This is a genomic window from Clostridium sp. Marseille-Q2269 (genome assembly GCF_943736985.1).
Classification (GTDB): domain Bacteria; phylum Bacillota; class Clostridia; order Clostridiales; family Clostridiaceae; genus Clostridium_F.
In genome coordinates this window covers 57,672-115,342 of sequence record NZ_CALSFS010000003.1, presented here as the reverse complement: position 1 = coordinate 115,342, position 57,671 = coordinate 57,672, and the positions used below count along the sequence as shown (strand labels likewise).

39 protein-coding genes, 12 tRNA genes, 6 rRNA genes, 1 pseudogene and 1 other annotated feature (1 of these 59 only partly in view) are annotated in these 57,671 nt (G+C 32.0%); of the genes and pseudogenes, 2 read left to right on the top strand and 56 right to left on the bottom strand.

Going from position 1 to position 57,671, the window contains the following annotated elements; genetic code table 11:
* Positions 1 to 263: the 3' portion of a nucleoside triphosphate pyrophosphohydrolase family protein gene (locus NGI68_RS06590; RefSeq protein WP_251860688.1), read on the top strand. Its footprint begins 136 nt before the window's first position; the window shows 263 of its 399 coding nt (coding positions 137-399); its start codon lies beyond the left edge, outside the window; it ends in the stop codon at positions 261 to 263.
* 31 nt (positions 264 to 294) lie between these two features.
* Here the strand turns inward: NGI68_RS06590 and disA are convergent, their stop codons facing one another.
* The 20 genes from disA to murD form a co-directional block, all read right to left on the bottom strand.
* Entirely contained in the window at positions 295 to 1,356 is a 1,062-nt protein-coding gene (gene disA / locus NGI68_RS06585; protein ID WP_251860687.1) for a DNA integrity scanning diadenylate cyclase DisA, read from the bottom strand.
* An 18-nt stretch (positions 1,357 to 1,374) separates the two neighbouring features.
* Positions 1,375 to 2,733: a DNA repair protein RadA gene (gene radA, locus NGI68_RS06580; RefSeq protein WP_251860686.1), complete on the bottom strand. Its 1,359-nt coding sequence runs from the start codon at positions 2,731 to 2,733 to the stop codon at positions 1,375 to 1,377.
* Positions 2,734 to 2,853: 120 nt separating this feature from the next.
* Complete coding sequence (locus NGI68_RS06575; protein WP_251860685.1) at positions 2,854 to 5,289, bottom strand: ATP-dependent Clp protease ATP-binding subunit; 2,436 nt, start codon at positions 5,287 to 5,289, stop codon at positions 2,854 to 2,856.
* Between the two features lie 22 nt (positions 5,290 to 5,311).
* Positions 5,312 to 6,334: a protein arginine kinase gene (locus NGI68_RS06570; RefSeq protein WP_251860684.1), complete on the bottom strand. Its 1,023-nt coding sequence runs from the start codon at positions 6,332 to 6,334 to the stop codon at positions 5,312 to 5,314.
* Between the two features lie 4 nt (positions 6,335 to 6,338).
* Positions 6,339 to 6,866 (bottom strand): UvrB/UvrC motif-containing protein, encoded by a 528-nt coding sequence (locus NGI68_RS06565; protein ID WP_251860683.1) that lies wholly within the window; start codon positions 6,864 to 6,866, stop codon positions 6,339 to 6,341.
* A 22-nt stretch (positions 6,867 to 6,888) separates the two neighbouring features.
* A complete protein-coding gene (locus NGI68_RS06560) occupies positions 6,889 to 7,353 on the bottom strand; it encodes a CtsR family transcriptional regulator (protein ID WP_251860682.1) in 465 nt (154 codons plus the stop codon).
* A 518-nt stretch (positions 7,354 to 7,871) separates the two neighbouring features.
* Complete coding sequence (locus NGI68_RS06555) at positions 7,872 to 8,102, bottom strand: hypothetical protein (protein ID WP_251860681.1); 231 nt, start codon at positions 8,100 to 8,102, stop codon at positions 7,872 to 7,874.
* Positions 8,103 to 8,290: 188 nt separating this feature from the next.
* Positions 8,291 to 10,363, bottom strand: coding sequence for an elongation factor G (gene fusA / locus NGI68_RS06550; protein WP_251860680.1), 2,073 nt, complete (start codon positions 10,361 to 10,363; stop codon positions 8,291 to 8,293).
* A 197-nt stretch (positions 10,364 to 10,560) separates the two neighbouring features.
* Positions 10,561 to 10,635: transfer RNA gene (locus tag NGI68_RS06545), tRNA-Asn, on the bottom strand.
* Positions 10,636 to 10,663: 28 nt separating this feature from the next.
* Positions 10,664 to 10,738 (bottom strand) — tRNA-Asn (locus NGI68_RS06540).
* 8 nt (positions 10,739 to 10,746) lie between these two features.
* Positions 10,747 to 10,863: ribosomal RNA gene (gene rrf / locus NGI68_RS06535) — 5S ribosomal RNA — on the bottom strand.
* A gap of 92 nt (positions 10,864 to 10,955) precedes the next feature.
* Positions 10,956 to 13,856 (bottom strand): 23S ribosomal RNA (locus tag NGI68_RS06530).
* Between the two features lie 135 nt (positions 13,857 to 13,991).
* Positions 13,992 to 14,068: transfer RNA gene (locus tag NGI68_RS06525), tRNA-Ile, on the bottom strand.
* Between the two features lie 91 nt (positions 14,069 to 14,159).
* Positions 14,160 to 15,670: ribosomal RNA gene (locus NGI68_RS06520) — 16S ribosomal RNA — on the bottom strand.
* A 206-nt stretch (positions 15,671 to 15,876) separates the two neighbouring features.
* A tRNA-Ala gene (locus NGI68_RS06515) sits at positions 15,877 to 15,952 on the bottom strand.
* A 3-nt stretch (positions 15,953 to 15,955) separates the two neighbouring features.
* Positions 15,956 to 16,032 (bottom strand) — tRNA-Ile (locus NGI68_RS06510).
* Between the two features lie 8 nt (positions 16,033 to 16,040).
* A 5S ribosomal RNA gene (gene rrf / locus NGI68_RS06505) occupies positions 16,041 to 16,157 on the bottom strand.
* Between the two features lie 92 nt (positions 16,158 to 16,249).
* A 23S ribosomal RNA gene (locus NGI68_RS06500) occupies positions 16,250 to 19,150 on the bottom strand.
* 222 nt (positions 19,151 to 19,372) lie between these two features.
* Positions 19,373 to 20,883, bottom strand: a 16S ribosomal RNA gene (locus tag NGI68_RS06495).
* The 16S, 23S and 5S rRNA genes sit together here with 5 tRNA genes alongside, the layout of an rRNA operon.
* Before the next feature lie 444 nt (positions 20,884 to 21,327).
* A complete protein-coding gene (gene murD, locus NGI68_RS06490) occupies positions 21,328 to 22,704 on the bottom strand; it encodes a UDP-N-acetylmuramoyl-L-alanine--D-glutamate ligase (protein ID WP_251860679.1) in 1,377 nt (458 codons plus the stop codon).
* A gap of 146 nt (positions 22,705 to 22,850) precedes the next feature.
* Between murD and NGI68_RS06485 the strand changes: the two genes are divergently transcribed.
* Positions 22,851 to 23,132: a hypothetical protein gene (locus NGI68_RS06485; RefSeq protein WP_251860678.1), complete on the top strand. Its 282-nt coding sequence runs from the start codon at positions 22,851 to 22,853 to the stop codon at positions 23,130 to 23,132.
* 512 nt (positions 23,133 to 23,644) lie between these two features.
* On the opposite strand, the gene NGI68_RS06480 is transcribed toward NGI68_RS06485, so the two are convergent.
* The 36 genes and pseudogenes from NGI68_RS06480 to spoVG form a co-directional block, all read right to left on the bottom strand.
* Complete coding sequence (locus NGI68_RS06480; protein WP_251860677.1) at positions 23,645 to 25,036, bottom strand: glycine--tRNA ligase; 1,392 nt, start codon at positions 25,034 to 25,036, stop codon at positions 23,645 to 23,647.
* A 56-nt stretch (positions 25,037 to 25,092) separates the two neighbouring features.
* Positions 25,093 to 25,252, bottom strand: a binding site (T-box leader).
* Positions 25,253 to 25,319: 67 nt separating this feature from the next.
* Positions 25,320 to 26,780 carry a lysine--tRNA ligase gene (gene lysS / locus NGI68_RS06475; RefSeq protein WP_502799374.1) on the bottom strand — a complete coding sequence of 487 codons (1,461 nt, stop codon included), beginning with the start codon at positions 26,778 to 26,780 and terminating at the stop codon, positions 25,320 to 25,322.
* Positions 26,781 to 26,852: 72 nt separating this feature from the next.
* Positions 26,853 to 27,335, bottom strand: coding sequence for a transcription elongation factor GreA (gene greA / locus NGI68_RS06470; protein WP_251860675.1), 483 nt, complete (start codon positions 27,333 to 27,335; stop codon positions 26,853 to 26,855).
* A gap of 130 nt (positions 27,336 to 27,465) precedes the next feature.
* Entirely contained in the window at positions 27,466 to 28,293 is an 828-nt protein-coding gene (locus NGI68_RS06465; protein WP_353505358.1) for a hypothetical protein, read from the bottom strand.
* Positions 28,294 to 28,342: 49 nt separating this feature from the next.
* The gene (dusB, locus tag NGI68_RS06460; protein ID WP_251860673.1) at positions 28,343 to 29,314 is read right to left on the bottom strand and encodes a tRNA dihydrouridine synthase DusB; all 972 of its coding nucleotides are present in this window, start codon (positions 29,312 to 29,314) and stop codon (positions 28,343 to 28,345) included.
* Between the two features lie 9 nt (positions 29,315 to 29,323).
* Positions 29,324 to 30,100 carry a type III pantothenate kinase gene (locus NGI68_RS06455; RefSeq protein ID WP_251860672.1) on the bottom strand — a complete coding sequence of 259 codons (777 nt, stop codon included), beginning with the start codon at positions 30,098 to 30,100 and terminating at the stop codon, positions 29,324 to 29,326.
* A 158-nt stretch (positions 30,101 to 30,258) separates the two neighbouring features.
* Entirely contained in the window at positions 30,259 to 31,932 is a 1,674-nt protein-coding gene (locus tag NGI68_RS06450) for a formate--tetrahydrofolate ligase (protein WP_251860671.1), read from the bottom strand.
* A 197-nt stretch (positions 31,933 to 32,129) separates the two neighbouring features.
* On the bottom strand, positions 32,130 to 33,935 hold the full coding sequence (gene ftsH, locus NGI68_RS06445) for an ATP-dependent zinc metalloprotease FtsH (protein WP_251860670.1): 1,806 nt from the start codon (positions 33,933 to 33,935) through the stop codon (positions 32,130 to 32,132).
* 81 nt (positions 33,936 to 34,016) lie between these two features.
* A complete protein-coding gene (hpt, locus tag NGI68_RS06440) occupies positions 34,017 to 34,562 on the bottom strand; it encodes a hypoxanthine phosphoribosyltransferase (RefSeq protein ID WP_251860669.1) in 546 nt (181 codons plus the stop codon).
* Positions 34,563 to 34,566: 4 nt separating this feature from the next.
* Complete coding sequence (gene tilS, locus NGI68_RS06435) at positions 34,567 to 35,946, bottom strand: tRNA lysidine(34) synthetase TilS (protein ID WP_251860668.1); 1,380 nt, start codon at positions 35,944 to 35,946, stop codon at positions 34,567 to 34,569.
* Positions 35,947 to 36,097: 151 nt separating this feature from the next.
* On the bottom strand, positions 36,098 to 38,485 hold the full coding sequence (gene spoIIE / locus NGI68_RS06430) for a stage II sporulation protein E (RefSeq protein WP_251860667.1): 2,388 nt from the start codon (positions 38,483 to 38,485) through the stop codon (positions 36,098 to 36,100).
* Positions 38,486 to 38,811: 326 nt separating this feature from the next.
* Positions 38,812 to 38,888, bottom strand: a tRNA-Met gene (locus tag NGI68_RS06425).
* Positions 38,889 to 38,898: 10 nt separating this feature from the next.
* A tRNA-Met gene (locus NGI68_RS06420) sits at positions 38,899 to 38,974 on the bottom strand.
* A 171-nt stretch (positions 38,975 to 39,145) separates the two neighbouring features.
* Positions 39,146 to 39,221 (bottom strand) — tRNA-Met (locus NGI68_RS06415).
* 4 nt (positions 39,222 to 39,225) lie between these two features.
* Positions 39,226 to 39,314 (bottom strand) — tRNA-Leu (locus NGI68_RS06410).
* A 30-nt stretch (positions 39,315 to 39,344) separates the two neighbouring features.
* Positions 39,345 to 39,421 (bottom strand) — tRNA-Met (locus NGI68_RS06405).
* A gap of 4 nt (positions 39,422 to 39,425) precedes the next feature.
* A tRNA-Met gene (locus tag NGI68_RS06400) sits at positions 39,426 to 39,501 on the bottom strand.
* Positions 39,502 to 39,505: 4 nt separating this feature from the next.
* Positions 39,506 to 39,594 (bottom strand) — tRNA-Leu (locus tag NGI68_RS06395).
* 145 nt (positions 39,595 to 39,739) lie between these two features.
* Complete coding sequence (locus NGI68_RS06390) at positions 39,740 to 40,147, bottom strand: S1 domain-containing RNA-binding protein (protein WP_251860666.1); 408 nt, start codon at positions 40,145 to 40,147, stop codon at positions 39,740 to 39,742.
* 60 nt (positions 40,148 to 40,207) lie between these two features.
* Positions 40,208 to 40,477, bottom strand: coding sequence for an FtsB family cell division protein (locus NGI68_RS06385; RefSeq protein ID WP_251860665.1), 270 nt, complete (start codon positions 40,475 to 40,477; stop codon positions 40,208 to 40,210).
* Between the two features lie 94 nt (positions 40,478 to 40,571).
* Complete coding sequence (yabQ, locus tag NGI68_RS06380) at positions 40,572 to 40,970, bottom strand: spore cortex biosynthesis protein YabQ (protein WP_251860664.1); 399 nt, start codon at positions 40,968 to 40,970, stop codon at positions 40,572 to 40,574.
* A 14-nt stretch (positions 40,971 to 40,984) separates the two neighbouring features.
* Positions 40,985 to 41,275, bottom strand: a complete 291-nt coding sequence (gene yabP, locus NGI68_RS06375) for a sporulation protein YabP (protein WP_251860663.1) — start codon at positions 41,273 to 41,275, stop codon at positions 40,985 to 40,987.
* Positions 41,276 to 41,382: 107 nt separating this feature from the next.
* Positions 41,383 to 41,622: an RNA-binding S4 domain-containing protein gene (locus NGI68_RS06370; protein WP_251860662.1), complete on the bottom strand. Its 240-nt coding sequence runs from the start codon at positions 41,620 to 41,622 to the stop codon at positions 41,383 to 41,385.
* 78 nt (positions 41,623 to 41,700) lie between these two features.
* Positions 41,701 to 41,985 (bottom strand): annotated as a pseudogene (gene hbs / locus NGI68_RS06365) (non-specific DNA-binding protein Hbs); the annotation flags it as partial.
* Positions 41,986 to 42,092: 107 nt separating this feature from the next.
* Positions 42,093 to 43,538 carry a bifunctional methyltransferase/pyrophosphohydrolase YabN gene (gene yabN / locus NGI68_RS06360; RefSeq protein WP_251860660.1) on the bottom strand — a complete coding sequence of 482 codons (1,446 nt, stop codon included), beginning with the start codon at positions 43,536 to 43,538 and terminating at the stop codon, positions 42,093 to 42,095.
* A 14-nt stretch (positions 43,539 to 43,552) separates the two neighbouring features.
* Entirely contained in the window at positions 43,553 to 45,088 is a 1,536-nt protein-coding gene (locus NGI68_RS06355) for a putative polysaccharide biosynthesis protein (protein WP_251860659.1), read from the bottom strand.
* Between the two features lie 132 nt (positions 45,089 to 45,220).
* Positions 45,221 to 45,772 carry a stage V sporulation protein T gene (gene spoVT, locus NGI68_RS06350; RefSeq protein ID WP_251860658.1) on the bottom strand — a complete coding sequence of 184 codons (552 nt, stop codon included), beginning with the start codon at positions 45,770 to 45,772 and terminating at the stop codon, positions 45,221 to 45,223.
* A gap of 200 nt (positions 45,773 to 45,972) precedes the next feature.
* On the bottom strand, positions 45,973 to 46,983 hold the full coding sequence (locus tag NGI68_RS06345) for a peptidylprolyl isomerase (RefSeq protein ID WP_251860831.1): 1,011 nt from the start codon (positions 46,981 to 46,983) through the stop codon (positions 45,973 to 45,975).
* 84 nt (positions 46,984 to 47,067) lie between these two features.
* Positions 47,068 to 50,574 (bottom strand): transcription-repair coupling factor, encoded by a 3,507-nt coding sequence (mfd, locus tag NGI68_RS06340; protein ID WP_251860657.1) that lies wholly within the window; start codon positions 50,572 to 50,574, stop codon positions 47,068 to 47,070.
* Positions 50,575 to 50,615: 41 nt separating this feature from the next.
* Positions 50,616 to 51,185 carry an aminoacyl-tRNA hydrolase gene (gene pth / locus NGI68_RS06335; protein ID WP_251860656.1) on the bottom strand — a complete coding sequence of 190 codons (570 nt, stop codon included), beginning with the start codon at positions 51,183 to 51,185 and terminating at the stop codon, positions 50,616 to 50,618.
* 101 nt (positions 51,186 to 51,286) lie between these two features.
* A complete protein-coding gene (locus tag NGI68_RS06330) occupies positions 51,287 to 52,453 on the bottom strand; it encodes a S1C family serine protease (protein WP_251860655.1) in 1,167 nt (388 codons plus the stop codon).
* Positions 52,454 to 52,487: 34 nt separating this feature from the next.
* Positions 52,488 to 53,897, bottom strand: a complete 1,410-nt coding sequence (locus NGI68_RS06325) for a HAMP domain-containing sensor histidine kinase (protein ID WP_251860654.1) — start codon at positions 53,895 to 53,897, stop codon at positions 52,488 to 52,490.
* Entirely contained in the window at positions 53,898 to 54,584 is a 687-nt protein-coding gene (locus NGI68_RS06320) for a response regulator (protein ID WP_251860653.1), read from the bottom strand.
* Between the two features lie 198 nt (positions 54,585 to 54,782).
* The gene (locus tag NGI68_RS06315; protein WP_251860652.1) at positions 54,783 to 55,742 is read right to left on the bottom strand and encodes a ribose-phosphate diphosphokinase; all 960 of its coding nucleotides are present in this window, start codon (positions 55,740 to 55,742) and stop codon (positions 54,783 to 54,785) included.
* A gap of 22 nt (positions 55,743 to 55,764) precedes the next feature.
* Entirely contained in the window at positions 55,765 to 57,138 is a 1,374-nt protein-coding gene (gene glmU, locus NGI68_RS06310; protein ID WP_251860651.1) for a bifunctional UDP-N-acetylglucosamine diphosphorylase/glucosamine-1-phosphate N-acetyltransferase GlmU, read from the bottom strand.
* A gap of 161 nt (positions 57,139 to 57,299) precedes the next feature.
* Positions 57,300 to 57,587, bottom strand: coding sequence for a septation regulator SpoVG (spoVG, locus tag NGI68_RS06305; RefSeq protein WP_003359319.1), 288 nt, complete (start codon positions 57,585 to 57,587; stop codon positions 57,300 to 57,302).
* Positions 57,588 to 57,671 lie beyond the last annotated feature (84 nt).

The window sequence follows — 57,671 nt, the reverse complement described above, 5'->3', positions numbered from 1 at the left end:
CCAATTGTGGCTGTATCTCAGTTAACTCAGAAAAGCAAAGATTGCCTTCAGACAGTATAGATATAGATTCTCTTAAAAATTGTTTAAAATCTCACGTTAATGGAGATCTTTGCGATAACTGTAGAGATGTAATTGAAAGAGAAATTGGAAATAATCTATTTTATTTGACTTCTTTGTGCAACTTACTAGATCTGAACTTATATGATATCTTATTAAAAGAATATAATAAGATAAATACATTAGGTAAATATAGTATGAGATAAAGTATAGCACAAAGTATTTTAATACTTTGTGCTATACTTTATCTAACATTATCTGTTCTCTAAGTCTTCTTAATCCATTTTTTATGGCCTTAGCCCTAGCTTCTCCTATTCCTTCTACATTGTCTAATTGTTCATAGGATGCTTCCATTACGCATTTTAATTGGTTAAAATTAGCTACTAAATTTTCTATTACGTTACTTGGTATTCTTGGTATTTTATTAATCATCCTATATCCTCGTGGTGAAATAAGAGTATCTACTAAAGGTACTCCTGCATATCCTATAATCTTTGATAGTCCATCTAAATTTAAGATTTCCTCTGATGAAAGACCTTGAATTTGTTTATATATTTCTTCATATTCCATATTACCGCTGCAATAATCTCTTATAAGAAGTATACCATCTTCTTCTACACTTTTTATTAATTCACTTAATTGCATATCAATTAGTCTTCCTTCATTTCCTAATTCACATATATATCTCTCTATTTCACTAACTATTCTCATAACCATTTCAGATCTTTGAATTGAAGTTAGCACATCAAATAAAGTTGCTATATCTTTAAACTCTAATATATTTAAATTGTTTACTACTCTATCTAAAACAGCTACATATTTTTCTAAGGTTTGTAACGCTTGATTAGCTCTTGCCAATATTATGCTACTGTCTCTTAACACATACTTTATTCCACCTTTGTAAACAGTTATTATATTTCTTCTTTGAGAAATAGCTATTACTATAGCCCCTGTTTGTTTAGCTACTCTATCTGCAGTCCTATGTCTTGTTCCTGTTTCAAAAGTAGGTATAGATGAATCTGGTATTAATTGAGCATTGGCACATAATATCTTTTTTAAGTCACTGCTTAATACAATTGAGCCGTCCATTTTAGCTAATTCATAAACATAAGATGGACTATATTCTGAATTAATCTTAAATCCACCATCAACCAATTTTAATATTTGATCACTATCACCTAAAACTAACAACCCACCTGTTTTAGCCCTTAATATATTTTCTAATCCTTCTCTAAGAGGTGTACCTGGAGCCATTATTTTAAGTATATTCATTAATTCCTTATCTTTTTCTATTCTCACTTCTCTCACCCTACACAATTAAAATACTTTACTAATACCTTCTTTTAAAGAAGATATACCAATTAAATTAACATTATTTTTAACAGAAATTTTATCTTTGTTTCTACTAGGTATAATTATATTTGTAAATCCCATTTTTATACCTTCATTTACTATTCTATCACAAAAACTTACAGGACGTACTTCCCCAGTAAGACCTATTTCTCCAACCACTAAAACTTTAGGTAATTTTATATCTTTTGATTTAGCACTAGATAATAATGCTAAGGCTAATCCTAAATCTGCAAAAGTACCTGTTAACTCTAGTCCTCCTACTACATTAACATATACATCGCAATTATAGAAAGGTATATTAAGTTTTTTTTCTAATACAGCTAAAATTAAATTTAATCTAGATGTGTCTATACCTACTGCTGTTCTTCTTGGCATATAAGCCTTTGTTTCACTTACTAATGCTTGTATTTCTATAAGTATTGGTCTAGTACCTTCCATTATACCTATAATTATAGAACCTTGTGTTTGAAATTCTGTTTCTTCTAAAAATACGGCAGAAGGATTACTTATTTCTAGAAGACCTTCTCCAGCCATTTCAAAAACTCCTATTTCGCTAGTAGTTCCAAAACGATTTTTTACTGTTCTAAGTATCCTAAATTCTTGAGTTCTCTCTCCTTCAAAAGATAGTACCGTATCTACCATATGTTCTAAAACTCTAGGCCCTGCTAATTCTCCTTGTTTTGTAACATGTGCCACTATAAAAAAAGGTATACTATTGCTTTTACTTATAAGCATAATATCGTTAGAGCACTGCCTAACTTGAGACACAGTACCAGGTGCTGAAGATAGTTCACTTTTAAACAAAGTTTGTATAGAATCTATTATAACAAATTTAGGCTGTATTGTAGTAATATGTTCTTTTATTATATCTACATTTGTTTCTGAAAGTATGTATATATCTTTTGATATTACATCAAGTCTATCTGCCCTCATTTTTATCTGCTCTTCTGACTCTTCTCCTGATACATATAATACTTTACCATACTTAGCAGAAATATTATTAGCAGCTTGCAAAAGTATTGTAGATTTTCCTATTCCAGGAGATCCAGATATAAGAGTTAGAGATCCCTTAACTATTCCACCGCCCAAAACTCTATTTAGTTCATTTATTCCAGTATCTAATCTTTCATATTCACTTGATTTTATTGTTGATATTACTTTAGGCTCTGATTTAATATTTATATTCTTTATAGCTTTACTAATTGATTCCTTTTCTTCTTCTACCATGCTGTTCCAAGAATTACATCCCGGGCATTTCCCTAACCATTTTATAGACTCATACCCGCATTGTTGACATGTATAAACAATTTTATTTTTAGCCATTTAATCAACTCCAAATCTTAATTACAACAGTATTATTATAACATCAATTTGTATCATATAAATCGTAAAAAACCAATAATTAAATAAATTTAATTATTGGTTTAAACTTAAATTTATAATTTAAATCTTAGAAAAACTTAATTTATCTTCAATTGCATTAACTTTTACTGAATCACCTTTTGTAATATTTCCTTTTAATATTTCCTCTGACAGCTTATCTTCTACAGTTTTAGTTATAGCTCTTCTTAAAGGTCTTGCTCCATAGTTGGTATCATATCCTTCTTTTGCTAATACTTTTTCAGCATTCTCTGTGAATTCTAATTTTATACCTTGATCTTTCACTCTATCTGAAACAGTTTTTAGCATAAGCTTAACTATTTCTTTAATATGCTCCTCTCTTAATTGATGGAACACTATTATATCATCTATCCTATTTAAGAATTCTGGTCTAAATGAACGTTTTAGTTCATTCATAATATTATCTTTCATTTTTTCGTACTCTGATTCTCTTTCTTTTTCTACAGATGTATTAAATCCTAATGTTTTTTGCCTACTTATAGTAGATGCTCCCACATTAGATGTCATTATAATTATAGTATTTCTAAAGTCTACTGTTTTTCCTTTTCCATCTGTAAGTCTTCCATCTTCCAGTATTTGAAGCAATATATTAAATACTTCTGGATGAGCTTTTTCTATTTCATCAAATAATACAACTGAATATGGATTTGTTCTTACCTTATCTGTTAATTGACCTCCTTCATCATGTCCTACATATCCTGGAGGTGATCCTATTAATCTAGACACTGAATGTTTCTCCATATATTCTGACATATCAACTCTAATCATATTATTTTCATTGCCAAACATAGCTTCTGCCAAAGCTTTTGTTAATTCAGTTTTACCTACACCTGTTGGCCCTAAGAATATAAAAGATCCTATTGGTCTCTTTGGATCTTTTAATCCCACTCTTGCTCTTCTTACAGATCTAGATACTGATTTAATAGCCTCTTCTTGACCAATAACTCTATTATGCAAAATATCCTCTAATTTTAAAAGTCTCTCAGATTCTTTTTCTGTAAGCTTATTTACTGGTATATTGGTCCACTTTGAAACTACTGATGCTATTTGTTGTTCAGATACAATTAAATTGGATCCTTCTTTTTCAGCATTCCAATCTGTTTTTAAATTATTCAATTTTTCTTTTAATTCTTTTTCTTTATCTCTTAAATTTGCTGCTTTCTCAAAATCTTGCACTCTTATGGCATCTTCTTTTTCTTTAATAACTTTATCTAATTCTTCTTCTATATTTTTTAAGTCTGGCGGTGCAATCAAGTTTTCTATTCTAACTTTTGATCCTGCTTCATCTATTAAATCTATTGCTTTATCTGGTAAAAATCTATCTCTTATATATCTATCTGATAGATTAACTGCTGCATATATAGCATCATCTGTAAATTTAACTCTATGATGTGCTTCATATTTATCTCTTAATCCTTTTAAAATTTCTATAGTTTCTTCTTTTGTAGGTTCCCCTACAGTTATAGGTTGAAATCTTCTTTCTAGAGCAGAGTCCTTTTCTATATATTTTCTGTATTCATCCAATGTAGTTGCTCCTATACATTGAATTTCACCTCTAGCCAATGCAGGTTTTAATATATTTGCAGCATCTATAGCTCCCTCTGCCGCTCCTGCTCCAACTATTGTATGAATTTCATCTATAAATAGTATTGTATCTTTAGAATTTTTTACTTCCTCCATTATTTTCTTTAGTCTTTCCTCAAACTCACCTCTATATTTAGCTCCTGCTATCATAGATGTCAAATCTAATGTAACTACTCTTTTATCTTTTAATATTTCTGGTATATTACCATTGACTATGTTTTGAGCTAAACCTTCAGCTATGGCTGTTTTACCAACTCCCGGTTCTCCTATTAAACAAGGATTATTTTTAGTTCTTCTACATAATATTTCTAAAACCCTTTGGGTTTCTTTTTCTCTTCCTATTACTGGATCAATATCTCCTTCTTCTGCCATTCGAGTCAAGTCTGTTCCATATTTATCTAATGTAGGAGTTGAACTTTTAGATCTTTTTTTACTATCCTTATCTCTAGATATTTCTTCCCCTGATAAATTTTTTATGAGTTCCTGTCTTAATCTTTGCACATCTAATCCCAAGTTAGAAAGAATAGTAAAAGCTACTCCTTCTGCTTCTCTTATTAACCCTAATAATATATGCTCAGGAGTTATATAATTATGATTTAAATTCCTTGCTTCTAGTAAACTTATTTCAAGCAATCTTTTTGTTCTTGGAGTAAGTGGAATTTCACTTTTATAAAGATCCATCTCTCCTTTTCCTTCATATCTCTCTATTAACTGCCTAACTTTTTCTTCTGTTATATTAGAATTATTTAATAATTGTTTTGCCATTCCATCTTCTATTAAAATTCCTAAGAGAATATGTTCTGTACCTACATATCCATGTTTGAATTTTTCTGCTTCTTCTTGAGCGTTCATAAGAACTTTCTGAGCTCTTTCCGTAAATCTTCCAAACATCATACTAATCACCCTCCTTAAAATTTTATTTATTTAATCTTTCTTTAACCAAAGTAGCCCTATAATACTTGCCTTCTTTATCATTCATTTCTTTATTATAAATTCTAGTTAAATTAGCTGGTTGAGTATCTACTATTAATTGATTAATTATATTCTCATCTATGTCTTTTATTATTGACATTTCTATTCCTAGTTTTATATTAGATATATAATTTAAACATTCTAAGTTATCCAACAGAACTGCTGATTGTAACAAAGCTAATGATCTATATATTTTATCCTTTATTTCATATTCGTAATTTTGTATAAATTTTTCTCTAGCCATATTTTCTTCATTTATTATTTGTTTTATTACAGCTTTTAGATTATTTATTATCTCAGTTTCATCCAATCCTAAAGTAATCTGATTAGATATTTGATATATATTCCCTAATGCTTTAGAACCCTCTCCATATATACCTCTTACTGTCATTCCTAGTTGACTTATAGCATTTAATAGTGCTGATATCCTATTATTCATAGAAAGAGCCGGTAAATGTATCATAACAGAAGCTCTTAATCCTGTACCTATATTGGTAGGACATGATGTTAAATATCCTAGGTCTTTATCAAAGGCTAAATTTATATTTTTTTCAATGATGTTATCAATATTATTTGCTTTTTCAAATGCCTTTTCTAAATTAAAACCCGTTGTTATGCTTTGTATTCTAATATGATCTTCTTCATTTATCATAATGCTATCTTTTTCAGAATCATCTATTATTACAGCAGCTTTATTTATATTATTAATTAGGTTAAAGCTAATAATATGCTTCTCTAACAATGAATCCACTTCTTTTTTTTGTAAATTCCATAAATATATGGTTTTAAATTTATCCTTTTCTACTTCTTTATAAAATTCATTCTCTATTTTATATATAATGTCTCTACCATTTTTATTATCTATTTTATTGGGGAAAGGTACCTTGTCTACATTTCTTGCTAATCTGATTCTACTGCTTAATACCATGTTATCATTTAATAAAGGAGCTTTTTTATCTTCACTCATATGTCTATGCCTCCTTTTCTGTTTCATTTTCTAATAACTTTATTTCATCTCTTATTTCCGCAGCTTTTTCATATTCTTCTTCTTTAATACATATTTGCAATTTTTCTTTCAACTTTTCTAGTTTCTTTTGCTTTATTATATACTTTCCAGATTTTTCAGGAATTTTTCCTGTATGACCTACACTGCCATGAATTCTTTTAATTATTGGGATTATACTATCATTAAAAACTTTGTAACATTCACTGCATCCTAATAAACCTTTCATTTTAAATTCATTGTAGGTTGTTCCACAATGAGGGCATGTAATTTCACACTCCCTATTTTTCTCTTGAGGTTTATTCATGTAATCTAATATATTAGCTAATATATTTTGAACTGAGAAAGATGACATAATATTTAAATTATCTGTTATTCCAATTCCCTGTTCTTGCTTTGCACAACTTTCACATAAATTAACTTCTTCTTTATGTCCATTTATAACTTTTGTTATATGAACTGTTGCATTATTCTTATTACATTTCTCACATAACATAGAATCACCCCCGACTTTTATATTAAATTATAACCATAATTATATTTTTTAGTATATTAGCTCTCAACATATTTTTATTTGTTTCTATATTGCCAAACACTCTATCATTTATTGTAACTTTCATTATAATTGCTTCTCTTTGAGTTATAACCCTGCTCTCTACTAAACCATCTATAATATTTATTGCATTATCGTATGTAATACTATTTCCTATTTTATCTATTATGATCTGTTTCACATCCCTATTATCAGAAAACTCTATACGTCTAATTATAATACATCCACCACCGCCTCTTTTGCTTTCTATATAGTACCCTTTGTCTTTTGTAAATCTAGTAGTTAAAACATAGTTAATTTGAGATGGTGCACAACTAAAATAATTAGCTAATTCATTTCTTCTTATTTGTAATTCTGATTCATCATTTTCTTGAAACAGTTCTTTTATAAATTCTTCTATCACATCTGATAATCTAGCCATAAATATCATTCCTTTTCTCTCGTCTTTGACTTTGCCTTTCTTTGACCTTAATAATATAATAATTAATAAATTTTGTTTATTCAATATACATATAGATTTAATTAATAAAATTATATGAAAATATTATTAGTTTTCTCTATATTACTCTTAATTTTGTAAATTTAAAAGAATACTTCATTAAATCCTTTTTTATAATTTAACTGCCTAAGTTTTGTACAAAGGAATTACAACTATTCTATACAAATTGGATTTTGAAAAATAGTTAAAGGATAATACCATTTCTTGAAATATAATTTTTTTACTAACTAAAATTATAGAAAGATTGGTATTATCCTAGTGAATAATATTTTCTATTCTCAGAACAAATATAAAGGGAAATCTGCTTTTAATTGATTTTAAAACGACAAAAGCCTTAATGAAAAACTTAAGATAGAAAATCTTACTGAAAATATGTTTGATATGGATAATATTTCAGAAAAAGACTCGATTTTGTAGCATTATGATTACCGGTAACAGTTATCTTATATTTATTTTTTATGAGCCTCAATATAATAATTTTGTTCCAATCCATCTTTCTTATTTATTTCAAAATTGCTTCTCTCTAACATATTACATATTATCTCTACATTCTGGCTTTTTTCACAATTCATTTCTATTATTACCTCATCCTTAGAATCCAGTATATTTATATAATCATTTATACTACTATAATCACTTAATCCCATGGGCCCCTTAATATTTAAATGATAACTTGACATTAAATCTCCCCTTTTTGCTTAATATAACATATGTTTTTCTATAATATTATTTCACATAATACACATTTTATTACTAATATTTATGTTTTATGTATAATAAGTAAAATAGTGAAGATTTTATTGTCCCTAGTAAAATCTTAAAAAATATAATATAAAAAAATCACCTAAAATTAGGTGATTTTTTTATATTATACTTTATTCTTACTAGACAATACTTTTTCAATCTCAACAGAATCTATAATCTCATCATATCTTTCAAAGTTTAGAGAAAATTCACCCATACCTTGAGTTATACTCCTTAAGTCTGTTGCATAAGTCATCATTTCTGCCTGTGGTACTTCGGCTATAATCTTTTCCAGATTATTAGCTTCTTGCTCCATTCCTAATATCTTTCCCCTTTTCCTATTTATATCTCCTATGACATCTCCCATATATTCTTCTGATGATATTACTTCTAAATGCATTATAGGCTCTAATAAAGTTGGCTTTGCTTCTTTTATTCCTTTCTTAAATGCAATAGATGCAGCAATTTTAAATGCCATCTCAGATGAATCTACTGAATGATATGAACCATCATATATTGTAGCTTTAATCCCTATTACAGGGTAGTCTGCAAGTACACCTTTTTTCATGCATTCTAAAATTCCTTCTTCTACTGCAGGTATATATTGTTTTGGAACTACTCCTCCAACTATATTATTTATAAATTCGAATTCTCCATCTTTATTTGGTTCAAACTTTATAAATACATCTCCATATTGTCCATGTCCTCCAGATTGCTTTTTATGTTTTCCCTGAACCTTGGATGTGGTTCTTATAGTTTCTCTATATGGAATTTTGGGTAAATTCAATGAAATCTCTGTGCCAAATTTATTTTTTATTTTATTTGATATTATTTCTAAATGTATATCCCCCATACCTGATATTAATGTTTCTGCATTTTCTACATCTTTAGTTATACTTATGGTAGGGTCTTCTTCTATTAATTTATCTAATGCATAAAACATTTTATCTTCATCATTTTTTGATTTTGGCAATGCTGACATTGTCATATTAGATTTAGGGAAATGTATTTTTTCTAATACTATCTTTCTACTTAAATCACATATGGTATCTCCAGTGGAAGTATATTGCAATTTACTTGCCGCACCTATATCTCCTGAAATTATTTTACCTGTATGAATTTGTTGTTTCCCATAAAGATAATATAGTTTCCCTACCTTTTCTTTTTTATCTTTTGTTGAATTATAAATGGAGTTTTCTTCATTTATAACTCCACTCATTACTTTAAATAAAGACAATCTACCTATAAAAGGATCTATAATAGTCTTAAAAACTATAGCTGAAAATGGCTTCTTATTATCACAATTTATTTCTATATGGTTTTTATTCTCACTATCAATTGCTTCTATTTTTCTTGCCTCTACAGGAGATGGAAACCATTTAGCCACAGCATCTAAAAAAGTCTCCATACCTAAAACTTTTGTAGCTGAACCACACATTACTGGAACTATTTCTCCTGCTGCAGTACCTTTTACTAAACCTTGGTATATTTCTTTTTCGCTTAGTGTTCCTTCACTAAAATATTTTTCTAATAATACTTCATCTGTTTCTGCTACAGCTTCTACAATCATGTTTCTACATTGATCTACTTTATCTAATAATTCATCTGGTACTTCTGTTATCTGAGCTTTATGAGTCTTTTCATCAAATATTTCTGCTTTATTAGAAATAACATCAATTACACCTTTAAAATTCTGTTCTTTTCCTATAGGATACTGAACAGGCACTACAGAAACACCATATCTTTCTTTGAGTTTATTTAGAGTATTTTCAAAATCCATATTTTCTTTATCCAATTTATTTATATAAAATACTTTTGGTATATTCTCTTTGGTTGTATAGTTCCAAACTTTTTCTGTGCCAACATGAATGCTACCTGTTGCTGACAATACTATAAGTGCTATGTCAGCAGCCTTTAAACCTTGGATCTTTTCCCCTACAAAATCAAAGTAACCAGGTACATCAATGAAATTAACTTTTTTATCTTTCCATTCACAAGGTTGTATTGTAGTAGATATAGATATTTTTCTTTTTTTCTCCTCTACATCATAATCAGATACAGTATTTCCTTCTTCTATACTACCTAATCTATCAACCTTATTAGTAAAATACAAAATAGCTTCTATTAAGGAAGTTTTTCCTGATCCGCTATGTCCAATTATGCCTATATTCCTTAGATTGGTGGTGCTATAATTCATATTAATTCCCCCTATCTATTTTATGGCTTAAATATATATTCTATTTGGTAATATAAAATCCTTTCAAAAATTGCTAATTTTCTTAATAATCAAACTATACAATAAAACGATACAAAAATAAAAAAGCTATTAAATATATATTACATATCTAATAACTTTTATTACAACTTTTATATAAAATTATGCAAAAAATAAAATGGCTCCGCGAAAAGGATTCGAACCTTCAACCTATCGGTTAACAGCCGAGTGCTCCACCGTTGAGCTATCGCGGAATATTTTAATCAAAAATATAAAATTAATTGGCTCCGCGGAAAGGATTCGAACCTTCAACCTATCGGTTAACAGCCGAGTGCTCCACCATTGAGCTACCGCGGAATATTTATATCTGGCAACGCCCTACTCTTCCACAGGGCCTCCCCTGCAGTACCATTGGCGCTTTGAAGCTTAACCTTCGTGTTCGGCATGGGAACGGGTGTTACCTTCAAGCCATAATCACCAGATATTTAACATTATAATCGCTTATTCGCAATTTGTCAATAGAGATTTAACAAATTTTATTGTTTCTCTCAAAATTACACAGTGAATTTTATTTTTGGTCAAGCCCTCGACTTATTAGTATCAGTCAACTTAACATGTTGCCATGCTTACATCTCTGACCTATCAACCTGGTGTTCTTCCAGGAGTCTTACTAGCTTACGCTATGGGAAATCTAATCTTGAGGTTGGCTTCACGCTTAGATGCTTTCAGCGTTTATCCAGTCCCAACATAGCTACCCAGCTGTGCCACTGGCGTGACAACTGGTGCACCAGAGGTTGGTCCATCCCGGTCCTCTCGTACTAAGGACAGCTCCTCTCAAATTTCCTACGCCCGCGACGGATAGGGACCGAACTGTCTCACGACGTTCTGAACCCAGCTCGCGTGCCGCTTTAATGGGCGAACAGCCCAACCCTTGGGACCTACTTCAGCCCCAGGATGCGACGAGCCGACATCGAGGTGCCAAACCTCCCCGTCGATGTGGACTCTTGGGGGAGATCAGCCTGTTATCCCCGAGGTAGCTTTTATCCGTTGAGCGATGGCCCTCCCACGAGGTACCACCGGATCACTAAGCCCGACTTTCGTCCCTGCTCCACCTGTATGTGTCGCAGTCAAGCTCCCTTCTGCCTTTGCACTCTTCGCGCGATTTCCGACCGCGCTGAGGGAACTTTTGGGCGCCTCCGTTACTTTTTAGGAGGCGACCGCCCCAGTCAAACTGCCCACCTAACAATGTCCCGTGACCAGATTCATGGCCGCCGGTTAGAACCCCAGTACTGTCAGGGTGGTATCCCAAGGTTGACTCCACTCAGGCTGACGCCCAAGTTTCCAAGTCTCCCACCTATCCTGTACAGACAATACCGAGATTCAATGCTAAGCTACAGTAAAGCTCTACGGGGTCTTTCCGTCCAATCGCGGGTAGCAAGCATCTTCACTTGCACTACAATTTCGCCGGATTTGCTGTTGAGACAGTGCCCAAATCATTACGCCATTCGTGCGGGTCGGAACTTACCCGACAAGGAATTTCGCTACCTTAGGACCGTTATAGTTACGGCCGCCGTTTACTGGGGCTTAAGTTCACACCTTCGCTTACGCTAAGTGTTCCCCTTAACCTTCCAGCACCGGGCAGGCGTCAGCCCCTATACATCAGCTTTCGCTTTAGCAGAGACCTGTGTTTTTGCTAAACAGTTGCTTGGGCCTATTCTCTGCGGCCTACTTTCGTAGGCACCCCTTCTCCCGAAGTTACGGGGTCAATTTGCCGAGTTCCTTAACAGCAATTCTTCCGATGGCCTTAGGATTCTCTCCTCACCTACCTGTGTCGGTTTGCGGTACGGGCACCTATTCACTCGATAGAGGCTTTTCTTGGCAGTGTGGAATCAGATACTTCGCCATAATGGCTCCCCATTACACCTCAGCTTAGCTTGACGGATTTGCCTATCAAGCATGCCTAAGTGCTTAGACGCACATCCAATAGTGCGCACATCTTATCCTTCTGCGTCACCCCATTTCTCAAACGTAAATAGGCGGTATCGGAATATCAACCGATTGTCCATCACCTACGCCTTTCGGCCTCGGCTTAGGTCCCGACTAACCCTGAGCGGACGAACCTTCCTCAGGAAACCTTAGGTTTTCGGCCAATAAGATTCTCACTTATTTCTCGCTACTTATGCCAGCATTCTCACTTCTGTACAGTCCACCGCTCCTTACGGTACGACTTCAACCCATACAGAAAGCTCCCCTACCATATATACGTAGTATACATCCATAGCTTCGGTGGTAAGTTTGAGCCCCGGACATTTTCGGCGCAGGATCTCTTGACTAGTGAGCTATTACGCACTCTTTAAATGAGTGGCTGCTTCTAAGCCAACATCCTAGTTGTCTTAGAAATCCCACATCCTTTTCCACTTAACTTACACTTTGGGACCTTAGCTGATGGTCTGGGCTGTTTCCCTTTTGACTACGGATCTTATCATTCGCAGTCTGACTGCCGTGATACAAGTACATGGCATTCGGAGTTTGATAGGGTTCGGTAACTACTATAGCCCCTAGCCCATTCAGTGCTCTACCTCCATTACTTAATTACACGACGCTAGCCCTAAAGCTATTTCGGGGAGAACCAGCTATCTCCGAGTTCGATTGGAATTTCTCCGCTATCCACAGCTCATCCCATGGTTTTTCAACACCAACGTGGTTCGGTCCTCCACGAGATTTTACTCTCGCTTCAACCTGGCCATGGATAGGTCACCCGGTTTCGGGTCTACACCATGCAACTTTTCGCCCTTTTCAGACTCGGTTTCCCTTCGGCTCCATACCTTAAGTACTTAACCTTGCTACATAATGTAACTCGCTGGCTCGTTCTACAAAAAGCACATCGTCACACTTTAACGTGCTCCGATCGGTTGTAGGCACACGGTTTCAGGTTCTATTTCACTCCCCTTCCGGGGTTCTTTTCACCTTTCCCTCACGGTACTGCTTCACTATCGGTCACTAGGTAGTATTTAGCCTTGGGAGGTGGTCTTCCCTGCTTCCCACAAGGTTTCACGTGTCTCGTGGTACTCTGGATTAGATCTTAAAGTCTTCTCTTTTCATCTACAGGACTATTACCTTCTGTGGTAGGGCGTTCCAGCCCTTTTCGATTAAGATACCTCTTCTTTTATGATCTATCCACAACCCCAGAAACAAGTTTCTGGTTTGGGCTCTTTCCCGTTCGCTCGCCGCTACTTAGGAAATCGATTTTTCTTTCTCTTCCTCCGGGTACTTAGATGTTTCAGTTCCCCGGGTTTACCCTTATACACCTATGTATTCAGTGCATAATACATGGGGTTACCCATGTGAGTTTCCTCATTCGGAAATCCTTGGATCTCAGCCTATTTGCGGCTACCCAAGGCTTATCGCAGCTTATCGCGTCCTTCTTCGGCTCCTAGTGCCAAGGCATTCACCATGCGCCCTTTGTAGCTTGACCTATTAAGAATTCTTTAAATCTTAGATTTATTAGAATTCTGTACTCCTCAGCATTACTGAGTGAGTTTCATTTTAATTACAAAGGATTTTTATACCTTTAGCTTTACTTTATTCACTGTGCAATTTTCAAAGAACATGGTGGGTCTAAATGGACTCGAACCATCGACCTCACGCTTATCAGGCGTGCGCTCTAACCAGCTGAGCTATAGACCCATATTGAAAAACCTTTATGTTTATGGTCTCTCAAAATTAAACAGAGAATTCAGCCTTTTAGAAAGAATTTTCTTCTTTCTATTCTCCTTAGAAAGGAGGTGATCCAGCCGCAGGTTCTCCTACGGCTACCTTGTTACGACTTCACCCCAATCACTAATCCCACCTTCGGCCGCTGGTTCCTTACGGTTACCTCACGGACTTCGGGTGTTACCAGCTCTCATGGTGTGACGGGCGGTGTGTACAAGGCCCGGGAACGTATTCACCGCGACATTCTGATTCGCGATTACTAGCAACTCCAGCTTCATGTAGGCGAGTTGCAGCCTACAATCCGAACTGAGATAGGTTTTTGAGTTTGGCTCCGCCTCACGGTCTTGCGTCTCTCTGTACCTACCATTGTAGCACGTGTGTAGCCCTGGACATAAGGGGCATGATGATTTGACGTCATCCCCACCTTCCTCCTGGTTACCCAGGCAGTCTCATTAGAGTGCTCAACTTAATGGTAGCAACTAATAACAAGGGTTGCGCTCGTTGCAGGACTTAACCTAACATCTCACGACACGAGCTGACGACAACCATGCACCACCTGTCTCCTTGCCCCGAAGGGCTTCACCTATCTCTAGGCTATGCAAGGGATGTCAAGTCCAGGTAAGGTTCTTCGCGTTGCTTCGAATTAAACCACATGCTCCGCTGCTTGTGCGGGCCCCCGTCAATTCCTTTGAGTTTTAATCTTGCGACCGTACTCCCCAGGCGGGATACTTATTGTGTTAACTGCGGCACAGGGGGAGTTGATACCCCCTACACCTAGTATCCATCGTTTACGGCGTGGACTACCAGGGTATCTAATCCTGTTTGCTACCCACGCTTTCGTGCCTCAGCGTCAGTTACAGTCCAGAAAGCCGCCTTCGCCACTGGTGTTCTTCCTAATCTCTACGCATTTCACCGCTACACTAGGAATTCCGCTTTCCTCTCCTGCACTCTAGATATCCAGTTTGGAATGCAGCCCCCAGGTTAAGCCCGGGGATTTCACATCCCACTTAAACATCCGCCTACGCACCCTTTACGCCCAGTAAATCCGGACAACGCTCGCCACCTACGTATTACCGCGGCTGCTGGCACGTAGTTAGCCGTGGCTTCCTCCTCTAGTACCGTCATTATCGTCCTAGAAAACAGGGCTTTACAATCCGAAGACCTTCATCACCCACGCGGCGTTGCTGCGTCAGGGTTTCCCCCATTGCGCAATATTCCCCACTGCTGCCTCCCGTAGGAGTCTGGACCGTGTCTCAGTTCCAATGTGGCCGATCACCCTCTCAGGTCGGCTACGCATCGTCGCCTTGGTAAGCCATTACCTTACCAACTAGCTAATGCGCCGCGGGTCCATCTCAAAGCAATAAATCTTTGATAAGAAAATCATGCGATTCTCCTATGTTATGCGGTATTAATCTTCCTTTCGGAAGGCTATCCCCCACTTTGAGGCAGGTTACCCACGTGTTACTCACCCGTCCGCCGCTAATCCACTCCCCGAAGGGAGCTTCATCGCTCGACTTGCATGTGTTAAGCACGCCGCCAGCGTTCGTCCTGAGCCAGGATCAAACTCTCAATTTTAAAGTTTAATCTCTTCTCAAATTCATTGACAAGGTTTATTACCTTATCTTACTGGCTGTTACAAGAATGTTTCTTGTTTATTCTCTGTTTAATTTTCAAAGACCAAATTTGCGACTTTATAAGAATATCATTTATGTATTCAAAAGTCAATATCTTTTTTCTAATTTATTAGTAATAAAAAAACAGGCCTTTAAGGACTGTTTAAATGGTGGAGATAAGGAGATTCGAACTCCTGACCCCCTGCTTGCAAGGCAGGTGCTCTCCCAACTGAGCTATACCCCCAAATGGTGGACCTTCAGGGACTCGAACCCCGGACCTACCGGTTATGAGCCGGTTGCTCTAACCAACTGAGCTAAAGATCCATGTTTATATCTGGCAACGACCTACTCTTCCACAGGGCCTCCCCTGCAGTACCATTGGCGCTTTGAAGCTTAACCTTCGTGTTCGGCATGGGAACGGGTGTTACCTTCAAGCCATAATCACCAGATATTTAACATTATAATCGCTTATTCGCAATTTGTCAATAGAGATTTAACAAATTTTATTGTTTCTCTCAAAATTACACAGTGAATTTTATTTTTGGTCAAGCCCTCGACTTATTAGTATCAGTCAACTTAACATGTTGCCATGCTTACATCTCTGACCTATCAACCTGGTGTTCTTCCAGGAGTCTTACTAGCTTACGCTATGGGAAATCTAATCTTGAGGTTGGCTTCACGCTTAGATGCTTTCAGCGTTTATCCAGTCCCAACATAGCTACCCAGCTGTGCCACTGGCGTGACAACTGGTGCACCAGAGGTTGGTCCATCCCGGTCCTCTCGTACTAAGGACAGCTCCTCTCAAATTTCCTACGCCCGCGACGGATAGGGACCGAACTGTCTCACGACGTTCTGAACCCAGCTCGCGTGCCGCTTTAATGGGCGAACAGCCCAACCCTTGGGACCTACTTCAGCCCCAGGATGCGACGAGCCGACATCGAGGTGCCAAACCTCCCCGTCGATGTGGACTCTTGGGGGAGATCAGCCTGTTATCCCCGAGGTAGCTTTTATCCGTTGAGCGATGGCCCTCCCACGAGGTACCACCGGATCACTAAGCCCGACTTTCGTCCCTGCTCCACCTGTATGTGTCGCAGTCAAGCTCCCTTCTGCCTTTGCACTCTTCGCGCGATTTCCGACCGCGCTGAGGGAACTTTTGGGCGCCTCCGTTACTTTTTAGGAGGCGACCGCCCCAGTCAAACTGCCCACCTAACAATGTCCCGTGACCAGATTCATGGCCGCCGGTTAGAACCCCAGTACTGTCAGGGTGGTATCCCAAGGTTGACTCCACTCAGGCTGACGCCCAAGTTTCCAAGTCTCCCACCTATCCTGTACAGACAATACCGAGATTCAATGCTAAGCTACAGTAAAGCTCTACGGGGTCTTTCCGTCCAATCGCGGGTAGCAAGCATCTTCACTTGCACTACAATTTCGCCGGATTTGCTGTTGAGACAGTGCCCAAATCATTACGCCATTCGTGCGGGTCGGAACTTACCCGACAAGGAATTTCGCTACCTTAGGACCGTTATAGTTACGGCCGCCGTTTACTGGGGCTTAAGTTCACACCTTCGCTTACGCTAAGTGTTCCCCTTAACCTTCCAGCACCGGGCAGGCGTCAGCCCCTATACATCAGCTTTCGCTTTAGCAGAGACCTGTGTTTTTGCTAAACAGTTGCTTGGGCCTATTCTCTGCGGCCTACTTTCGTAGGCACCCCTTCTCCCGAAGTTACGGGGTCAATTTGCCGAGTTCCTTAACAGCAATTCTTCCGATGGCCTTAGGATTCTCTCCTCACCTACCTGTGTCGGTTTGCGGTACGGGCACCTATTCACTCGATAGAGGCTTTTCTTGGCAGTGTGGAATCAGATACTTCGCCATAATGGCTCCCCATTACACCTCAGCTTAGCTTGACGGATTTGCCTATCAAGCATGCCTAAGTGCTTAGACGCACATCCAATAGTGCGCACATCTTATCCTTCTGCGTCACCCCATTTCTCAAACGTAAATAGGCGGTATCGGAATATCAACCGATTGTCCATCACCTACGCCTTTCGGCCTCGGCTTAGGTCCCGACTAACCCTGAGCGGACGAACCTTCCTCAGGAAACCTTAGGTTTTCGGCCAATAAGATTCTCACTTATTTCTCGCTACTTATGCCAGCATTCTCACTTCTGTACAGTCCACCGCTCCTTACGGTACGACTTCAACCCATACAGAAAGCTCCCCTACCATATATACGTAGTATACATCCATAGCTTCGGTGGTAAGTTTGAGCCCCGGACATTTTCGGCGCAGGATCTCTTGACTAGTGAGCTATTACGCACTCTTTAAATGAGTGGCTGCTTCTAAGCCAACATCCTAGTTGTCTTAGAAATCCCACATCCTTTTCCACTTAACTTACACTTTGGGACCTTAGCTGATGGTCTGGGCTGTTTCCCTTTTGACTACGGATCTTATCATTCGCAGTCTGACTGCCGTGATACAAGTACATGGCATTCGGAGTTTGATAGGGTTCGGTAACTACTATAGCCCCTAGCCCATTCAGTGCTCTACCTCCATTACTTAATTACACGACGCTAGCCCTAAAGCTATTTCGGGGAGAACCAGCTATCTCCGAGTTCGATTGGAATTTCTCCGCTATCCACAGCTCATCCCATGGTTTTTCAACACCAACGTGGTTCGGTCCTCCACGAGATTTTACTCTCGCTTCAACCTGGCCATGGATAGGTCACCCGGTTTCGGGTCTACACCATGCAACTTTTCGCCCTTTTCAGACTCGGTTTCCCTTCGGCTCCATACCTTAAGTACTTAACCTTGCTACATAATGTAACTCGCTGGCTCGTTCTACAAAAAGCACATCGTCACACTTTAACGTGCTCCGATCGGTTGTAGGCACACGGTTTCAGGTTCTATTTCACTCCCCTTCCGGGGTTCTTTTCACCTTTCCCTCACGGTACTGCTTCACTATCGGTCACTAGGTAGTATTTAGCCTTGGGAGGTGGTCCTCCCTGCTTCCCACAAGGTTTCACGTGTCTCGTGGTACTCTGGATTAGATCTTAAAGTCTTCTCTTTTCATCTACAGGACTATTACCTTCTGTGGTAGGGCGTTCCAGCCCTTTTCGATTAAGATACCTCTTCTTTTATGATCTATCCGCAACCCCAGAAACAAGTTTCTGGTTTGGGCTCTTTCCCGTTCGCTCGCCGCTACTTAGGAAATCGATTTTTCTTTCTCTTCCTCCGGGTACTTAGATGTTTCAGTTCCCCGGGTTTACCCTTATACACCTATGTATTCAGTGCATAATACATGGGGTTACCCATGTGAGTTTCCTCATTCGGAAATCCTTGGATCTCAGCCTATTTGCGGCTACCCAAGGCTTATCGCAGCTTATCGCGTCCTTCTTCGGCTCCTAGTGCCAAGGCATTCACCATGCGCCCTTTGTAGCTTGACCTTAAAATTGTATTCTTACAAAGGATTTTTATACCTTTAGCTTTACTTTATTCACTGTGCAATTTTCAAAGAACATAGCTAGACATCCAAAACCTACGATTTTGTGATGATCAGCTACTTCTCAATTCTATTGAGAAGTTTCAATTTTGAGAGAATGGTCTCTCAAAATTAAACAGAGAATTCAGCCTTTTAGAAAGAATTTTCTTCTTTCTATTCTCCTTAGAAAGGAGGTGATCCAGCCGCAGGTTCTCCTACGGCTACCTTGTTACGACTTCACCCCAATCACTAATCCCACCTTCGGCCGCTGGTTCCTTACGGTTACCTCACGGACTTCGGGTGTTACCAGCTCTCATGGTGTGACGGGCGGTGTGTACAAGGCCCGGGAACGTATTCACCGCGACATTCTGATTCGCGATTACTAGCAACTCCAGCTTCATGTAGGCGAGTTGCAGCCTACAATCCGAACTGAGATAGGTTTTTGAGTTTGGCTCCACCTCACGGTCTTGCGTCTCTCTGTACCTACCATTGTAGCACGTGTGTAGCCCTGGACATAAGGGGCATGATGATTTGACGTCATCCCCACCTTCCTCCTGGTTACCCAGGCAGTCTCATTAGAGTGCTCAACTTAATGGTAGCAACTAATAACAAGGGTTGCGCTCGTTGCAGGACTTAACCTAACATCTCACGACACGAGCTGACGACAACCATGCACCACCTGTCTCCTTGCCCCGAAGGGCTTCACCTATCTCTAGGCTATGCAAGGGATGTCAAGTCCAGGTAAGGTTCTTCGCGTTGCTTCGAATTAAACCACATGCTCCGCTGCTTGTGCGGGCCCCCGTCAATTCCTTTGAGTTTTAATCTTGCGACCGTACTCCCCAGGCGGGATACTTATTGTGTTAACTGCGGCACAGGGGGAGTTGATACCCCCTACACCTAGTATCCATCGTTTACGGCGTGGACTACCAGGGTATCTAATCCTGTTTGCTACCCACGCTTTCGTGCCTCAGCGTCAGTTACAGTCCAGAAAGCCGCCTTCGCCACTGGTGTTCTTCCTAATCTCTACGCATTTCACCGCTACACTAGGAATTCCGCTTTCCTCTCCTGCACTCTAGATATCCAGTTTGGAATGCAGCCCCCAGGTTAAGCCCGGGGATTTCACATCCCACTTAAACATCCGCCTACGCACCCTTTACGCCCAGTAAATCCGGACAACGCTCGCCACCTACGTATTACCGCGGCTGCTGGCACGTAGTTAGCCGTGGCTTCCTCCTCTAGTACCGTCATTATCGTCCTAGAAAACAGGGCTTTACAATCCGAAGACCTTCATCACCCACGCGGCGTTGCTGCGTCAGGGTTTCCCCCATTGCGCAATATTCCCCACTGCTGCCTCCCGTAGGAGTCTGGACCGTGTCTCAGTTCCAATGTGGCCGATCACCCTCTCAGGTCGGCTACGCATCGTCGCCTTGGTAAGCCATTACCTTACCAACTAGCTAATGCGCCGCGGGTCCATCTCAAAGCAATAAATCTTTGATAAGAAAATCATGCGATTCTCCTATGTTATGCGGTATTAATCTTCCTTTCGGAAGGCTATCCCCCACTTTGAGGCAGGTTACCCACGTGTTACTCACCCGTCCGCCGCTAATCCACTCCCCGAAGGGAGCTTCATCGCTCGACTTGCATGTGTTAAGCACGCCGCCAGCGTTCGTCCTGAGCCAGGATCAAACTCTCAATTTTAAAGTTTAATCTCTTCTCAAATTCATTGACAAGGTTTATTACCTTATCTTACTGGCTGTTACAAGAATGTTTCTTGTTTATTCTCTGTTTAATTTTCAAAGACCACATCGCCTCAGCGACTTTTATATCTTAACAAATCTGTTGTTCTTTGTCAAGAACTTTTTTCAAATTTGTTTTGGAAGCTTCTTTCACTTTCCTGTCCTTGTCTTAAGGACGAGATTTATTGTATCATATTTTTTTCCTATCTCTCCTTATTGAAATGTAATTTATATAGATTATATTTATTATTCTACATTTTTTTATTATTTTTGGCTCTTTTCGCGTATTGATACACCTGGATATGTTAATACCTAATATACCTTTTATATGAAGGAATAACCACAAATAAAAGCCACCTATTAATCTTAAAGTCTAAGAGTTATTAGGTGGTCTTTATTTATAAAATTATAAACTATTTACTATATTTTTAAATTTATTTCCTCTTATTTCAAAGTTAAGATACATATCAAAACTAGCACAGGCCGGTGATAATGTTATTATATCTCCTTCTTCTGATATATTATCTGCTACTTTTACTGCTTCTTCCATACTATTTACTGTAATTATATCTAGCTTACACTTTTTATCTAAAATTACTTTTTCAAAAGCTGCTTTTACTTTATCTTTAGTGTCTCCCATTAATATTAAAGTTTTAATTTTATTGTATCCACCTTCTGCTAAAGGCTCAAAAGGTATCTTTTTATCATATCCACCAGCTATTAATATTACAGGTTTGTCAAAAGAATTCAATCCTGCTAAAGTTCTACTAGGACTTGATGCTATTGAATCATTGTAATATTTAACTCCATTAAATTCTCTTATAAATTCACATCTATGCTCTACCCCTAAGAAATTTGTGGCTACATATTTCATACTATTTATTGAAACATATTTATTTACCATGCAAAAAGCAGCTAATAAATTAGCTATATTGTGCTTACCTTTAAGTTTTACGTCCTTAGCATTACAAACTTCTTTGCCTAGAATAGTGAGTTTATTGTCTGTTAAGCAAGCTCCATTATCTAATTTTTCTACAAGACTAAATTTCATAATAGCCCCTAAAGCTTCTTTTTCCATATCATTAGTCAACTTATCATCTTTATTTAATACTAACAAGTGATTATTATCTTGATATTTAAATATGCTCTTTTTAGCATCTATATACTCTTGAAAATCTTTATGCACATCTAAATGATTAGGACTTAAGTTAGTTATTAAAGAAATTTCTGGTGATACATCCATTGTCATAAGTTGAAAACTTGATAACTCTAATACCACCATATGCTCTGCCTTCATTTCTTCAATATTAGAAAATAAAGGTGTTCCTATATTTCCTCCTACCCAAGTTTTATAGCCTTCTTTCTTTAGCATTTCATAAGCTAATGTTGTAGTAGTTGTCTTGCCATCGCTTCCTGTTACACCAAAAACTTTAGCTGGACAATACTTAATGAATTCTTCCATTTCTGATGTAATATAAGTTCCTGCTTCTTTTGCCCTAATAAATTCTGGTCTATCTATTCTCATAGATGGAGTTTTAAAAATCACATCATATCCATCTAATTTGTTCAAATAATCTTCACCTAATACTAAACTAACACCTATATTTTCTAATTCATTAGCTATACTTCCTAGCTTTTCTTTATTTTTTTTATCAAAAGCTGTTACTTTTGCTCCTAGCTTAACTAAAAATTTTATTAAAGGTCTATTACTTACCCCTATACCTACTACTGCTACTTTTTTATATTTGATGAAATCTTTAAACTCTGAAAAATTGTGTTTCATTTATAAACCTCCAAACAAAGTATTAATCCATCTAATATTATATCACTTTAAATTATTTATAAAATACTTTAATTACTTTTATATTGGAATTATTGTAAATAGAAAACATATTATATCTAATGAGAACAATTTTATTGGGAGGTATTATGCCTCTATTAATATCGGTATTAACAATGCCTTTAGTGTATATTTCAATATCAGAGGTAGAGGATAAAGAAAAATTTTATAAATTGAAGTTTTTCTTTCTATGGTTTTTATGTCATATATACATAACCATAAATAATTTCTTTATAGTTCCCATTGGAATACTAATTTCTTTCTATATAGTTATTACAACTAAAAAAAATCTAAAATCTAAGCTTATATCTTTTCTTATAGGAATATTTAGTTTCTTATTAAGTATGCTATCTTATCAGATAAGATACTAATAAGTATACCCTTACTATTCGACAATAAATTTTTTCATATAAATTTTTTAATATTTTTTATCATAATATGTTGAAAAACATCATTACACCTGATATAATATTGTACGTGCCGTAAGAATCTAATATAATTCCCCAAGTTTTATTTAAACATATAACATATCCCCATGATTAAACCCTATTTCATTCTATCAGGTGATTCGGATTCACCTGATTTTTTTCTTTTTGTTGTAGTATTTTACATATATATTTTTTATTAAATAGCTTATTCCAAAACTTTTATTTTATTTTTTATAAGTGAAGCAATTATAGCCATATCATAAAGATAGGGCCTTTTCCTAAATTTCTATGCTTACTACTATGATAGCTATTTTGCATATTTTCAATATATAACTTAAAAATTGACAAAACATAAAAGGTACAAACTAAACAATGGATAGTTCATACCTTTCTATTTTAAAACTACATTTATACATTATTTTTAATTACAAAATTTTTTTTAAGATACTTTTATTTTAAAATTCTAATTTATCTTCTAGGAACTTTTCTAAATCACTTATACTAACTCTTATTTGATCCATAGTATCTCTATCTCTTATAGTAACTGTATTATCCTCTAAAGTATCAAAGTCTACTGTTATACAATAAGGTGTTCCTATCTCATCTTCTCTTCTGTATCTTTTTCCTATGCTGCCTGCTTCATCATAATCTATATTAAACTTTTTACTTAACATGCTATAAACTTCTTGTGATTTATCTGAAAGCTTTTTACTAAGTGGTAATACTGCAGCTTTAAATGGAGCTAAAGCAGGATGTAAATGTAATACATTTCTTACGTCTCCTCCTTCTAATTCTTCCTCATCATAAGCATCTACTAAAAATGCTAAAACAACCCTATCTGCTCCTAAAGAAGGTTCTATACAATATGGTACATATCTTTCCTTAGTTGTTGGATCTAAATAATTTAAATCTTCTCCTGAATGTTCCATATGTTTTTTTAAATCAAAGTCTGTTCTATCAGCAACACCCCATAGTTCACCCCAGCCAAATGGAAATAAAAATTCTATATCTGATGTAGCATTACTATAATGTGATAGTTCTTCTTGACTGTGATCTCTAAATCTTATATTTTCTTTGTTTATGCCTAAATTTATTAAGAAGTTCCAGCAGCTATCTTTCCAATAATTAAACCATTCTAAATCTGTTCCTGGTTTACAGAAAAATTCTAACTCCATTTGTTCAAATTCTCTAGTTCTAAAAGTAAAGTTTCCTGGCGTTATTTCATTTCTAAAAGATTTTCCTATTTGTGCAATACCAAATGGTACTTTTTTTCTAGATGTTCTTTGAACATTTTTAAAATTAACGAATATGCCTTGAGCTGTTTCTGGTCTCAAATATATTTCTGACTTAGCATCTTCTGTTACTCCTTGGAATGTCTTGAACATTAAATTGAATTTTCTTATATCTGTAAAGTTTTTAGCTTTACATTTTGGACATTCTATACCATTATCATCTATATATTGCTTTAATTTTTCGTTTGACCAACCATCTGCACTAGCTTTTTCAACACCTTGTTCTGTTAAATGTTCCTCTACTAATTTATCTGCTCTAAATCTTGCTTTACATTCTTTACAATCCATTAGCGGATCTGAAAATCCACCTACATGTCCAGAAGCTACCCAAACTTGATTATTCATTAGAATTGCTGCATCTATCCCAACATTATATGGACTTTCTTGAACAAATTTTTTCCACCAAGCTTTCTTTACATTATTTTTTAATTCTACTCCTAATGGACCATAGTCCCATGAATTTGCCAGTCCTCCATATATATCAGATCCAGGAAATACAAATCCTCTATTTTTACTTAACGCAACTATTTTATCCATTGTTTTTTCAAAAGCCATAAAAAATACCTCCTCAATATTCTATAAAATTTTTAATATAAAAAAGGCTATAGCAGCAAAGGGACGACTTAATCGCGGTTCCACCCTTTTTGGCTATAGCCCTACTTTCTAGTTAAATACTCAAAAGCTCCCTTCATAATAAACATTGACTGTTTTCACCTGCCACAGACTCTCTTTGTAATATTTATTATTACTCTTCTTTATCATCGTATATTATTTACTTTTAATTTATTTTTACTGTTATTTATAATAATTTACTATTCATTTATATATATTTATAAACTTATTGATTATTAGGTTGTGGTTTCATTGTTGGGAATAGTATAACATCTCTTATAGAATGTGTATTTGTTAAGAACATTATTAATCTATCAATACCTATTCCTAGTCCTCCTGTTGGTGGCATACCTACTTCTAATGAAGTTATAAAATCATCATCCATCATATAAGCTTCATCATCACCTAATTCTCTTTCCTTTAATTGTTGCATGAATCTTTCTTTTTGAACTATAGAATCATTTAATTCAGAATATGCATTACATACTTCTCTTCCAAATACAAATCCTTCAAATCTTTCAGTAAATGCTTCATTTCCTCTTTTCTTCTTTGTAAGAGGTGAATTTTCTACTGGATAATCACAAATAAAAGTAGGCTGCATTAACTTATCTTCGCAGAATTCTTCAAATAATCCTATAAGTACATCACCTTTTGTACAATCCTTTAATTCTTTTTTAAACTCTACATGTTTTTCTTTTGCAATTATTCTTGCTTGTTCATCATCTTTTATACTGTTAAAATCTACTCCTGCATATTCCTTTACAGCATCTACCATAGTTAATCTTCTCCATGGTGGTGTAAAATCTATTTCTGCCTCTTCATATTGAACTTTAGTTGTACCTAAAACTTTTTCACATATATATGCTATCATATTTTCTGTTATTTCCATCATATCATTATAATCTGCATAAGCTTCATATAATTCTATACATGTAAACTCTGGATTGTGTCTTATATCCATTCCTTCATTTCTAAAGTTTCTACCAATTTCATATACTTTCTCAAAACCACCTACTATTAATCTTTTTAAATATAATTCAGTAGCTATTCTAAGATACATGTCTATATCTAAAGCATTATGGTGAGTAACAAATGGTTTTGCTGCAGCTCCACCTGCTATTGGTGATAATATTGGTGTTTCTACTTCTAAAAATCCTCTATTATCTAAGTATTCTCTCATAGCCTTTATTATGGCTGTTCTCTTCATAAAAGTATCTCTAACATCTTGATTTATTATTAAATCCACATATCTTTGTCTATATCTTAAATCTGGATCTTTTAATCCGTGCCATTTTTCTGGTAGTGGTCTTAATGATTTACAAACCAATTGAAAATCTGTTATGTGTATTGATGTTTCTCCTGTTTTTGTTTTAAAAACTGTTCCTGTTACTGTTATTATATCTCCTATATCAAATGTCTTGTATTCTTTAAGTTTTTCTTCTCCCACATCATTTATCTTTATGTATAATTGAATTTTTCCATATCTATCATGTATATCGGAGAATCCAGCTTTACCATGCACTCTTTTAGACATAAGTCTTCCTGCTACAGTGACACTTTTTCCTTCTAATTCTTCAAAGTTTTCTTTTACTTGTTTTGAAGTATGAGTTCTTTCAACTTTATAAACATCAAATGGATCTTTTCCATCAGCTTGAAGTTGTTTTAGTTTTTGAAATCTTTCCTTCATCAATTCATTTGCTTGTTCTTCAAAACTGTTAATCACATTATCTTCTTTTGACACTATAAATTCCCTCCAATACTATGCTCTATTAACCTCTAATATTTCATATTTACTAACACCATCTGGAACTGCTACTTGTACTATATCTCCAACTCTTTTTCCTATTAATCCATTTCCCACTGGTGATTCATTAGATATCTTATTATTCATAGGGTCAGCTTCAGCAGAGCCTACAATTATATATTCAACTTCTTCATCAAATTCATAATCTTTAACTTTTACTATAGAGCCTACACTTACTATATCTTTAGGCACTTCATTTTCATCAATTATACTAGCATTTTTTAGCATATTTTCTAATTGTATTATTCTTCCTTCTACAAAAGCTTGTTCATTTTTAGCTTCATCATATTCTGAATTTTCGCTTAAATCTCCAAATGAAAGAGCTACTTTTATTTTTTCTGTTATTTCTTTTCTTTTTACCGTTTTTAAATATTCTAATTCTTCTTCTAGCTTTTTTACCCCTTCATAAGTCATAACATATTTTTTTGCTTCGCTCATGCTATTCTCCCCTTTATTTTGTTACTATTTATATATTATGATATATTCTTAACATTATAACATAAAAGAAACATTTAAGTAATTATAAAACAGGTAATTTATCCTGTCAATATCTCGGTATTCCTTAATTTTATCTAATTATTTTTACTAGGTCTTCATTGAACCTTATTTTATCCAATACAATACCATTATACTTTATTGCCTCTTCTACATTGTTTTTATCCATTTGACAAAGTATTGCACCTAATAGCTCTGGATTAAACTCTAAATCAGTTTCCCATGGAACTTTATAGGTTACATTATTTATATTACAAATACCTTTATTTCTGTAAATTTTGCTATTATTAATATACCATACTGGTATATTTTTTGTAATATCTATATCTTTAGTTGTAACTATAAAATCAGCCTTATTAAAAGAAGTTTTTATATTACTAGTTATAATAGGCGTTATTCCATAATTAGCTATTATATAATCATTTAGTCTAGCTAGCTTAGTTAAGTCTTCGGAAACTAGTATTATATATTTTGCTTCTTTAGAGATACAACTTATAATATTAAAAATATTTTCCTCTTTTGCATCAAATATTGATATACAACTATTTCTTATAGACTTTCCTCTTAATCTTAATATGGCTTTTATACTTTCACATACAGATAAAGCAAATAATTCTTTTTGAAAGGTATTTAATACATAATAATCTAAAAATCTAAAAGTACTAGGTGCTAATATAAAGTCCTTATGTCTTGAATATTTTATACTTCTCTTTATATTGTTATAATAAGCCTGTTCATTAAAATTTGGAGATATGTTTACTTTGGATATTAATAAATTTAATTCCTCTATAAAACAACGTCTACTAAAATGTGTTAAACACATATCTTTTATTTTAAATATAATATTATTTTCATTATAGTACTTTTTCATATTACAGTTTATAGCTATTATAGGTATCATTGTCTCACCATAAAAATTAATTACAATATATTACTATGTAAATATTTATTTAAAATTCCCTTAATATTTCCCTATATTTAATTAATTGCTCTAAGACTTTATTAGGATCCTTTTCCATATTAACTTTATCTTTTATATCAGTGCAGTTTCTAAGACCCTTAATATATACTGCAATATGTTTTCTCATCTCTCTTACAGCCTTATGATGCTCAAAATATTTTAATGCTCTTTTATAATGATCAATGCATATGTCTATTCTTTCTTCATCCGTAGGATAATATACATGCTTTCCTTTAATTTTTTCATTTATTTGTTTGAATATCCATGGGTTGCCTTGAGCACCTCTACCCACCATTATTGCATCACAACCTGTTATCTCAATGATTTTCATACCATCTTCTGGTGAAAATACATCTCCATTTCCTATTACAGGTATATTTACAGCTTTCTTTACTTGTGATATTATCTTCCAATCAGCTGTTCCTTCATACATTTGTTCTCTTGTTCTTCCATGAATAGTTATAGCATCTACTCCTGATTGTTCCATTATCTTTGCAAACTCTACTGCATTAATATTATTTTTATCAAAACCTTTTCTAAACTTAACTGTTATGGGTTTTTTAGATACTTTTTTCATTGCTTTTATTATTTCTGATGCTAACTTTGCATCTTTCATAAGAGCAGAACCATCACCATTTTTAACTATCTTAGGTGCTGGGCAACCCATATTTACGTCTAATATACAAATATCATTATTGTCATTAAAAACCTCTACTGCATTGGCCATTATATCTGGCTCATGACCAAATAGTTGAAGGGCCACTGGTTTTTCCCTATCAGATATTAAACATAATTCTTTTGTATTGTTACTTCCATAATATAGTGCTTTAGCACTTACCATCTCGGTATAAACCAACCCACATCCTAATTCTTTGGCTATTTCTCTAAAAGCTATATCTGTAAAGCCTGCCATAGGTGCTAAAAATACATTATTATGAAATATAATCTCTCCTATGTTCATATAATCACCTTATTTATTTTTTTCATATATTATTCTTAATCCTTCTAATGTTAAAATAGCATTTATTTCATCAATACTTTTTGACTCCTCATTGATTAATTTAGCAAGTCCTCCTGTAGCAACTACAAAAGGCTCATCCTCTCCTAAATTCATCATTTCTTTTTTCATCTTTGAAACTATATAATCAACTTGCCCAGCATAACCATAAATTATTCCTGCTTGCATACTAGCTACAGTATTTTTACATATAACGCCTGGAGTTTTTACTAGCTCTACCCTTGGCAATTTAGCTGCTCTATCAAACAAAGCATCAGAAGAAATCTTTATACCTGGACATATAGTTCCTCCTAGATAATTCGCTTCCTTTGTTAGAGCACAAAATGTAGTTGCTGTCCCAAAGTCAATAATTATTAATGGCTTTTTATAAATTTCATGGGCTGCTACTGCATTAACAATTCTATCTGCTCCTACTTCTTTTGGATTGTCATATTTTATATTGATTCCTGTTTTTACACCAGGCCCTACTATTATAGGTTTTATTTTGAAATATTTAGCTATCATATGTTCTAAAGAATACATTATATTTGGTACCACAGAAGATATAATTACCCCTTCTATATCCTCAAGACTTAACTTATTATGTATAAATAATTCTATAGCTTGTATTCCATATTCATCTGCTGTTCTTTTATTATCTGTAGCTAATCTCCAGTTTGCTATTAACTTTTTATTTTTATATATTCCTAAAACTATATTAGTATTTCCTACATCTAAAACTAAAATCATTTAAAGCACCACCTTAATAATAAGCAAAATAGGGTCTTAAATACAATGAAAGAGCAGCTTTTCTGCTGCCCTTCATACCTAATTTAATGTCAATTTAACAATTTTATTTTATCAGTTCCAATTATTTTGTCAAGTTAATACTGCATGTTATATTAATGTTAGAATAATCCAACTATATTACCATGTGATAATACATCCATATTATTAGCTGCTGGCCTCTTAGGCAAGCCTGGCATGGTCATAACATTTCCTGTTAACACCACTATAAATCCAGCCCCATTGGATACTCTAACTTCTTTAACATTTATTCTAAATCCAGATGGCCTCCCTAATAATTTAGCATCATCAGATAGTGAGTATTGAGTTTTTGCCATACATATTGGCTTTTTATCTAGTCCCAATTTCTCTATTTCTAATATTTGTTTTTCTGCGTCCTTAGAGTAATTCACCCCTGCTGCTCCATAAATTTCTTTGGCAATTGTATTTATTTTTTCTTTTATACTACTATTTTCTTCATATATAGGATTAAATTTAGATTTTTCATTTTCTATAGTATTTAATACTTTATCAGCTAATTCTAATCCACCATCTCCACCTTTTTCCCATACTTCTGCTATAGAAACTTCTGCACCCAATTTTTCACAATATTTTTTTACTAATTCTATTTCTTCTTCTGTGTCTGATACAAATTTATTTATAGCAACTACTGCAGGTACACCAAATTTATTAACATTTTCTATGTGTTTTCCTAAATTTTCTATTCCTTTAGATAAAGCATCTACATTTGGTTCTTTTAAATTTTCTTTAGTAACCCCACCATTATATTTTAATGCCCTTACTGTTGCTACTATAACTACACAACTTGGATTTAAGTTAGCTTTTCTACATTTAATATCAAAGAATTTTTCTGCTCCTAAATCTGCTCCAAATCCTGCTTCTGTCATTACATAATCTCCTAATTTTAATGCCATTTTAGTTGCTAATATACTATTACAACCATGAGCTATATTAGCAAATGGTCCTCCATGTATAATAGCTGGAGTATTTTCTAAAGTTTGAACTAAATTTGGTTTTATAGCATCTTTCATTAATAATGCCATAGCTCCTTGAACCTCTAAATCTTTACAATATATGGGATTGCCTTCTGTGCTATATGCAACTAGTATTTCTCCCATTTTATTCTTAAGATCTATAAGATCCTCTGCCAAACACAATATAGCCATAATCTCTGAAGCTACAGTTATCATAAATCCATCTTCTCTTGGAAATCCATTTACTTTTCCACCTAAACCTACAACTACATTTCTTAAAGCTCTATCGTTCATATCCATAACTCTCTTAAATAAAATTCTTCTTTGATCAATTTTTAAAATATTACCTTGATGAATATGATTATCTATAGTTGCTGCTAATAAATTATTTGCTGAAGTTATGGCATGCATATCTCCAGTAAAATGTAGGTTTATATCTTCCATTGGCACAACCTGAGAATATCCACCTCCAGCGGCGCCTCCTTTTATACCAAATACAGGACCTAATGAAGGTTCTCTTAATGCTATAACTGCTTTTTTATTTTTCTTCCATAAAGCCTGCCCTAAACCAACTGTAACTGTAGATTTTCCTTCTCCTGCAGGTGTGGGATTTATAGCTGTAACTAAAATTAACTTACCATCTTTCTTATCCTTATTACTTTGTAGAACATCTAATGAGATTTTACATTTATATTTACCATATATATCTATATCATCTTCTTTTAATCCTATCTTTTGAGCTATTTTCTTTATGTTTTCCATTTTAGATTCTTGTGCTATATCTATATCTGATTTAAACATTTATACATTCCCCCTTGATTATGTTACGTATACTATTAATTTTTTTGGTTGAATAAATATTTGTGCGTTCTTTATAAGATTTTGAATCTAACTACATCACCCATTTCATATAAATTATTTTTATTATTAATTATATCATCTTATATTTATTTTAATACGTAAAAAAGAGCAGATGATAAAACATCTACTCTTTTATTCTAACTATTTTTAAATATTTCTTCAAATTCATCTGCCTCTAATTTTTCTTTTTGTAACAATTCTTGAGCTACAGCATGTAATTTAGATATATTTTCACTTAAAAGTTTTTCTGCTTGATTATAACCAGTATCTATTAATTTTTTAATTTCTTGGTCTATTTTATGTGCTACATCTTCACTGAAGTTTCTTCCTTTTCCAAGGTCTCTTCCTAAGAAAACTTCATCATGTCCTGATCCAAAAGCTATTGGCCCTAAAGTACTGCTCATACCATAATCCATAACCATTTTTCTAGCTATTGTTGTGGCTCTATCTATATCATTTTTAGCTCCTGTACTAATATCTCCTATGATTAATTTTTCTGCTACTCTTCCGCCTAATAAACCTACAATTTCATCTTCTAATTTGGATTTAGACATATAAGAACTATCTTTTTCTGGCAAATGCATAGTGTACCCACCTGCCATGCCTCTTGGGACTATACTTATTTGGTGGACTGGATCTGCATGTGGAAGAAGTTTCATAACAACAGCATGACCTGCTTCATGATAAGCAGTTAATTTTCTATCTTCTTCATCAATTACTCTGCTCTTCTTTTCTGGCCCAGCTATTACTCTTGTAACTGCCTCTTCCAAATCTTCCATATCTATTAAAGTTTTTTTCTTTCTTACTGCTAAAAGTGCAGATTCATTCATTAGATTTTCTAAATCTGCTCCTGTAAATCCTGGTGTTCTTTTAGCAAGAACATCTAATTTTATCTCATCTGCCAAATGCTTATTTTTTGAGTGAACTTGTAATATAGCTTCTCTTCCTTTTACATCTGGTGCTCCAACAACTATTTGTCTATCGAATCTTCCTGGTCTTAATAACGCTGGGTCTAATATATCTGGTCTATTTGTGGCAGCGATCATTATTATTCCTTCGTTTTCACCGAATCCATCCATTTCAACTAGTAATTGATTTAATGTCTGTTCTCTTTCATCATGCCCTCCACCTAAACCTGCGCCTCTTTGTCTTCCTACTGCGTCGATTTCATCTATAAAAATTATACAAGGTGAGTTTTTCTTAGCTTGCTCAAATAAATCTCTAACTCTAGATGCACCAACACCTACAAACATTTCAACAAAATCAGAACCGGATATACTAAAAAAGGGTACTCCTGCTTCTCCCGCAATAGCTTTAGCTAAAAGAGTTTTACCTGTTCCTGGAGGTCCTACTAATAACACTCCTTTAGGTATCCTAGCTCCCATATCTATATATCTTTTAGGGGATTTAAGAAAGTCTACTATTTCTGCTAGCTCTTCTTTTTCTTCTTCAGCTCCTGCAACATCATCAAAAGTTACTTTTTTCTTATCCGGTGTGGCCATCTTGGCTTTACTTTTTCCAAAATTCATAACATTTCTGTTTCCGCCGCCACCTTGTGCTTGCTGCATAAACATAAACCAAAATCCTAAAAGCATTAAAACTATTAGTATCATAGGTAAATATTGTACCCATATAGGTACTGATGTTGGTTTAACATAAACTTCTTTTACTTCTCCATTTTTAGGATGCTCATTTATAAACTGAAACAATCTTTCTGAAGGAACTACTGTTTCATATTGTGTACCATCTTTTAATGTTCCTATTACTGTCATTTTGTCATCTTTAACTTGGAAACTTTTAACATCGTTTTGTATCCAACTTTTTTGGAATTCACTAAAATTAATAGCTGTAGAATTAGTTCCACTTCTAGCAAGCATTAAAGCTGAAAATATAACTAGTATAAGAACAACAACCCAGGCCGTTGCGCTTGAAAATTTTTTCATATTTGGCCACCCTCACTTTCTAGTTTTATACTGTAAAATTGTATCATAACAAAAATTTGTTTACAATAAATTGAATATTAATTATTTATAAATTTCCTCTTTTAGTATTCCAACGTAAGGTAGGTTTCTATACTTTTCTGCAAAATCTAAACCATATCCTACAAGAAAATAGTCTGGGACATCATATCCTAAATAATGAACATCAATTTCTACCTTTCTTCTTTCTTGTTTATTAAGTAAGCAAGCTATATTGATACTAGCAGGCTTTCTAGCACGTAAATTTTCTAATAAATATTTTAATGTTATACCAGAATCTATTATATCTTCTACTATAAGAACATCTTTTCCTTCTATTTCAAAGTCTAAATCTTTTAATATTCTAACTACTCCTGAGGATGTAGTAGAATTGCCATAACTAGATACTGCCATAAAATCCATAGTACACGGTATAGTTATTCTTTTTAGTAAATCTGCCATAAAAGGAACTGATCCTTTTAATATACCCACTAACATTAGATCCTTATTACAGTAATCTTCACTAATTTGTTTTCCTAACTCACTTATTTTGCTTTGTATTTGTTCTTCAGATATAAGTACTTTTTGTATATCGTTACTTATCAAATCCATGTATTTACCCTCTTTCAACAATTATTTCTAATATATTTTTTGTATTTTCATCTACTTTAAAATTATTGCTTATTCTACAACCTATAATCCACGCTATTTCTTTTCCGAAACATATAAGTTTTGCTCTATCTCTTTCTTCTCTTGGTATTTTTATGTCTATAAAGAAATCCTTTAGTTTCTTACTCCCTTTCATTCCTAAGGGAGTAAATTTATCTCCATTTTTTCTATTTCTTAAATAAATTTCATCAGTACTTATTTTATCATAGTCAAAGCACTGTACATATTTATTATTATTGCCATTATAATCTTTTACAGAACATATCTTTAAATTAATATTTAAATCTTCTACTTTATTATCACCTATTATGAGCCTATACTGAATATTATTTGTTTGATTTTTATATTCCTTTTCTTTATATAAATGTACATCTCCATAAATATTTTCAGCTTTTATATTGTTAGGTAAATTTACAAATTTACCTGTTGTATTTGAACTCAATTGTAAAATATCATATATATGTTTCATTTCAATATTATATAAGTTACTATTTATATAAAAAACAGCCTCTCTTAATATTCTGGTAGAAATACTTTCATGCTCTAAAAATATTCTCTTATCTATTATTATCTTCTGTTCTTTTTTAGTGCAATATATTTTAAATTTATCTTTTGCTATATCTTCTAAATAGCTATTATCTTTACAAACTATATTAGAAAACCTGCATAAAGTACTTACTATATCTTCATTGAAATTATCTTTTATATAAGGTATCAATTCTAATCTTATTTTATTTCTTGTATATATACTTTGTAAGTTTGTTTTATCTATCCTAGGATTAAGCTTGTTTTTTTTACAGTAATCCTCTATATCTCTTCTTAATACATTTATTAATGGTCTTATATATATACCATCTCTTATGGGATTTATCCCTACCAACCCTTGTAGTCCTGTACCTCTCATTAATCTCATAAGTACAGTTTCTGCTTGATCATTTGCATTATGAGCTGTGGCTATTTTTTGAGCACCCAATTCTTTTTTTAGATAATTAAAAAAATCATATCTTGCTTCTCTTCCTGCACTTTCGCTAGATATTCCTTTTTCTTTAGCTATTTTATTCATATCTATTGTCTTAGAAAAAAATCTTATATTATTTGTATAGCAAAAATTCTCTACATATTTTTCATCAGCATCTGATTCTATTCCTCTAACGCCATGATTTATATGAGCTACATATATATCTTTTATTTTTAATTCATCTTTTAACAAACATAGTATATGTAAAAGACATATAGAATCTGGTCCCCCAGATACTCCTACTATTATTTTGTCATTAACTTCAATCATATTATATTTCTTTATAGTATTTAGAATAATATCTTTCATAAAAAAACACACCTTATACCTTTATATTAAAACATTATACCATAAAAATACTTTAATCATTATACTTTTAATATGGTTTTACGCAAAAAAAAAGAGAATATTTAAACAAATTAAGTATTTACTACTTAACTTCATATTCTCTTTCTATATTTTAATATAAACTATAAACTTTTTGCACTATTGCAGTCATATCATCTTTTACCTTGCCTTTGCTTAATTTTTTAGCATTTTCTATTAATGCTTCAGATATCTCTTTAGGATTATTTAATTGTGTGTTTTTTAAAAATTCTACTACCCATTCTACTTTACCTGCAGAACTACTTTCATAATCTAAAACTCCATCACTTACCATGACTATTATATCTCCATTTTTTAAATCCTTTGTGTCAATATCAATATCTACTTTATCTAAAACTCCTATTGGTAATGTTTTAGATTTAATAGTGTATACTTCTGTCCCTCGTTTTATGAAACTAGCCACAGCCCCTACTTTCATGAAATCTATCTTTCCCTCATATAAATCTATATTTGACAAATCTACAGTGGAAAATTTTTCATCTTGGGAAAATTTTATACTCATTATAGAGTTTATTGTATTTATAGCTATAAGTTTACTAAATCCTGATTGTGCAAACCTTTCAATAAGCTCAACTACTGCACTACTTTCTTGAACTGCTTGAGGACCTGATCCCATACCATCACTTATTATAGTCATGTAACTACCGCTTTTTAACTTTCCGAAAGAATAGCTATCTCCATTACATTGTTCTCCATCTTTAGCTAACTTATTAACATATGATGCGACATGGTATTTAGGCGTTTCCTCAAATATTATATTACAGTTATTTTCTTTTTCATCTAAATTACAGCTTTCATTGGCTACACACATTAATTTTCCTGTAACTCTATTTATTAAAGGCAATATTTCTTTTACACATTTTTGTTTTCCTGTACAAGCATCTACTTTTAGATTTATTATAAGTCTTCCATTTTCATTGTTGTAACAAAACACATCTTTATATCTTATATTATTCTTATTTAACATTCTTCTAACGTCTTTTTCTGTTAAATTACTAAATTTAATACTTTGTCCAAATTCTTTAGTGATTTCTTCAACAGAATAGGCCATTGTATTTATCTGATTTGCTAATACTTCTCTACATTCACTAAGTCTCTTTTTCCACATTTCATTTATTATATAATTATTTACTATGTCTTCTGTATTGTTTATAAGCTGGGTTCTTTTTACACACTTTCTTTCAATTTCATAAGGAAGTTCTTTTCTGTTTTCTTGATAATTTTGTATTAATTCTCCTAATGCATTATAAGTATAGTATCTTTCCCTTTTCCAACATATATGATTCATATTGCAATTACTGCAAACTCTATCTGCTAAGTTTTCTATTAAAGCACCACTTTTATTTTTCATAGCTAATTTTTCATTGTCCACTAATTTTTCTAATACATTTCCCATATTATATAACACATCAGAAAAATTACCCAATTTCTCAGTAAGTATACCCTTGATCTTGTCCATATAATTTTCTTGCAAATTTTCTTGTTTCTTTTGATAGTCTAGTTCATATTCCATTTTCATATATAATTTATTAGGTATTATATAAAACACAGATAAAGCTATTAACACTTCTATTATCTTAAAATCATAGTTAATATTAGAATAAAATTTTAATATCAAAAAACTGAATAAATAGGATATACCTGTCATTATTTTTCCTGTTTCTTTAAAAACTCCAGCTATAAGACCACACAATCCATATATGGAAATATAAATAAGCATATTATTTGAACCTAGCCCAACTATAGTTCCCATAGCTACTCCAATAGCTGATGCACTAGTACTTCCCTTTATATATCCTATAATCAAAATCATAGTAATAGATATTAAATTGGTTATATTTATTCCTGCTATATTAACTCCCCATGTTCCTGATACTACAAGAGATAATGTAATAGCCATACTTATTATTTCTTCATTGGAATACAAATGACTGGTATTTATATTTTTAAAACATAGGATTGAATAATTAATAATATAATGTATTGGGAAAATACAACCTATTTCAAAAGTAGCCCCCAGCATAGCCATAGTCACTGAAATTTTAGTAATAAAAAATTTATATAAGAATATCTCCAAATATATAATCATATATATAATCATAGTGTTTTTTTTATCTTCTACATTTTTGAATACATAGGATAGCATTGTTATTGTTATTATCTCTAATATATTTACAGATATATACCCTATATTATTAATTAGAGATATGTATCCTATGGCAGATCCTACGGTTGCTACAAATAAATATTTATTATATTCCTTATGTCTAGATATAGATAATAAGAAAGCTACTCCAAAAGGAGCCATGTTATTAATAAAAATTACTCTACTTACTAAAAATGAACTCATAAAAAAAATAAACATATTTAAAAGCGAACTAAAATTAATAGATCTTTTATCTTTTTGTTTTTCTATCTTTTTTAGTCTTTGGTATGGTAAAAGTTCTGCACCATATTGCATGTAATTAATCACCTCCATTAAGTTACTTCTCAATTATATCAAGGCTATCTGGAAATAATTGTCACAAACTGAAACTCTAACTATTTTTTTTTAGGACATTTCTTTCTAATATTTTTTATAATTATTTTTTTTAGACATTTATAGGAGAAATAATACAGTAAACAAAATAATTTAATATGTTATGAAAAATATATATAGAAAAACTTCATATTTTTATGCTTATAGTATTAATATGCACTTATTAATAGGTTTAGTGTATTTTTTATAGGAAATATAATATATTATAAAAAAAGAGAGATTCTATCTAAAGAATCTCTCTTTTTATGTGGTAGCGGAAATAGGACTTGAACCTACGACACTTCGGGTATGAACCGAATGCTCTAGCCAGCTGAGCTATTCCGCCAAAAAACAATTGGTTGCGGGGGCAGGACTTGAACCTACGACCTTCGGGTTATGAGCCCGACGAGCTGCCAACTGCTCCACCCCGCGACATTGATGCTGAAATCCAGGACTCAATAAATGTAAAATCTTTAATCCTACATCTACGCTGGTTTCATCACTACATTATATATTATATTTTAATAAAATATACCTTAGTACTATACTACTTAAGATACAAACCTAGAACATATCAACCAACTTATCTCCTCAAAAAATAATTGGTTGCGGGGACAGGACTTGAACCTACGACCTTCGGGTTATGAGCCCGACGAGCTACCAACTGCTCCACCCCGCGATATTGGTGCTGAAGACCGGAATCGAACCGGTACGGGCTTTTAGGCCCGCAGGATTTTAAGTCCTGTGCGTCTGCCAGTTCCGCCACTCCAGCACATTATGTGTTATATGATTTTAAAGAAAATGGTAGCGGAAATAGGACTTGAACCTACGACACTTCGGGTATGAACCGAATGCTCTAGCCAGCTGAGCTATCCCGCCATAATGGTTGCGGAGACAGGACTTGAACCTGTGACCTTCGGGTTATGAGCCCGACGAGCTACCAACTGCTCCACCCCGCGACATTGGTGCTGAAGACCGGAATCGAACCGGTACGGGCTTTTAGGCCCGCAGGATTTTAAGTCCTGTGCGTCTGCCAGTTCCGCCACTCCAGCACATTATGTGTTTTGCCCTCATTCCTGAGAACATAAATAATTATATCTCACAAACTATACTATGTCAACACTTTATTTTATCTTTTTATATATTTTGATAAAAAATAAATAAAAAGGCCCTTAGGGCCTTTTATTCTAACAACTTCTAATAGCTTTTTTTACTTCCTCTACCTCTTGAATCTTGATGTTTTTTCAAATCTTGGAATCTCTCTTCGCTGTCTTTTAAGAATTTAGATAATCTATCTTCAAAGTTTACTTCATTCTTTTTAGACTTTTCTCTTGACCAATCAATATCTGCTGGTTTGCAAGATTTTTTTTGTTGTTGCATAGCTTGCTTAATAGATAAGCTTATTTTTCCTTTATCATCTATGGAAATGACTTTAACTTTTACTTTATCTTGTTCCTTCAGATATTCTCTAATGTCTTTCACATAACTATCTGATACTTCAGATATGTGTACTAAACCTGTTTTCCCTTCAATTTCAACAAAAGCACCAAAATTTGTAATGTTAACTACTGTACCTTCAAGTATACTACCTGCATTCAAAGTCATATTAATAAGACTCCTCCTTAATAAATAATGTATATATAATTTAAATTTGAAACTATTTTATTATTTTGTGTCGTTTATTACAGGAGTCTCTCCTTTCTTTATGAGCCTCAATCTTTCTCTAGCTAATTTTTCTATGTAATCTTTTGATTTAGATAACTTGACTTCATCCTGTAATCTCTGATTTTTTTCTTTTACTTCTTTTAATTCTATTTTTTTGTCATTTATTTGGTCTCTAATTTTATGCATAGTTGTTTGCTGATTTACAAAAATGATTAAAATGTAAACTATAGATAAGAAAAATATTAACTTTTTTACATTAAATTTTTTCATAGCATAACTTCCCTTTATAAAATATAAACCTCATAGTTATATTTTATTATATTTAAAATTTTCTTCAAGTTATTTTTGCAAATTATATTAAAATTTAATGTATTTTATTAGATTTTATTTTATATATCAATAATTTTAATGGATAAACTATTATATTAAATGTTATCCTGAAAAATTTATTTATATTTACAACTACTAAAGTAAATATAGGATTTAAATATTTACTTATAAAAAAAATATATATGTATAATCCTATAGCAATCCATAGGTATACATATAGCCCTATAAATGCACAATTATTATATAACAAAAATATGAATATTACTATAGCAGCTAAACACCAAAATAATATATCTTCAACAATCTTTATAATAGGGCTTAAGTTTTTATCCATTCTTATACTTTTATACATATCAAAAAAAACACCTGTTATTAATCCAGATAAAAAACTAAAAATTAATAATCCAAATTGTTTACTTATAGATATAACCATACTATACAAATCTCCTACTTAAATAGTTTTGAAAATATACTACTCCTATTAGCCTTAGATTCATTATTAAGATAAACACAGGAGTTTATACTACCTATTATTATTACATCTCCATTTTGTACATCTAATTTATTCATTTTTAAATTTGATCCTTTTATATCTAAATCCCCTAAAGTTGTTTTTAAAGTAATTTCTTCTTCGTTAAAACTTATAACTTCATTAACTCCACTTAATACTAATTTTTTTCTACTCTCTAAATTTAAATTACTTATTCTATCATCATTTTTAATTTCTTTCTTTTCCATATATATCCCCCTCTACTTATAAATAATATATGCTCATTCATTATTGTATATTACTACAAAATAAAAGGTTCTAAAAATTCCATTTTTAGAACCCTTTATTTAAAAAATTATATAATTTTATACATATTTTCAGCATCTTCTTTTTTTACATGCTCCAAAACAGATATTATCTCATAGGTCATAGTTTTATTAGCATATTGTATTTCTAAGATATCTCCTTCCTTAATTTCAGTACCAGGTTTGGCTATCTTAGAATTAACAAGAACTCTTTCATTTTCACAAGCTTCTTTAGCCACAGTTCTTCTTTTTATTATTCTTGAAACTTTAAGGAATTTATCTAAGCGCAAATCTTTTCCCCCTTAATTTTATATAAATAAACAAAAAACCCAGATTAAAACCTAGGTTTTTTATAATTATTATTTATTTTATTTTTTGTTTACTTTTTCTTTTAGTTCTTTTCCTGCTTTAAATACAGGTGCTATTGATGCAGGTATAGTTATTTCTTCTTTAGTTCTTGGGTTTCTACCTACTCTTTCAGCTCTTTCTCTAGTTTCAAAAGTACCAAAGCCAACTAATTGAACTTTTTCTCCACTCTCTAATGCGTCCTCAACACTTTCTATAAATGCTTTTAACGCTGTTTCTACGTCCTTTTTAGTTAATTTTGATTTTTCTGCCATGCTTGTGATTAATTCTGATTTATTCACTTTTGTTACCTCCTTAAAATTAAGTAAGTAGCTTCCTACTTAAAGTTTATACATTTCTCGCATACTAGCATATTCTTCACTTATTATAAAAATCCTTCTTTAAATAAGTGAATTTATTTATTTTTCGCTTCTTTCCATAAATTATCCATTTCTTCTAAAGACATATTTTCTAATTTTATATCTTTAGAACTTGCTGTATCTTCTATGTATTGAAAGCGATTTATAAACTTATCTATACTATAATTTAATGCATTTTCGGGGTCAATGTCAAGAAATCTTGCTACATTTACCACTGAAAATAATAAATCACCTATTTCTTCTAATATTTTTGCCTTATTCTTGCTTTTATATACATCCTCTATCTCTTTATATTCCTCTATTATTTTTTTCATTGCATCTTCTATTTTATCCCAATCGAATCCAACTTTTGCTGCTTTTTTTTGAACTTTATCTGCTCTCATTAAAGCTGGTAAAGTTTTTGCAATGTGCCTTATACTATCTGTGTAAGTTTCATTTCCCTGTTCCTTACTTTTTATTTTATCCCAATTTTCCAAAACTTCATTTGCATCATTTATCTCTAAATCACTAAAAACATGAGGATGTCTATTTATCATTTTATCACATATAGATTGTATTACATCTTTTATTTCAAAAAATCCATCTTCCTTGCCTATTTGGGAATGGAAAACCACTTGTAAAAGTACATCACCTAATTCTTCTATTAACATATCTACATCTTTATTATTAATAGCTTCTATAACTTCATAACTCTCTTCTATTAAATATTTTTTTAATGAAATATGGGTTTGTTCTCTATCCCAGGGGCATCCTTCTTCTCCTCTTAACTTATCCATTATATCTAATAAATCTACAAAATCATAGTTGTTGTTTGAAATCTTAGGTATATATACTGATGTTAAATGGTCTATATCCTGTTGCCTATCTAATTCATACAAAGGTATCTTTCTTATTTGTTCAAGTCCTTCTATTCCAGCTGCTCTTACGAAAAATATCTCTGTATCATCTTTATAATACTCCATAAGATTTAATTTAACTTCTGAAGCTATAAATTTATCATATACTTGTGTAATTATAGTTCCTATTCTCTTATCCATAACTTGATTTTTTATATCAAATGCATCTATTATTTTTAAACCTTCTACTGGATCTAAAAGTAAACTTTCCATTAAAGCGTCCACAAAACTTACTGCTGGCAATATTTTATATTCTATACTGTTTTTTTTACAAAGATTTATAAGTATATTTACAGATTTTTCTGCAACTAACGGATGTCCTGGTACTGCATATATTATATCAGAATAGTTTTTGCTAGCTTCTACTATTGATTTTGCTATAGCGTTATATACATCATCAAAATTTTCTGCTATTTCATATTCTCCGTCGAAAGTTTCATAATTAATTCCTAGCTTATTTATATACTCTACTGTAGGATGTTTTTCTGTCCTAAAAAAAACTTTATCAACAATCTTTAATGTTTCTATAGTTCCTAAAGTAATTGATTCTTTTGACCCTGGGCCTAGTCCTATAATGTTTATCATGTAATATTTCACCCTTACCTTTTTATGATTTTTCTTTTTATATACGTATAATCTAATATGCCAATTAATCCTATTACAATAAAATAAATTATCATTCCTAAAAATACAGCTATCAAACAAGCTATTTTACTACTTATGGTATAATTATAGGCATAGAAATAAATAAATACAACTGCTATTATCATTATTGTAGATGCTATAAGAGGTTTTATCATAATTTCATAATAATTGATACTTATATTTAGACTCTTCTTTAAAGCTCTCATATTTAACAATGCTGGTACTATATATCCAATTATAGTTCCTATAACCGCCCCATATATGTTTATATTGTTCATAGGAACCAAAATCAATGTAATTGCTATTTTAAATGCACATCCTATTGATAAGTTAATTATAGGTCTTACATATCTTCCTATTCCCTGTAGTATAGCTGTGCTAGTTTGACTTAAAACTATAAATGGTATGCTTATAGATAAATATTTTAATATTTCATATCCAGATTCCTGCCCTGGGAATATTAAATTTAATATAGGTTTAGCCATAAAATTGAGTCCTAAACAAGAAGGAATAGCTATAACCATAGAAATTTTAATAGCTAACTCTACCTTTTTTAAAACTTCCATTTTTCTGTCCAGTATATAATCTTCTGCTATTATGGGCACCAAAGCTGCGCATAAAGATACAGACAATGTTAATGGTACATTAACTAATGTAAATGCTTTGCCTGTTAGTTGCCCATACAGTATGGTTGACTGCTTGTATGTAAATCCTGCTTCTAATAATTTTTGTGGGACTAATGCTGAATCTATTAAACTCATAATAGTTCCTACTGCAGAGCCTATAGATATAGGAATGGCCATATAAAGTATAGTGTTCATTATTTTAAAATTTCTTTTTACCTTTTTTACTTTAAATTCTTTCTTTACCCTCAAATATTTTAAAAAAAGATATATCCCTCCTAAAAGGCCTCCCATAGCCGCTCCTATAGCTGCTCCTCCTGCAGAATATTCTATTCCCTTTGGCAATAGTATATAAGCAAGTCCAACTCCAAATATTACTCTTCCTAATTGTTCTATGAGTTGTGATATAGCTGTATAATTCATATTTTGCATACCTTGAAAAAACCCTCTAAATACACTCATTATAGATATAAAAAAAGGCGCTAAAGATATACCTATTAAAGAATAGTAAGATCTTGTATCCCATTTTAAAAATCTTATTATATTTTTTGAAAATAATAAAAGTATGGCTGTAAATCCTATTCCCATTATAAACATAAATATCATAGCCTCTTTTAAAACTGATATTATGCCCTCTTCATTTCTTACCGCATTTCTTTCTGATACTAACTTAGAAACTGCCACAGGTATTCCAGATGCAGCTGCTATAAAAAACATATATAATGGATAAGACATCTGATAATATCCAATACCTTCGTCTCCTATAAGCATTTGTAATGGCCATCTAAAAAATAATCCTAGGAATTTAGCAATTATTCCTGCAATTCCTAATATAAAAGTTCCTTTTATTAAAGATTGTTTTTTCATAATAATACCTCCGCAATACTACTATCCTATTAGTATTTAAAAAACTGAGCTATTATTACTTTTATTTTTATAATTTTATAGTTTATTAATAAAACCTGTGACTAAGCACAGGTTCATACTAAGTATATTAAATTACTCTTCCATTTGTTTACCTAAAAATGATGAAGCAGTTTCTGCAAGTTTCATTTCTAGTTCATCGAATTTCTTTCCACCTTCTTTTGATGCTATTATTACAGCCCCAACAGTATCTCCTTCAGCTATTATAGGAGATATAACCTGTGCTGAATATTTTTCTTCTACATCTTCATCATCATATATAGGAACTACTTTACTATCATCTTCAAAATAAACAGCTTTTCTTTCTTCTATTATTTTTTCTAAATCATAACTTATTTTTTTCTCTAAGTATTCCTTTTTAGGTGATCCACTAATTGATATTATACTATCCTTGTCACAAATCATAACTATATTTCCTATAGTTTGTTGAATTGAATCTGTATATCCTTTTGAAAACTCACTTAGATCGCCTATTGGTGAATATTTTTTTAATATTACTCCACCTTCCCTATCAGTAAATATTTCAAGAGGATCTCCCTCTCTGATTCTCAAAGTTCTTCTTATTTCTTTTGGTATAACAACTCTGCCTAGATCGTCTATTCGTCTTACAATTCCTGTTGCCTTCATTATTTTATTCCTCCTCTAACTAAAATTTAAATATATTAGAATTATGTAGTAATATTATCTTTCTAATTATGAAATTTTATGCATAATTGTTATTTACATTTTATATTTTTTCATTTTACTGTAAAATAAGCTGATATTTTTCCCATTTTATTGTAAAATAAAAAAACCATGTGCAATTTATACACATGATTTTATATATATTATAATAAATTCTTTTCATAAGTTTTTATTTTTGAAGCTTTCTTCCATTCCTCAATCTTTTTAGTATAAGTTTCTTGCTGTTTTTTCATTTTTAATTCTTTTTTAATATCTTCTTTAACAGCATCAAATTTCTTAACTGGATACTCTACCTTTTTATTAATTTTTATAATATGATATCCAAATTGAGTATGAACAGGATTAGAAACCTCTCCTTGTTTAAGTGCTTTAGCTGCACTCATAAATGTAGGATCAAGTTGAGGATCATTATAGCTTATATCTCCTAAAAGTCCACCTTTATCCTTTGAACCAGGATCTTGAGATAATTGCTTTGCTACATTTGCAAAATCTTCTTTTGCATCTAGCTTCTTTTTAACATTTTTAGCATCGGCCTCTGTCTTAACTAATATGTGAGATATATTCATTGTATTTGGTTTTTCAGTATAATTTGTTTTATTTTTTTCATAATATTCTTTTCCATCTTTATCAGTGATTTTTATATCTTTTGTAGCTTCATTTATAACTTTTTCTATTACTACTTGATTTTTTAAATACTCTTTTAAACTATCTTTAGTAAAGCCTGTAGTTTTTAAAGTTTCCTCAAATTTCTTTTCATCATTATTATATACTGATTTTATTTCATTAAATTTTTTATCAGTTTCTTTATTTAATGCCTCATCATTTGGAACAACTTTTAATTCTTTACCTTTTTGAACTAATACTTTTTCTGTTATAAGTTCATCTAATATTTGTTTTTTTTGCTGTTCCAACACTTGTTTACCTTGTTCATTTTTTGCAAACTCCTCACCATACTGCATCTTCATTTGATTTATTACTTGTTTGTATCTAGGATTTTCATCTAAATCTTTTCTTTCAATCTTTTCCCCATTTACTTTTGCTATAGCAGCTTTTGCTTTTGCTTCTGGAGTCTTTTCTACCATATCACAAGCTGCAAATGTTAAAACAAATATCCCCAAAAATAATAAACTTAATAATTTTTTTGCACTTTTCAACATATATTCCTCCACTCTTAACATTTTATTTTACATAATTAAAGTAATTTTACCACATAAATAGTAATACTACAAAATCTTCATTTATTCATTGTTCTCCACTATATATTCTAAGAATTCCTTTATAACTGGAAGAACTTGTTCCTTCTTTATATTCTTTAAACTATAACCTATAGCAGGATTCTCTTTTAATTTAAAGGCTATTTGTTTAGAATATTTATCCATTATGACTTTTACAAGTTTTTCTTTTAAACTACTTTTATCCTCAAATTGAAAAACGATCTCATTTGAAGTTTCTTTTATCTCTTCTATATACAGCTTTTTACCTAAACTTCTTATATAAGATATATTCATTAGATTATAAACAGATATTGGTATATCTGAAAATCTATCTTCTAATTCTTCTTTTATATCCATAAACTCTTCTTTAGAATCTATAGATGCTATCTTCTTGTACACTTCTATTTTTTGTGTCTCATCTTTTATATAAGCATTTGGTATATATGCATCTATTTTTAACTCTACTGAAGTTTCTACTGGCTCTTTATCTATATCTCCTCTAACTAACTTTATAGTATCCTCAAGCATTCTACAATAAAGATCATATCCTATAGAGGCCATATGCCCATGCTGAGCAGAGCCCATCATATTTCCCGCTCCTCTTATTTCTAAATCCTTTAATGCTATCTTAAAACCTGATCCTAATTCTGTAAAATCTTTTATAGCTTTTAATCTCTTTTCTGCCACTTCTGTGAGTATCTTATCTCTTTTATAAGTCAAATAGCAATATGCCATTCTATTTGTTCTACCTACTCTTCCTCTCAATTGATATAACTGAGATAGCCCCATTTTATCTGCATCATATATAATCATAGTATTAACATTTTTTATATCCATACCTGTTTCTATTATTGTTGTAGCAACTAATATATCAAACTTATTCTCTGTAAAATCTAATACTACATTCTCTAACTCCTTTTCTTTCATTTGTCCATGAGCTATTTGAACCCTTCCTTCAGGAACTAATTTTGATATATATGATGCCATTTCATGAATACTTTCAACCCTATTATATACAAAATATATTTGTCCACCTCTACTAAGTTCCCTTAATATAGAATCTCTTATCAATTGATCATTGTACTCTACTACATAGGTTTGAACAGGATACCTCTCCTCTGGAGGTGTTTCTATAACACTTATATCCCTAACTCCTACCAATGACATATGTAAAGTCCTAGGTATAGGAGTAGCACTTAGAGTTAAAACATCTACATTCTTCTTTAGATTCTTCATCTTCTCTTTATGTTTTACTCCAAATCTTTGTTCTTCGTCTATTATGAGTAATCCTAAATCTTTAAACTTTATATCTTTTTGAAGAATTCTATGAGTTCCTATTAATATATCCACATTTCCTTCTTTAATGGATTTTATAGTAGCTTTTTGTTGAGACAGAGTTCTAAATCTACTTATAACATCTACTGTCACAGGAAAATCCGAGAATCTTTGTTTAAAGTTATTATAGTGCTGTTGAGCTAATATAGTGGTAGGAACTAAAAATGCTACCTGCTTTCCATCCATAACAGCCTTAAAAGCCGCTCTTATAGCAACTTCAGTTTTACCATAGCCTACATCACCACATAAAAGCCTATCCATTGGCCTTTGTGATTCCATATTCTTTTTTATTTCCTCTATAGCTGATACTTGATCTGGGGTTTCCTCATAAGGAAATTCCTCTTCAAATTGTCTTTGCCATACTGTATCTGTAGAATATTTATAGCCCTTTAATGTAGACCTTATAGCGTACAATTTAACTAAATCTTCTGCGATTTCTTCTATAGATTTTTTAACCTTGTTTTTAGTCTTAGTCCATTCTGAACTTCCCAATTTATTTACTTTAGGTTTTTTGCCTTCGCTACCTATATATCTTTGTACCATATCTAATTGTTCTACTGGTACATAAAGTTTGTCATCTGCATGATATGTTAATTCTAAGTAATCCTTTTTGTTTCCCTGTAGCTCTAGTTGCTTTATACCTTTAAATACGCCTATACCATGGTTAGCATGAACTACGAAATCTCCTGGCTTAAGCTCAGTAAAGCTTTTAATTTTTCCTGTGCCTTTTTTATTCTGTTTCTTTCTAGTTTTCTTTTTAAATTGCCCAAATATATCTTTATCAGATATGATACTTAACTTTATATCATAATATTGAAAACCATTAGTTTGATTCCCAAAGGTTATAATCACTTCTCCTGGTTTTATTTCTCTTACTATATCTTTGTAAGAACTTTCTACTCCCATCTCTCTAAGATAGTTTACTAATCGTTCTCCCCTACTTCTAGTTCCTGATAAAATCAATATTTTATAGTTTTCTTTTTTCTTTTCTTTTATATCCTCTATTAAAAACTCAATTTTACCATTATATCCTTGTAGTGTTGTTTGATTAAATGTAAAAATAGATTTAGGTTTAAATTTACTTAAACTCTTTTTAATACTTTCTATATTAATTATTTTTCTATATTCTAATTGCTCTATTATCTTTTCTTTATCATGAATAATCTCCGCTTGTCTAGGCAAAATGTATCCTTTTTCTAAAAATCTATCATAATCTTCATTAAACTCTAAATAAGTACTATCTAGCTTACCTAGACATCGCTTAGCATCATCTATAATTATTAAAGAACCTTCTATATAATCTAATAAACTGTTTGTTTTATTATAAAAGTAAGGTAAGAAAGTATCTATATTCTCAAAAGACCAACTTTCATTTAATTGCTCTAAATTGCTATTTATTATGGTTTCTATCTTTTCTTTATCTTCCTTTTTACTTAGATTACTCACTAATTTATTTAAATCAGATTTTATATTTTTTAATCCTAGTGTTACATTTTCTTCTTCAAGTATAATTTCTTTAGCTGGAAATATATATAAACTATGGACCTTTTCAATACTTCTTTGAGAGTTTACATTAAAATTTCTTATAGAATCCACTTCATCTCCAAAAAGCTCTAATCTATAAGGTTCTGATGAAATAGGAGGATATATATCTATAATACCTCCTCTTACAGAAAACTCTCCTTTATTTTCTACTATATCTACTCTTTCATATCCACTTTTAACTAGTTTTTCTTCTAGAGATTTAGTTTCTAGTATATCTCCAACAGATACTTTAAATGTATACTTAAAATATAACTCTTTAGGTATATATGTAGCACCTAAAGATTCTATACAAGTAACTATTATTTTCTTTTTAGGACTTAATATTTCATTTATAACTTTAAGTCTTTCCCATCTTAGATCTCCTGATATGGCATAGATATTATAAAATACAACTTCTTTAGTAGGTAAATAATATACTTCTGTTGTATACAAACTCAAATCCTCATATATTTTCCTTGCTTCCACATCACTATGAGTAAAAATTACTAAAGATTCTTTAACATTTTCAAATATGCTGCTAACAAAGTAATTTTTACCAGAATCAGCTAATCCATATGCTCCTATAGGAAATTTATCTAAATTTATATTTTTCAACAAACTTTTAAAATCTTCACTTGAACTCAGAGGTGATACTAAACCTTCTAGTCTCATATTAACAACCACCCTATAATTATTAATTATTAATTATTATTTTATAATTCTATTTTAACACCATTATAATTGTTCATAGCCTCTGTCACTCCATCTTTTATTATACTTATACAAGCACTAGCAGCCACATCCAATATTTTTTCTATAATTTCCCTTTCATCTTTTGAAAATTTTCCCAAAACATAGTTTACTACATTTCCATCTGGCTGTCCAATACCTACTCTAACTCTTGGAAAAATATCTGAATTTAAATGTTGTATAATATTTTTTATACCATTATGACCGCCTGCACTTCCTTTACCTCTAATTCTTAACTTTCCTATGTCTATACTCATATCATCATATATTACTATTATGTTTTCCTTATCTATTTTATAAAAACTAGATGCTTCTATAACGCTCTCACCACTTAAGTTCATATATGTACTAGGCTTTAATAAAAGCACCTTTTCATTTTCTATTCTTCCTTCTCCATAACTTCCTTTAAATTTTTGCCTATTTATTTCAATATTATACTTCTTAGCTATAATGTCAACTACATCGAAACCTATATTATGTCTAGTATTCTTATACTCTTCTCCTATATTTCCTAAGCCAACTACTAAATACATATCTTCACTCCTAATATTAATATTATCAAAGAATATTATACTATAAATAAATAATAAAGAGACCTGTTTAGTCTCTTTATTATTTATTTATATATTGCATTTTATCTATTATCTTCTTTCATTTCGGATAATATGATATTAAATTCTTTACTTTTTGTATTTCTTAATACTTTAACTTTTACGGCATCTCCTACTTTATGTTTATCCAATGTCTCTGATATATCTTCAAATTTAGTAACTTTCTTACCATCTAATTCTACTATTATATCCGTAGGCCTAATCCCTGATACAGCTGCTCCTGATCCTTTAACTACCTCTGTCACATATACTCCAGATATTCCATTTTCCTCAGAAGATATAGTTTTACCTCCTATACCTAAATAAGGTCTTGATACTTTGCCATAGCTCATTAAGGATTTTATTATATCTTTAGCCTCATTTATAGAAATAGCAAAACCTATTCCTTCTGCTTTTTCTTTTAAGCTGTTAATCCCTATAATTTCCCCTGCATCATTACACAAAGCACCGCCACTATTTCCTGGATTTATAGCTGCATCAGTTTGTATTAACTTATATAAAGCGCCTCCATATTGAATTTTTCTATTTATAGCACTAACTATACCTGCCGTAACGGTTCCTGCAAATTCTTCTCCTAATGGGTTACCAATAGCTATAGCTACATCTCCAACTTTAACTTTTGATGAATCCCCAAATTTAGCCACAGGTAAATTTTTAGCATTTACTTTTATGACAGCTAAGTCTGTTCTAGTATCTTTTCCAACTAAATTAGCATCCAATACTTTTCCAGTAGACAATTTTACTGTTATTTTTTGCGCTCCATCTATTACGTGATTATTAGTTACGATATATCCGTTAGGATCAAAGATTATACCTGATCCTGACCCCTCATCTTCTACTCCAAAATAACCTTCTGTTTTATTACTAATGCCTACAACTGCTGGTCCAACGCTTTCTGAAACTTTTGTTATAGAGTTTTTAGGCAATTGTTCAGCTTGACTTTGATTTTTCTCATTTTTTTGATGGAATAAAGATTCATTAGTAGGATTATATGGACTTTGTTCTAACTTCTTATCCATGATATAAGATGCTGTTAATCCTCCACATAAAGATGATACCACAACTATACCAATAATAAGCATCATATTTTTCATTCTTCTTCTTTTTCTATTTTTCTTAAAATTTATTTCACCATATGGTTCAGCATTAAAGCCATTTTGTTCAACATTATTTAAATTATTCTTATCCATATTTAACCTCCACTCCTTAGTTTAAATTTAACAATTATGCTCTTTTTATGGTAAAATTGAATATTACCCCTCCTTCTGGACTATTGTTAACCCAAATGTCTTCCCCGTGTTGTGTTAAAATACTTCTTACAATAGATAATCCTAGTCCAGTACTAACCTTAGACGATCTAGCTTTATCTGCCTTATAAAATCTGTCCCATATATGTTTCATATCTTCATCAGATATAACAGGTCCATCATTAAATATAGAAACTATAACTTTGTTTCCTTTTATCTTTGTATTTAATTTTATATTTCCACCTTCATTAGCATACTTAACAGCATTATCTAATACATTTATTATAACCTGCATTAATCTATCTTTATCAGCAATAACATATACTTTATCATCTTCTAAGTTTACATCTACTTTTAATTTCTTATCTCTTATTTTCGTTTCAAATTTTATTACACTTGTTCTTATAATTTCATTTATATCTATTTGCTCTAAATTTAATTTTAAATGTCCTTCTTCAATGGAAGACAAATCTAACAAATCATTTATAAGTCTTGTAAGTCTCTGAGTTTCATCGTAGGTTAATTTTAAATAGTAATTTTGCTTCTCCTGTGGAACTATACCATCTAAAATACCGCCTATAAAACCCTTTATTGATGTGATGGGAGATCTTATTTCATGAGAAACATTTGAAATAAATAATCTTCTGTTATTCTCTACTTGTTCTATTGAATCTGCCATAGAGTTGAAAGAAGATGCCAATTCCCCGATTTCATCATCCGAATCTATATCTACTCTCTTTCCTACTTCTCCTTTAGATATCTTATCAGCTACATAATTAATTTTTGCAAGTGGCTTTATAATTATCTTTTGAGAAAAATAGTATATTATTACACAGGATATTATTATAGCAAAAATGGCTGAAATCCAAATTATATTATAAACCTTCTTTAATGGATCTTTTATTTCGTCTATAGACGTATGCATTATTATAGCTCCACTAAATATTCCTTTATTAAAAATAGGTACTTCAAAAGTGTGTACAGGAGTAGAAAAAGCTGATTTATACTGTCCTTTATTTTCTAAATTATTTCCTTGTCTTAATTCTTGTAATTCATCAGTTAATACCTGTACTCCTATTAAATTTTTATGTTTAGAATTAGATACAGCATAAACATACCCATATTTATCTGTAATCCATATATTTGCAGATAAATAGTTACTGATGTAACTTATTACCTCATTAATTTTTTCAGGTGGTATATTTCCTTCTACATATCTAACTGCTGCACTACCTATAAACTGCGATTCAGTTATAAGTTGATTTTTTCGTTGATCAAAATAATAACTTTCAAACCAATAAGACAGGAATGCAGCTATAATTATAAAACTTACAGATATTATTATGGTAAATGTAGCTACAAGTTTAGGGAATAAGCCTTTTTTCATCTATTTCACCTCAAATTTATAACCTACACCCCAAACAGTTTCTATTTCCCAATTAGGTCCACCTTCTAATTTTTCTCTTAATCTCTTTATATGAACATCTACTGTTCTTGAATCTCCAGGATAATCATATCCCCATACTTCACATAATAATTGTTCCCTAGTAAATACTCTATTTTTATTTCTTGCTAAATAATATAAAAGTTCAAATTCCTTTGGTGGCATTTTTATTTCCTTATCTTTATAAACAACTGTATAAGAATTAACATCTACTGTTAGCTGATCAAAAGTTAAAGTTTCTTTATCTTCACTGTCTACATTATATCGTCTTAATACAGCCTTAACTCTTGCTAATAACTCCTTTGGTTCAAAAGGTTTTACTATATAATCATCTGCACCTAACTCTAAAGCTAACACTTTATCAAAAGTATCACCTTTTGCTGTTAACATTATTATAGGTGTTGTACTATCTCTTCTTATCCATTTAAGTACATCTACTCCATCTATATGTGGAAGCATTATATCTAATAAAACTAAATCTGGTTTATATACTAAAAATCCTTCTTGAGCTTCTTTTCCATCATAACAAACTTTCGTATCATATCCTGAATTCTCTAAGTACATCTTTATTACTTCTGCTATATTTTCATCATCATCTACAATAAGAACTTTCCCTATTTTTCCTTCCATTGGTATATCCTCCTTTTAACTTTGCATATTGTATATTTTATATTATTATTATCTCTATATAACACATATTTAATTTATCATATTATTTTAAATAAAAATAAATAATTCTTCAAAATTTACAAATAGTTAACTAACTGTATAAAAATAAAGTACCCATAGAAAATAAATTCCATGAGCACTTTTATTTATATGTATTGATTAATCCTCAAATATTTTACTTACTGATGTATCTTCATATATTCTCTTAATTGCTTCTGCGAATACAGGTGCAACTGATAGAACTTTAAATTTATCTAAAGTTTTTTCTTCTGATAAATCTATTGTGTTTAACATAACTAATTCTTTTATTACTGATTTTTCTATTCTCTCTATAGCTGGTCCAGATAAAACAGAATGAGTGCAACAAGCATAAACTTCTTTAGCTCCCATTTTTATTAAAGCGTTAGCTCCATTAGTTATAGTTCCTGCTGTATCTATCATATCATCAACTAATATAACAGTTTTATCTTTTATATCTCCTATTATATTCATTACTTCTGATACATTTGCTTTAGGTCTTCTCTTGTCTATAATAGCTATTGGACAATGTAGCTTATCTGCAAATTTTCTTGCTCTAGTTACACTTCCTAAGTCTGGAGATACTACAACTATATCATCTCTATCTGCAAATCCTTTTTGTACAAAATATTTTGCAAGTATTGGTGATCCCAATAAATGATCTAATGGGATATTAAAATATCCTTGAATTTGAGATGCATGTAAATCCATTGTTAAAACTCTATCTGCTCCTGCTGCTGTTAAAAGATCTGCAACTAATTTAGCTGTGATTGGATCTCTGGCCTTAGCTTTTCTGTCTTGTCTTGCGTATCCATAATAAGGAACAACTGCTGTTATTCTTCCTGCAGAGGCTCTCTTAAATGCATCAATCATTATTAGAAGTTCCATTAAATTATCGTTAACTGGTTCATTAGTTGATTGTACAATAAATAGGTCTGTTCCTCTAACTGTTTCGTTAATATTAACAGATATTTCTCCATCGCTAAAGGTTCCTACTTGTGAATCACCTACAGTAGTTCCTAAAATATTAGCTATATCTTGTGCTAATTTGGGATGAGAATTACCTGAAAAAATTTTAATACCTTTCCCATGGGTTATCATTAATATAGTCCTCCTTAAATTTTTATTTCTTTAATAATCCTTTTTTATCTACCCAGCCTTCTTTATTGATCTGCTTTGACCTAGCAATTGCCAAAGAACCTTCTGGTACCTCTTTTGTAATTGTAGATCCTGCCGCAATATATGTATTGTCGTTAACTTTAACTGGAGAAATCAAATTTGTATTGCAACCTATAAAGACATTGTCACCAACTATAGTCTTTTGTTTCTTTTGTCCATCATAATTTACCACTACAGTTCCACATCCAAAGTTGCATTTGCTTCCTATCTCTGCATCTCCTATATAAGTAAGATGAGATACCTTTGTGTTATCTCCAATAGTTGATCTTTTTATTTCTACAAAATCTCCTATTCTTGCAGATTTACCTATTTTGGTTTCTGGTCTTACATAAGCAAAAGGTCCTACAGTAGTGTTCTCTCCTACATGACTTTCTAGTATAACAGAATTTTCAACTGTCACATTTGATTCTATTACACTATTAAATATTCTTGAATTAGAATATAATGTACATTCTTCTTTTATTATTGTATTTCCCTGTATAACGCATCCTGGATATATTATAGTATCATTTCCTATTTCTACATCAGCATCTATATAAGTACTTTCAGAATCTATAAATGTTACTCCATTTACCATATGATTATGATTTATTATTCTTCTCATAACTATTTCTGCTTCTGAAAGTTGAACTCTTGAATTTACACCCATTATCTCTTCATAAGGTACCACCATTGCACCTACTTTATTACCAGATTTCTTCATTATTTCTATAACATCTGTTAAATAATATTCTCCTTGAGAATTGTTGTTATTAATACATTTTAAACTTTTTAATAAAAGTTCTATATCAAAACAATACATTGCACTATTTATTTCATTAACTTTAAGTTCTTCTTCGTTGCAATCTTTATGTTCAACTATCTTATTTACTTCTCCAGATTCTTCTCTTATGATTCGTCCATACCCTGTTGGGTTTTGTACTGTAGAAGAAATAATAGTAGCCCCTAATTTATTATTATTATGAAATTCAAATAGTTCTTCTATTGTTTCGTTAGTAATTAAAGGAGCATCTCCTGTAAATATAGCCACTGTGCCTTTTTTATTTTTTAAAAATTCTTCTGCACAAATAACAGCATGGCCAGTTCCTAACTGTTCTTCTTGCATAGAATAAGTTACATCTCTATTTCCCGTATGTTCTTTAACTGTCTCTGAGCCTTTTCCTATTACTATATTTACATCTTTTATGTTAGCTTTTCTTACATTGTCAATTACATGATTAACCATTTCTTTTCCACAAACTTTATGTACGACCTTTGGCATGGAAGATTTCATTCTTTTTCCTTTTCCTGCAGCCAATATTATAGCACAATTATACATTATAGCACCTCTTTATGGTTTAATTATGATATACTTTTATTTTATTTAATAAAACACCTTCTAATATTATATTTTATATAAAAATTATTTTCAACCTATTGCCATATTTTTAGAATAATTAAAAAATAAAAAAGAAGCCCAAAGGCTCCTTTTTAAATATTTTATTCTTGAACTTTTTCAGAAGATTCTTCTTCCATTTTGGCTCTTTCGTATTCTTCGATTATAGACTTTTGAATTTTTTCTCTAGTTTCAGTATTAATTGGATGTGCTATATCCTTGTATTCACCATCTGGTGTTTTTCTACTAGGCATAGCAATAAAAAGTCCATTTTGTCCTTCTATAACCTTTATATCATGAACTACGAATTCATTATCAAAGGTTACTGAAACTATAGCTTTCATTTTTCCTTCTGCTGCAATTTTTCTAACACGTACATCTGTAATTTGCATAATTCCACCTCCAAGATGCTATGTATATACATACATATTCTCTATATTTTATGTTTTTCCTTCTGAATTTTCAAAAAAATATTA

Bases quoted from the DNA above. Each gene is read 5' to 3' on its own strand.
- radA (WP_251860686.1), bottom strand. From the start codon at position 2,733: ATGGCTAAAAATAAAATTGTTTATACATGTCAACAATGCGGGTATGAG.
- NGI68_RS06575 (WP_251860685.1), bottom strand. From the start codon at position 5,289: ATGATGTTTGGAAGATTTACGGAAAGAGCTCAGAAAGTTCTTATGAAC.
- NGI68_RS06570 (WP_251860684.1), bottom strand. From the start codon at position 6,334: ATGAGTGAAGATAAAAAAGCTCCTTTATTAAATGATAACATGGTATTA.
- NGI68_RS06565 (WP_251860683.1), bottom strand. From the start codon at position 6,866: ATGTTATGTGAGAAATGTAATAAGAATAATGCAACAGTTCATATAACA.
- NGI68_RS06560 (WP_251860682.1), bottom strand. From the start codon at position 7,353: ATGATATTTATGGCTAGATTATCAGATGTGATAGAAGAATTTATAAAA.
- NGI68_RS06555 (WP_251860681.1), bottom strand. From the start codon at position 8,102: ATGTCAAGTTATCATTTAAATATTAAGGGGCCCATGGGATTAAGTGAT.
- fusA (WP_251860680.1), bottom strand. From the start codon at position 10,363: ATGAATTATAGCACCACCAATCTAAGGAATATAGGCATAATTGGACAT.
- murD (WP_251860679.1), bottom strand. From the start codon at position 22,704: ATGAAACACAATTTTTCAGAGTTTAAAGATTTCATCAAATATAAAAAA.
- NGI68_RS06485 (WP_251860678.1), top strand. From the start codon at position 22,851: ATGCCTCTATTAATATCGGTATTAACAATGCCTTTAGTGTATATTTCA.
- NGI68_RS06480 (WP_251860677.1), bottom strand. From the start codon at position 25,036: ATGGCTTTTGAAAAAACAATGGATAAAATAGTTGCGTTAAGTAAAAAT.
- lysS (WP_502799374.1), bottom strand. From the start codon at position 26,780: ATGAAGGAAAGATTTCAAAAACTAAAACAACTTCAAGCTGATGGAAAA.
- greA (WP_251860675.1), bottom strand. From the start codon at position 27,335: ATGAGCGAAGCAAAAAAATATGTTATGACTTATGAAGGGGTAAAAAAG.
- NGI68_RS06465 (WP_353505358.1), bottom strand. From the start codon at position 28,293: ATGATACCTATAATAGCTATAAACTGTAATATGAAAAAGTACTATAAT.
- dusB (WP_251860673.1), bottom strand. From the start codon at position 29,314: ATGAACATAGGAGAGATTATATTTCATAATAATGTATTTTTAGCACCT.
- NGI68_RS06455 (WP_251860672.1), bottom strand. From the start codon at position 30,100: ATGATTTTAGTTTTAGATGTAGGAAATACTAATATAGTTTTAGGAATA.
- NGI68_RS06450 (WP_251860671.1), bottom strand. From the start codon at position 31,932: ATGTTTAAATCAGATATAGATATAGCACAAGAATCTAAAATGGAAAAC.
- ftsH (WP_251860670.1), bottom strand. From the start codon at position 33,935: ATGAAAAAATTTTCAAGCGCAACGGCCTGGGTTGTTGTTCTTATACTA.
- hpt (WP_251860669.1), bottom strand. From the start codon at position 34,562: ATGGATTTGATAAGTAACGATATACAAAAAGTACTTATATCTGAAGAA.
- tilS (WP_251860668.1), bottom strand. From the start codon at position 35,946: ATGAAAGATATTATTCTAAATACTATAAAGAAATATAATATGATTGAA.
- spoIIE (WP_251860667.1), bottom strand. From the start codon at position 38,485: ATGCAATATGGTGCAGAACTTTTACCATACCAAAGACTAAAAAAGATA.
- NGI68_RS06390 (WP_251860666.1), bottom strand. From the start codon at position 40,147: ATGACTTTGAATGCAGGTAGTATACTTGAAGGTACAGTAGTTAACATT.
- NGI68_RS06385 (WP_251860665.1), bottom strand. From the start codon at position 40,477: ATGAAAAAATTTAATGTAAAAAAGTTAATATTTTTCTTATCTATAGTT.
- yabQ (WP_251860664.1), bottom strand. From the start codon at position 40,970: ATGGTTATATCTATAAGTAAACAATTTGGATTATTAATTTTTAGTTTT.
- yabP (WP_251860663.1), bottom strand. From the start codon at position 41,275: ATGGAAAAGAAAGAAATTAAAAATGATGATAGAATAAGTAATTTAAAT.
- yabN (WP_251860660.1), bottom strand. From the start codon at position 43,538: ATGATAAACATTATAGGACTAGGCCCAGGGTCAAAAGAATCAATTACT.
- NGI68_RS06355 (WP_251860659.1), bottom strand. From the start codon at position 45,088: ATGAAAAAACAATCTTTAATAAAAGGAACTTTTATATTAGGAATTGCA.
- spoVT (WP_251860658.1), bottom strand. From the start codon at position 45,772: ATGAAGGCAACAGGAATTGTAAGACGAATAGACGATCTAGGCAGAGTT.
- mfd (WP_251860657.1), bottom strand. From the start codon at position 50,574: ATGAGACTAGAAGGTTTAGTATCACCTCTGAGTTCAAGTGAAGATTTT.
- pth (WP_251860656.1), bottom strand. From the start codon at position 51,185: ATGTATTTAGTAGTTGGCTTAGGAAATATAGGAGAAGAGTATAAGAAT.
- NGI68_RS06330 (WP_251860655.1), bottom strand. From the start codon at position 52,453: ATGGATAAGAATAATTTAAATAATGTTGAACAAAATGGCTTTAATGCT.
- NGI68_RS06325 (WP_251860654.1), bottom strand. From the start codon at position 53,897: ATGAAAAAAGGCTTATTCCCTAAACTTGTAGCTACATTTACCATAATA.
- NGI68_RS06320 (WP_251860653.1), bottom strand. From the start codon at position 54,584: ATGGAAGGAAAAATAGGGAAAGTTCTTATTGTAGATGATGATGAAAAT.
- NGI68_RS06315 (WP_251860652.1), bottom strand. From the start codon at position 55,742: ATGATAACCCATGGGAAAGGTATTAAAATTTTTTCAGGTAATTCTCAT.
- glmU (WP_251860651.1), bottom strand. From the start codon at position 57,138: ATGTATAATTGTGCTATAATATTGGCTGCAGGAAAAGGAAAAAGAATG.
- spoVG (WP_003359319.1), bottom strand. From the start codon at position 57,587: ATGCAAATTACAGATGTACGTGTTAGAAAAATTGCAGCAGAAGGAAAA.